The sequence below is a fragment of the Methanobacterium sp. CWC-01 genome (assembly GCF_030323845.1).
GTDB classification, from domain to species: Archaea; Methanobacteriota; Methanobacteria; order Methanobacteriales; family Methanobacteriaceae; genus Methanobacterium; species Methanobacterium aridiramus.
In genome coordinates this window covers 1,887,193-1,944,863 of the sequence record NZ_CP040735.1, presented here as the reverse complement: position 1 = coordinate 1,944,863, position 57,671 = coordinate 1,887,193, and the positions used below count along the sequence as shown (strand labels likewise).

62 protein-coding genes (2 of these 62 only partly in view) are annotated in these 57,671 nt (G+C 37.6%); 25 read left to right on the top strand and 37 right to left on the bottom strand.

Annotated features, from left to right (window positions below; all coding sequences use genetic code 11):
* From FGU46_RS10645 to FGU46_RS10630, 4 genes are all read left to right on the top strand, one after another.
* On the top strand, positions 1-2,629 hold the 3' portion of the coding sequence (locus FGU46_RS10645) for an arylsulfatase (protein WP_286475075.1). The gene continues 281 nt to the left of window position 1, outside the view; the window shows 2,629 of its 2,910 coding nt (coding positions 282-2,910); its start codon lies beyond the left edge, outside the window; its stop codon occupies positions 2,627-2,629.
* Between the two features lie 411 nt (positions 2,630-3,040).
* Entirely contained in the window at positions 3,041-4,732 is a 1,692-nt protein-coding gene (locus tag FGU46_RS10640) for a SulP family inorganic anion transporter (RefSeq protein ID WP_286475073.1), read from the top strand.
* A gap of 258 nt (positions 4,733-4,990) precedes the next feature.
* Positions 4,991-5,149, top strand: a complete 159-nt coding sequence (locus FGU46_RS10635) for a hypothetical protein (RefSeq protein WP_286475070.1) — start codon at positions 4,991-4,993, stop codon at positions 5,147-5,149.
* A 300-nt stretch (positions 5,150-5,449) separates the two neighbouring features.
* Positions 5,450-5,779, top strand: coding sequence for a zinc ribbon domain-containing protein (locus tag FGU46_RS10630; protein WP_286475068.1), 330 nt, complete (start codon positions 5,450-5,452; stop codon positions 5,777-5,779).
* A gap of 632 nt (positions 5,780-6,411) precedes the next feature.
* Here the strand turns inward: FGU46_RS10630 and FGU46_RS10625 are convergent.
* On the bottom strand, positions 6,412-7,461 hold the full coding sequence (locus tag FGU46_RS10625) for a hypothetical protein (RefSeq protein ID WP_286475066.1): 1,050 nt from the start codon (positions 7,459-7,461) through the stop codon (positions 6,412-6,414).
* Between the two features lie 137 nt (positions 7,462-7,598).
* Between FGU46_RS10625 and FGU46_RS10620 the strand changes: the two genes are divergently transcribed.
* Positions 7,599-7,829, top strand: a complete 231-nt coding sequence (locus FGU46_RS10620; RefSeq protein WP_286475064.1) for a hypothetical protein — start codon at positions 7,599-7,601, stop codon at positions 7,827-7,829.
* Positions 7,830-7,948: 119 nt separating this feature from the next.
* Here the strand turns inward: FGU46_RS10620 and FGU46_RS10615 are convergent, their stop codons facing one another.
* The 10 genes from FGU46_RS10615 to FGU46_RS10570 form a co-directional block, all read right to left on the bottom strand.
* A complete protein-coding gene (locus FGU46_RS10615) occupies positions 7,949-8,506 on the bottom strand; it encodes an Nmad2 family putative nucleotide modification protein (RefSeq protein ID WP_286475063.1) in 558 nt (185 codons plus the stop codon).
* A gap of 128 nt (positions 8,507-8,634) precedes the next feature.
* On the bottom strand, positions 8,635-9,117 hold the full coding sequence (locus FGU46_RS10610; protein WP_286475061.1) for a hypothetical protein: 483 nt from the start codon (positions 9,115-9,117) through the stop codon (positions 8,635-8,637).
* Between the two features lie 187 nt (positions 9,118-9,304).
* Complete coding sequence (locus FGU46_RS10605) at positions 9,305-10,537, bottom strand: cobalamin-dependent protein (RefSeq protein ID WP_286475058.1); 1,233 nt, start codon at positions 10,535-10,537, stop codon at positions 9,305-9,307.
* The gene (locus tag FGU46_RS10600; protein WP_286475055.1) at positions 10,482-10,925 is read right to left on the bottom strand and encodes a hypothetical protein; all 444 of its coding nucleotides are present in this window, start codon (positions 10,923-10,925) and stop codon (positions 10,482-10,484) included. Before FGU46_RS10600 ends, FGU46_RS10605 begins: the two co-directional genes overlap by 56 nt.
* Complete coding sequence (locus tag FGU46_RS10595) at positions 10,918-12,909, bottom strand: AAA family ATPase (RefSeq protein ID WP_286475050.1); 1,992 nt, start codon at positions 12,907-12,909, stop codon at positions 10,918-10,920. Before FGU46_RS10595 ends, FGU46_RS10600 begins: the two co-directional genes overlap by 8 nt.
* Positions 12,906-13,094, bottom strand: coding sequence for a hypothetical protein (locus tag FGU46_RS10590; protein ID WP_286475047.1), 189 nt, complete (start codon positions 13,092-13,094; stop codon positions 12,906-12,908). The genes FGU46_RS10595 and FGU46_RS10590 overlap by 4 nt, the downstream gene beginning before the upstream one ends.
* Position 13,095: 1 nt before the next feature.
* Positions 13,096-15,180 carry a DEAD/DEAH box helicase family protein gene (locus tag FGU46_RS10585; RefSeq protein WP_286475044.1) on the bottom strand — a complete coding sequence of 695 codons (2,085 nt, stop codon included), beginning with the start codon at positions 15,178-15,180 and terminating at the stop codon, positions 13,096-13,098.
* A 291-nt stretch (positions 15,181-15,471) separates the two neighbouring features.
* Positions 15,472-15,927, bottom strand: a complete 456-nt coding sequence (locus FGU46_RS10580) for a hypothetical protein (RefSeq protein ID WP_286475041.1) — start codon at positions 15,925-15,927, stop codon at positions 15,472-15,474.
* A complete protein-coding gene (locus FGU46_RS10575; RefSeq protein WP_286475038.1) occupies positions 15,924-18,191 on the bottom strand; it encodes a bifunctional DNA primase/polymerase in 2,268 nt (755 codons plus the stop codon). The genes FGU46_RS10580 and FGU46_RS10575 overlap by 4 nt, the downstream gene beginning before the upstream one ends.
* Before the next feature lie 151 nt (positions 18,192-18,342).
* Positions 18,343-18,483: a ribbon-helix-helix domain-containing protein gene (locus FGU46_RS10570; protein ID WP_286475035.1), complete on the bottom strand. Its 141-nt coding sequence runs from the start codon at positions 18,481-18,483 to the stop codon at positions 18,343-18,345.
* Between the two features lie 100 nt (positions 18,484-18,583).
* Between FGU46_RS10570 and FGU46_RS10565 the strand changes: the two genes are divergently transcribed.
* Positions 18,584-19,516: a hypothetical protein gene (locus FGU46_RS10565; protein ID WP_286475034.1), complete on the top strand. Its 933-nt coding sequence runs from the start codon at positions 18,584-18,586 to the stop codon at positions 19,514-19,516.
* Here FGU46_RS10565 and FGU46_RS10560 read toward each other — a convergent pair.
* The 8 genes from FGU46_RS10560 to FGU46_RS10525 all read right to left on the bottom strand — a co-directional run bounded on the left by FGU46_RS10560 (position 19,509) and on the right by FGU46_RS10525 (position 27,670).
* On the bottom strand, positions 19,509-20,717 hold the full coding sequence (locus FGU46_RS10560) for a tyrosine-type recombinase/integrase (protein ID WP_286475032.1): 1,209 nt from the start codon (positions 20,715-20,717) through the stop codon (positions 19,509-19,511). The two genes, FGU46_RS10565 and FGU46_RS10560, sit on opposite strands and share 8 nt — an antisense overlap.
* Before the next feature lie 379 nt (positions 20,718-21,096).
* On the bottom strand, positions 21,097-23,595 hold the full coding sequence (locus tag FGU46_RS10555; RefSeq protein WP_286475030.1) for a DEAD/DEAH box helicase: 2,499 nt from the start codon (positions 23,593-23,595) through the stop codon (positions 21,097-21,099).
* On the bottom strand, positions 23,595-24,311 hold the full coding sequence (locus tag FGU46_RS10550) for a phospholipase D-like domain-containing protein (RefSeq protein WP_286475028.1): 717 nt from the start codon (positions 24,309-24,311) through the stop codon (positions 23,595-23,597). The genes FGU46_RS10555 and FGU46_RS10550 overlap by 1 nt, the downstream gene beginning before the upstream one ends.
* Positions 24,312-24,353: 42 nt before the next feature.
* Positions 24,354-25,289 (bottom strand): M48 family metallopeptidase, encoded by a 936-nt coding sequence (locus FGU46_RS10545; protein WP_286475025.1) that lies wholly within the window; start codon positions 25,287-25,289, stop codon positions 24,354-24,356.
* Between the two features lie 16 nt (positions 25,290-25,305).
* Positions 25,306-26,196, bottom strand: coding sequence for a zinc ribbon domain-containing protein (locus FGU46_RS10540; protein WP_286475022.1), 891 nt, complete (start codon positions 26,194-26,196; stop codon positions 25,306-25,308).
* A gap of 39 nt (positions 26,197-26,235) precedes the next feature.
* Complete coding sequence (locus FGU46_RS10535; RefSeq protein ID WP_286475020.1) at positions 26,236-26,502, bottom strand: hypothetical protein; 267 nt, start codon at positions 26,500-26,502, stop codon at positions 26,236-26,238.
* Positions 26,503-26,562: 60 nt separating this feature from the next.
* On the bottom strand, positions 26,563-27,231 hold the full coding sequence (locus tag FGU46_RS10530) for a zinc ribbon domain-containing protein (protein WP_286475018.1): 669 nt from the start codon (positions 27,229-27,231) through the stop codon (positions 26,563-26,565).
* Between the two features lie 40 nt (positions 27,232-27,271).
* Complete coding sequence (locus tag FGU46_RS10525) at positions 27,272-27,670, bottom strand: DUF2085 domain-containing protein (RefSeq protein WP_286475016.1); 399 nt, start codon at positions 27,668-27,670, stop codon at positions 27,272-27,274.
* 240 nt (positions 27,671-27,910) lie between these two features.
* Here FGU46_RS10525 and FGU46_RS10520 point away from each other — a divergent pair, with 240 nt between their 5' ends.
* The 3 genes from FGU46_RS10520 to FGU46_RS10510 are packed head-to-tail and all read left to right on the top strand — an operon-like array spanning position 27,911 to position 32,490.
* Positions 27,911-28,591, top strand: coding sequence for a zinc ribbon domain-containing protein (locus tag FGU46_RS10520; protein WP_286475011.1), 681 nt, complete (start codon positions 27,911-27,913; stop codon positions 28,589-28,591).
* A 28-nt stretch (positions 28,592-28,619) separates the two neighbouring features.
* Positions 28,620-29,369, top strand: coding sequence for a hypothetical protein (locus FGU46_RS10515; protein ID WP_286475008.1), 750 nt, complete (start codon positions 28,620-28,622; stop codon positions 29,367-29,369).
* Positions 29,370-29,421: 52 nt separating this feature from the next.
* Complete coding sequence (locus FGU46_RS10510; RefSeq protein ID WP_286475006.1) at positions 29,422-32,490, top strand: right-handed parallel beta-helix repeat-containing protein; 3,069 nt, start codon at positions 29,422-29,424, stop codon at positions 32,488-32,490.
* A 118-nt stretch (positions 32,491-32,608) separates the two neighbouring features.
* Here FGU46_RS10510 and FGU46_RS10505 read toward each other — a convergent pair whose 3' ends face one another.
* Together FGU46_RS10505 and FGU46_RS10500 are read right to left on the bottom strand one after the other, a co-directional pair.
* A complete protein-coding gene (locus tag FGU46_RS10505) occupies positions 32,609-33,028 on the bottom strand; it encodes a hypothetical protein (protein ID WP_286475001.1) in 420 nt (139 codons plus the stop codon).
* 182 nt (positions 33,029-33,210) lie between these two features.
* Positions 33,211-33,675 carry a flavodoxin family protein gene (locus FGU46_RS10500; RefSeq protein WP_415926577.1) on the bottom strand — a complete coding sequence of 155 codons (465 nt, stop codon included), beginning with the start codon at positions 33,673-33,675 and terminating at the stop codon, positions 33,211-33,213.
* A gap of 96 nt (positions 33,676-33,771) precedes the next feature.
* Here FGU46_RS10500 and FGU46_RS10495 point away from each other — a divergent pair, with 96 nt between their 5' ends.
* Both FGU46_RS10495 and FGU46_RS10490 read left to right on the top strand, forming a co-directional pair.
* Positions 33,772-34,536, top strand: coding sequence for a hypothetical protein (locus tag FGU46_RS10495; RefSeq protein WP_286474995.1), 765 nt, complete (start codon positions 33,772-33,774; stop codon positions 34,534-34,536).
* Between the two features lie 52 nt (positions 34,537-34,588).
* The gene (locus tag FGU46_RS10490) at positions 34,589-35,395 is read left to right on the top strand and encodes an alpha/beta fold hydrolase (RefSeq protein WP_286474991.1); all 807 of its coding nucleotides are present in this window, start codon (positions 34,589-34,591) and stop codon (positions 35,393-35,395) included.
* Positions 35,396-35,497: 102 nt separating this feature from the next.
* On the opposite strand, the gene FGU46_RS10485 is transcribed toward FGU46_RS10490, so the two are convergent.
* Complete coding sequence (locus tag FGU46_RS10485; RefSeq protein WP_286474989.1) at positions 35,498-35,920, bottom strand: hypothetical protein; 423 nt, start codon at positions 35,918-35,920, stop codon at positions 35,498-35,500.
* Positions 35,921-36,206: 286 nt separating this feature from the next.
* Here FGU46_RS10485 and FGU46_RS10480 point away from each other — a divergent pair, with 286 nt between their 5' ends.
* Positions 36,207-36,644: a nucleoside deaminase gene (locus FGU46_RS10480; RefSeq protein WP_286474986.1), complete on the top strand. Its 438-nt coding sequence runs from the start codon at positions 36,207-36,209 to the stop codon at positions 36,642-36,644.
* A gap of 19 nt (positions 36,645-36,663) precedes the next feature.
* Here the strand turns inward: FGU46_RS10480 and FGU46_RS10475 are convergent, their stop codons facing one another.
* From FGU46_RS10475 to FGU46_RS10460, 4 genes are all read right to left on the bottom strand, one after another.
* A complete protein-coding gene (locus FGU46_RS10475; protein ID WP_286474983.1) occupies positions 36,664-36,948 on the bottom strand; it encodes a hypothetical protein in 285 nt (94 codons plus the stop codon).
* A gap of 313 nt (positions 36,949-37,261) precedes the next feature.
* Entirely contained in the window at positions 37,262-38,707 is a 1,446-nt protein-coding gene (locus tag FGU46_RS10470; protein WP_286474981.1) for an amidase, read from the bottom strand.
* Positions 38,708-38,842: 135 nt separating this feature from the next.
* Positions 38,843-39,199 (bottom strand): hypothetical protein, encoded by a 357-nt coding sequence (locus FGU46_RS10465; RefSeq protein ID WP_286474978.1) that lies wholly within the window; start codon positions 39,197-39,199, stop codon positions 38,843-38,845.
* Between the two features lie 54 nt (positions 39,200-39,253).
* Positions 39,254-39,511 carry a hypothetical protein gene (locus tag FGU46_RS10460; protein ID WP_286474976.1) on the bottom strand — a complete coding sequence of 86 codons (258 nt, stop codon included), beginning with the start codon at positions 39,509-39,511 and terminating at the stop codon, positions 39,254-39,256.
* A gap of 229 nt (positions 39,512-39,740) precedes the next feature.
* On the opposite strand from FGU46_RS10460, the gene FGU46_RS10455 reads away from it, so the two are divergent.
* On the top strand, positions 39,741-41,096 hold the full coding sequence (locus FGU46_RS10455; RefSeq protein ID WP_286474974.1) for an MFS transporter: 1,356 nt from the start codon (positions 39,741-39,743) through the stop codon (positions 41,094-41,096).
* A gap of 406 nt (positions 41,097-41,502) precedes the next feature.
* Here the strand turns inward: FGU46_RS10455 and FGU46_RS10450 are convergent, their stop codons facing one another.
* Positions 41,503-42,444 carry a metal-dependent hydrolase gene (locus FGU46_RS10450; protein ID WP_286474972.1) on the bottom strand — a complete coding sequence of 314 codons (942 nt, stop codon included), beginning with the start codon at positions 42,442-42,444 and terminating at the stop codon, positions 41,503-41,505.
* A gap of 250 nt (positions 42,445-42,694) precedes the next feature.
* Between FGU46_RS10450 and FGU46_RS10445 the strand changes: the two genes are divergently transcribed.
* Entirely contained in the window at positions 42,695-43,273 is a 579-nt protein-coding gene (locus FGU46_RS10445) for a TMEM175 family protein (RefSeq protein ID WP_286474970.1), read from the top strand.
* 30 nt (positions 43,274-43,303) lie between these two features.
* Positions 43,304-43,762, top strand: a complete 459-nt coding sequence (locus FGU46_RS10440) for a methyltransferase (RefSeq protein ID WP_286474967.1) — start codon at positions 43,304-43,306, stop codon at positions 43,760-43,762.
* A gap of 25 nt (positions 43,763-43,787) precedes the next feature.
* Here the strand turns inward: FGU46_RS10440 and FGU46_RS10435 are convergent, their stop codons facing one another.
* From FGU46_RS10435 to FGU46_RS10425, 3 genes are read right to left on the bottom strand one after another with little or no spacing between them, the layout of a single operon-like run.
* A complete protein-coding gene (locus FGU46_RS10435) occupies positions 43,788-44,258 on the bottom strand; it encodes a class I SAM-dependent methyltransferase (RefSeq protein WP_286474965.1) in 471 nt (156 codons plus the stop codon).
* On the bottom strand, positions 44,231-44,506 hold the full coding sequence (locus tag FGU46_RS10430; RefSeq protein WP_286474964.1) for a methyltransferase: 276 nt from the start codon (positions 44,504-44,506) through the stop codon (positions 44,231-44,233). The genes FGU46_RS10435 and FGU46_RS10430 overlap by 28 nt, the downstream gene beginning before the upstream one ends.
* Positions 44,507-44,565: 59 nt before the next feature.
* Positions 44,566-45,195 carry a M23 family metallopeptidase gene (locus FGU46_RS10425; protein ID WP_286474962.1) on the bottom strand — a complete coding sequence of 210 codons (630 nt, stop codon included), beginning with the start codon at positions 45,193-45,195 and terminating at the stop codon, positions 44,566-44,568.
* A gap of 353 nt (positions 45,196-45,548) precedes the next feature.
* Here FGU46_RS10425 and FGU46_RS10420 point away from each other — a divergent pair, with 353 nt between their 5' ends.
* From FGU46_RS10420 to FGU46_RS10410, 3 genes are read left to right on the top strand one after another with little or no spacing between them, the layout of a single operon-like run.
* The gene (locus FGU46_RS10420; RefSeq protein WP_286474960.1) at positions 45,549-45,953 is read left to right on the top strand and encodes a hypothetical protein; all 405 of its coding nucleotides are present in this window, start codon (positions 45,549-45,551) and stop codon (positions 45,951-45,953) included.
* On the top strand, positions 45,953-46,444 hold the full coding sequence (locus FGU46_RS10415) for a hypothetical protein (protein ID WP_286474956.1): 492 nt from the start codon (positions 45,953-45,955) through the stop codon (positions 46,442-46,444). Before FGU46_RS10420 ends, FGU46_RS10415 begins: the two co-directional genes overlap by 1 nt.
* 6 nt (positions 46,445-46,450) lie before the next feature.
* Positions 46,451-48,157 (top strand): DNA-directed DNA polymerase, encoded by a 1,707-nt coding sequence (locus FGU46_RS10410; protein WP_286474954.1) that lies wholly within the window; start codon positions 46,451-46,453, stop codon positions 48,155-48,157.
* A 12-nt stretch (positions 48,158-48,169) separates the two neighbouring features.
* On the opposite strand, the gene FGU46_RS10405 is transcribed toward FGU46_RS10410, so the two are convergent.
* The 4 genes from FGU46_RS10405 to FGU46_RS10390 form a co-directional block, all read right to left on the bottom strand.
* Positions 48,170-48,643 carry a flavodoxin family protein gene (locus FGU46_RS10405; RefSeq protein WP_286474951.1) on the bottom strand — a complete coding sequence of 158 codons (474 nt, stop codon included), beginning with the start codon at positions 48,641-48,643 and terminating at the stop codon, positions 48,170-48,172.
* A 794-nt stretch (positions 48,644-49,437) separates the two neighbouring features.
* Positions 49,438-50,709, bottom strand: coding sequence for an alpha/beta hydrolase (locus FGU46_RS10400; RefSeq protein ID WP_286474949.1), 1,272 nt, complete (start codon positions 50,707-50,709; stop codon positions 49,438-49,440).
* A 127-nt stretch (positions 50,710-50,836) separates the two neighbouring features.
* Complete coding sequence (locus FGU46_RS10395; RefSeq protein WP_286474947.1) at positions 50,837-51,205, bottom strand: hypothetical protein; 369 nt, start codon at positions 51,203-51,205, stop codon at positions 50,837-50,839.
* A 343-nt stretch (positions 51,206-51,548) separates the two neighbouring features.
* On the bottom strand, positions 51,549-52,478 hold the full coding sequence (locus FGU46_RS10390) for a hypothetical protein (protein ID WP_286474945.1): 930 nt from the start codon (positions 52,476-52,478) through the stop codon (positions 51,549-51,551).
* A 176-nt stretch (positions 52,479-52,654) separates the two neighbouring features.
* Here FGU46_RS10390 and FGU46_RS10385 point away from each other — a divergent pair, with 176 nt between their 5' ends.
* From FGU46_RS10385 to FGU46_RS10375, 3 genes are all read left to right on the top strand, one after another.
* Positions 52,655-53,002, top strand: coding sequence for a Rieske (2Fe-2S) protein (locus FGU46_RS10385; RefSeq protein WP_286474943.1), 348 nt, complete (start codon positions 52,655-52,657; stop codon positions 53,000-53,002).
* Between the two features lie 138 nt (positions 53,003-53,140).
* On the top strand, positions 53,141-53,623 hold the full coding sequence (locus tag FGU46_RS10380; protein ID WP_286474940.1) for a hypothetical protein: 483 nt from the start codon (positions 53,141-53,143) through the stop codon (positions 53,621-53,623).
* A 185-nt stretch (positions 53,624-53,808) separates the two neighbouring features.
* Complete coding sequence (locus FGU46_RS10375; protein ID WP_286474938.1) at positions 53,809-54,123, top strand: DUF2769 domain-containing protein; 315 nt, start codon at positions 53,809-53,811, stop codon at positions 54,121-54,123.
* Positions 54,124-54,297: 174 nt separating this feature from the next.
* Here the strand turns inward: FGU46_RS10375 and FGU46_RS10370 are convergent, their stop codons facing one another.
* The gene (locus tag FGU46_RS10370; protein WP_286474935.1) at positions 54,298-54,774 is read right to left on the bottom strand and encodes a TspO/MBR family protein; all 477 of its coding nucleotides are present in this window, start codon (positions 54,772-54,774) and stop codon (positions 54,298-54,300) included.
* Between the two features lie 150 nt (positions 54,775-54,924).
* Here FGU46_RS10370 and FGU46_RS10365 point away from each other — a divergent pair, with 150 nt between their 5' ends.
* The 4 genes from FGU46_RS10365 (at position 54,925) to FGU46_RS10350 (ending at position 56,872) form a co-directional block, all read left to right on the top strand.
* On the top strand, positions 54,925-55,290 hold the full coding sequence (locus tag FGU46_RS10365) for a hypothetical protein (RefSeq protein WP_286474932.1): 366 nt from the start codon (positions 54,925-54,927) through the stop codon (positions 55,288-55,290).
* Between the two features lie 91 nt (positions 55,291-55,381).
* On the top strand, positions 55,382-55,978 hold the full coding sequence (locus FGU46_RS10360; RefSeq protein WP_286474930.1) for a PsbP-related protein: 597 nt from the start codon (positions 55,382-55,384) through the stop codon (positions 55,976-55,978).
* Between the two features lie 35 nt (positions 55,979-56,013).
* Complete coding sequence (locus tag FGU46_RS10355; protein ID WP_286474926.1) at positions 56,014-56,562, top strand: hypothetical protein; 549 nt, start codon at positions 56,014-56,016, stop codon at positions 56,560-56,562.
* 25 nt (positions 56,563-56,587) lie between these two features.
* The gene (locus tag FGU46_RS10350) at positions 56,588-56,872 is read left to right on the top strand and encodes a hypothetical protein (RefSeq protein ID WP_286474924.1); all 285 of its coding nucleotides are present in this window, start codon (positions 56,588-56,590) and stop codon (positions 56,870-56,872) included.
* Between the two features lie 130 nt (positions 56,873-57,002).
* Here the strand turns inward: FGU46_RS10350 and FGU46_RS10345 are convergent, their stop codons facing one another.
* Together FGU46_RS10345 and FGU46_RS10340 are read right to left on the bottom strand one after the other, a co-directional pair.
* Positions 57,003-57,398: a DUF5518 domain-containing protein gene (locus FGU46_RS10345; protein ID WP_286474922.1), complete on the bottom strand. Its 396-nt coding sequence runs from the start codon at positions 57,396-57,398 to the stop codon at positions 57,003-57,005.
* Positions 57,399-57,579: 181 nt separating this feature from the next.
* A protein-coding gene (locus FGU46_RS10340; protein ID WP_286474920.1) for a DUF3795 domain-containing protein crosses the window boundary here: on the bottom strand, positions 57,580-57,671 show its end. The gene runs 334 nt beyond the window's last position; the window shows 92 of its 426 coding nt (coding positions 335-426); the start codon falls outside the window, past its right edge — the gene reads right to left on this strand; the stop codon is at positions 57,580-57,582.

Here is a 57,671-nt window from a genome sequence, read left to right as displayed (position 1 = left end):
TGGTGGACTTATCGGAAAATTCACCAAGAAAAAGGTACAAAGTGGCATTGAAAGTGGACTTGGTGATAAACTCAAGCCCGGGACCGCAGCTATTATTACCATTGTTGGAGAAAATGATCGACTAGTAACTGAACAGGCACTTGCAGATTCACCAGCCAAATCTGTTGCCCCAATAAAGGGCATAAAAGGCCTTAAAGAGGCTTTAGCAGAGGCAGGGGGGAAATTTAACCCCGACCGTACTGTATTACCAATTCCCGACCGTGAATTCGGTGGAGCAGTAGGACGTACCCTACGTGATTCTGTGGCAGATTGGACCATGATTCCAGGACCACAGGCACCGGAAGATGCTCCTAATGTGTTAGTCATTCTTATTGACGATGCTGGCTACGGTAACATTGGATCCTTTGGTGGTCCCATTAACACCCCTAATTTCTCGAGGGTGCAGGAAATGGGGATTACCTACAACCGATTCCATGTAACTGCAGTGTGTTCCCCCACACGGGCCTGCCTCTTGACAGGTCGCAACCAGCATCGAGTTGGTTTTGGATCTATTGCAGAATATCCCGGCCCATTCCCCGGCTACACAGCCGCCAAACCTAAAAGCTGCGCAGCATTTCCACGTATCCTCAGAGAAAATGGATATGTCACCGGAGGTTTTGGTAAGTGGCATTTAACCCCTGATAATGTACAGGGTGCAGCCGGACCTTTCGATAACTGGCCTCAAGCATGGGGTTTTGACCATTGGTGGGGTTTCCTTAGTGGTGCAGCCGGTCAATATGACCCAATAATCACGCAGGACAACTCAACACTTGGCGTACCCGAGGGTAAAGATGGAGAACACTACTACTTCCCTGATGATCTCACTGATAAGGCAGTAGAGTGGCTGCATGCTGTCCGGGCCCAAGACGCTCATAAGCCCTGGATGATGTACTACTCAACTGGATGTGCACATGCACCCCACCATGTGGCAAAGGAGTGGGCTGACAAATATAAAGGCCAGTTTGATGAGGGATGGGATGTAATGCGTGAGAAGGTCATTAAACGCCAAAAAGAGCTGGGTATAATCCCTGAAGATACAAAATTAACCGAACGCCCAGACCTCTTCCCTGCATGGGAATCATTAAATGAAGATGAAAAAGTACTCTACGCTAGACAAATGGAAGTTTATGCAGGTTACTCTGAAAACGCAGATTGGAACGTCGGAAGATTACTCGACGCAATAGAAGAGATGGGAGATCTGGAAAATACCCTTATTATGTATATTTGGGGCGATAATGGAGCAAGTATGGAAGGAACCCTTACTGGTTCTTTCAATGAGATGACATTCTTAAATGGGATAGTGTTGGATGCAGACCATCAATTGAAACTGATTGATGAATATGGCGGCATGGATGCTATGGGAGGCATCCATACCGCACCTCATTACGCGGCAGCTTGGGCACATGCCGGTAACACACCATTCCAGTGGGGTAAGCAGATGGCCAGTCACCTGGGGGGTACCAGAAACCCCATGGTCATAGCTTGGCCAGATCGAATCAAGCCAGATAATGAAATGAGGACCCAGTTCACCCATTGTATAGATGTAGGTCCCACTATACTGGAAGTAGTAGGTATTCCTGAACCTGATATAGTTGATGGAATTGAACAAGAACCTATGGATGGTACTAGTTTCGCTTACACCTTTGATGATGTCAAAGCTGAAGAACGTCACATTGTACAATACTTCGAAATGTTTGGTAGCCGAGCAATCTATAAAGACGGTTGGTGGGCAGCTTCCAAACCCGACAGGATACCATGGGACTTTTCACCTGAAACACTGCAACGTTTCGGGCCAGATGCTGATTGGGATCCCGATAAGGATGCACCTTGGGAATTATATTATTTGCCTGAAGACTTTTCACAGGCCAAGAACATCGCAAAAGATAATGCAGATAAAGTAAAGGAACTCCAAGACCTATGGTGGGATGAAGCCGAGAAAAACCAAGTTCTGCCGTTGATGGGCGGGGCTTCAGTTATGTACGGAATCTTGCCACCGCTTCCTACCATTACCCGGTTTTCATTCGCGGGTGATGTTCAGAATGTGCAGCGTGGTATGATACCCCGTGTTTATGGGCGATCCTATGCTATTGAAGCCGAAATCTCAGTTCCTGAAAGCGGGGCAGAAGGAGTGATTGTCTCCAACGCTGATTTCATGGGAGGATTTAGTTTATGGGTTGATGAGGAGGGATTGCTACATCACACCTACTCCTTGCTTGGTGTGGAGATTTACAAGCAGATTTCTGAGGAGAAGATTCCTACCGGTGATGTGGAGGTGAAGATGTTGTTTGAGGCAGATGAACCCAAACCGGGTACAGGCGGGCAAGTAACATTATATGCCAATGACAAAAAGATTGGCGAAGGCAGGATGCCCCATACAGTTGCTGTTGCTTTCTCTTCCTATGCGGGTATGGATGTAGGTTGTAGTAATGGTCTAGTAGTTGATAGGGACTATGAAGATAATGCTCCATATGCGTTCACGGGGACTGTTAAAAAGGTAATCTTTGACCTCCGGCCTAATACCCATGAAGATGAGGAAAAGCTTCATGAGATAGAACAACAATCTAATATTGCCCATGGAGCCTCAGGATAGTTTATTTGCCAGAATACTTCTGGATGAGTAATAGGGTCTTCGATTTAAATGCTTGAAGGCCCGATTTTTATTTAGATGAGAATTTCTCATCCTTCTTTCCTGGCCTGATTCTAAATTGTCTGCCTAAATTGATGTATAAAATCTAATATAACTGGTAAGGAATCAAAAATTATCATAGAATATTTAAAATGGATTATATTTGATTTACAAGCAATTCATAGTTCAATTAAACTTGCTAAAGATAATGGAACCTTAAATAAATATAAAAATTTATAAAAACGATTTGAGAATATAAGGTATGCTAAATGTAAATTAAAAATAAAGAGGAAATGTATTTAGAAAAATTAGAGCATGAATGGTTAGTAAACGATTCAAAATTCATTCTTATAATTTAGATATTCAGGTGAAACCTTGAATTTAAAGCAGAATATCACCTCCTTTTTACCAATACTTAAATGGGGAAAGAGTTATGATAAGGAGTGGTTGAAACCGGATATTCTGGCAGGAATAACTTTAGGAGCATTTACAATACCTGAAGCTATCGCATACGCATCCTTAGTAGGATTACCTCCAGAGACAGGTTTATATGCTGCTATGATGGGATTATGTGCTTATCTATTTTTTGGAACATCCCGCCAGCTTTCTATGGGACCAACATCCGATGTGGCTATATTGGTGGGAGTCACCCTGGGAGGATTGGCTCTGGCCAGTTTCACAGAATATGCAGCACTTGCTGCCATCACTGCTATTTTAACGGGAATTTTTGCCTTAGCTGCCCGGATTTTAAGAATGGGATTTTTGGTTAAACTCATTTCTAAACCAGTTTTAAAAGGTTTTCTGGCAGGAGTTGGTTTTTATATAGCTGTAAGTCAGTTGCCTAAATTATTTGGAATACACGGAGCTAATGGGGGTTTTTTTGAACGCATATGGTTTATTATTGCTAATTTTGACCAGTTTAACCTACCTTCATTTATAATTGGTATGGGCGGAATAATCTTCCTTTTGATAGTGCGTAAAAAATTTCATAAAGTCCCGGGTGCACTTATTTTGATCATAGCATCCATTATATTGATGTCAGTTACTAATCTCGCTGATTTAGGAGTAACAGTTTTAGGTGAAATATCTACTCAATTACCCACTTTTGGCGTACCCGATATTGCTACCGATATCTCAACTGTCGTTCCTCTGGCCTTTGCCTGTTTCTTAATAACTTATGTGGAAGGCATGGGCCTGGCCCGGATGTTCTCTGTGAAACATAAATATCCCATTGATCCTGATCAGGAACTGGTAGCTCTGGGAGCATCCAATATAGCTGCAGGAATGAGTCAGGGATTTCCCATTGGAGCTAGCATGTCCCGAAGCCTAGAAAATGATGAAAGTGGCGCTAAAACTCCTCTTTCAGGGGGATTTAGTGCATTTATCATAGCTATTGTTATTCTTTTTCTGTCAGGATTGCTTTTCAATCTCCCCCAGACTATTCTGGCATCCATTGTATTGGTGGCAGTAATAGGTCTGGTTGATTATTCAGATCTAATTAAAACTTATAGGTTAAGTAAAAGAGAATTTGCAATTGCCATTACCACATTTGGTAGTGTATTGGTCTTTGGAATCCTTGAAGGGATCTTAATAGGTGTTATAATTTCATTTATAGATTTAATTGAACGAATTTATAACCCTAAGATTGCTGTTTTAGGCCGCATAACTAATTCAAATAAGTTTGGCGATATAGAACGACACCCTGAAAATAAGCAAATACCCGGTATTCTAGTGGTGAGAGTGGATGGATATCAGATATTTGCCAGTGCAGAGAACATTAAAGAATCCATTATCAGCCTGACTAAGACGCAGAAAACACCGGTGAAACTGTTAATACTGGACTTTAAATCTTCGCCTATAATAGATGTCACTGGAGCGGAAATGTTAAAAGAACTTTGTGAAGAGATGATTGTTGAGAAAACTACTGTTAAATTAGCCCATGTTTCGGGACAGGTCAGAGATTTCCTGCGCTCTGCGGGTCTAGAAAAATACTTCGGAACTTTGGAAGCTGATACCCATATCCATGATTTCATCAATGAATTTGATAAGGAATTTGAAAAACTCTAAGATCCGAACCATAGTTACCTTCACTTAACCCGTTTGAAATCAATCCCGAAGAATATAGAGGCACCATTTTTGGTAGTCTATCTTTATTTACTGCCGATGAGTTACCTTGGTAATAATTTCACTTATTCTGAACATGAATGGGTGTAGGTGGGCCAAAGTATATGTGTTAGTGAAAATAAAAGAATTTATAGGTATTTGCTTGCGAAAATCTTGTAATGTTTATTAAAAATTAAAAATGTAACTGGAGGTGAAATAAATATGGTTGAAACACAACAAGCAACTGGTGGATCCATGGTGGGAGTTGGTTTAATTTTATTAATTCTTTTCCTGCTATTCCCAGTGTTCACATGGTATTTAATGTGGTTCGCAATCCTCTTTATGCTTATTGGCGGTATTGTTAGTTTATTCGTTAAATAATTTTAGTTATTTGACTTAAATTAAAAAAACACTATTTTTACTTTTTTTGATTTATTGTAGATAAATACAATTTTCTAATTCTCTGATATGAGGTATTTTGTAAAATATATTACTCAGTAATTTATACAATTTATTAGGATGTGGTCCCTCACTTCTCGTAAAAATAATCAATAGGTCAAAAGGGGCCACCTCCATCCCATCCCATGCTCTTCAAAATTTTTTCTATGATGATTTCCCGAGTGAAGAAATTAGAAAATTTTTTTGATAGTGAATGCTAAAATAGTATAGATAGGTGAGATTGTGGTTTATTGTAAAGAATGCGGAACTGAAAATCCTGATAATGCCGAATTTTGTCAGGAGTGTGGAAATGAGCTTGTTCCTGAAAATGAAGACAATGTTATGGGAACAAAAAGTACCGGACTAATTATATTTGGATATATCTTCGCGGTTCTAGGTTTGATTTCAGGATCTATACTTTCTCTGGTTGGTCTTGTAATTGGTTTCACTCTTCTTAGAAGAGGTGGTCCTGATAGGGGTCATGGAATAATAATTACAGTAATCTCAGCATTTGTCATACTTATCTGGATAGCAATTGCAATTTTATATGTGTATTACGCTTATTTAACCTAATAGATATAATAGCAATATTCAGATTAATAGACTAAAAAATTCTTACATTTTATATTAAAGTCGAACTTATGATTAAAGTAACAGTCCTAGACAGTGTACTATTGAAACATTCTGATCATGGTATAAACACACGATTTTTGTAAGATATGAAAATGTAGTCATAAGCTTACCTGTAAATATAAAACCATAATATTTATTAATTTTTACGTAAGAGTAAACAACAGACCATAAGATATTATTAATATTTATTGAATTTAATCTATATATATAAAATAAAATGTCTACTATTCAATAATAAGCATATTAATATAATTACACACTATTTTTTAACTTATTTATGTTAACTATGAACATGTCAGAGGCTTGAAAATTCTGGCGAAAATTAACTTCCGAAATGGATTTACTTCATAAGAATTTTTCCCAATATTTGGATCAAATTTTAAAAATTGCAAAAAGTGCCTAAAATGATCAGCACATATAGGGCGGACGATCTAAATACAAGAGTTTAATCAATTTTAAAAATTGTATGGTGCCCATCGATTAACCCTAATCTAACTTACTTCGTAATATATTGATATAACGAAGTAAAAAATCTATCTTCAAGAAACATACTTAGATATATTCAACGAAGTCTATTTTTCCCATAAAAGTGAAATTATTACCAATGATAATAAAGTTAATATGAGAACGAAGGAAATTAAAATATTTGTCAAATTTATTTTTGATAAGAGAACTACAAGAATTGTCCCTATTATTAACCATGTGAAGAGTATCGAAAAGTTTACAAAGTTTACAAATGGTATTTCATAATTTTCTTTATGTAATGATATTATCAGAAATGAAAAAGAAAATAATGCGATTAAAATACCTAAATCAGGAGTGGTAAAAGATTGGACATAAAGTCCCGTAATAAGATCTATTTTAAATTCAAATATTGATTTATATAGTTCAACCAATGAAAAAATGACTAAAACTAATCCAAATGCAGGAAGTCCCCAATATTTTTTATCATGAGAAACATGATAAGACCCTTTAAATAACATTTCAACAGTATTTGGAGTTTCTAAAATAATTTCTCTATAATCCTCTTCGTTAATTGCAAAGGTATAAACATTTTTTCCATTTTTTCTAACGATATCTGGATCTTCAATTCTTAATTTTTCCCATTTTTCTCTTAAGTTAGATGAGTATATCCTGTAGAAATCTAAATGAAAGTTTTTACCTTTATCTGACATTCTCATTCCAAGAGGTACTGTAATCGAAAATTCAGGTCGTATTGGCCAATTAATTTTAAAATATCCGATGTATCCATTAAATTTAAATTTGAAATTAGGGTTTGATTCTCCATATTTAATTTCTAATCTAACATGTTTTTGTAAATTAAAAGGACCATTTATAGGAATTTGGGTTGGCCAGTCATCTAAATTACCTAAATTTACATAAAGTTTTTCTTCTTGATTAATAAATGCTAAATACCGATTTAAATTTCTTCCTTTGACTTGAAGCCCGAATATATCTCCCTCATTTCTTTCATGTTCCTGTTTATCTTCATCTATATTTGTATAAAAGTCGATACCCAAATAATATTTATCAGTATAGATATCCATGACTTGTCTGACAATTTGACAATTTGATGGTTTTAATTGGTCTTCGATATGATGCCAGACTTGTTCAATCTTCAAAAAAATCCTCCAATCAATTTTATAAAATGAAATTATAAATAATTATGTAATAAATATATATTTACAAAATAAGAAAATCGATAAGATTATATAATCAATTATAATTAATTATAATACAGCTTAAGCAGGAGGATAAAATGAAATTATCATCAAAATCAATCCCTATAGGGAGAAAAGTTCATTCTATAAAAGTACTCCGTGCTGATCATAAAACTAGTGATGAATATACTGAAGATCTAGTTAACCAGGGTAATTACGTTGTTGTACATCGAAGAGGAGAAGATGTTAAAGTATTAACTCCAAAAGGAAAGCAAAAAATTTCTTTAATTAGTTTACAGAATATTTCTCCTAAAAAAGCTATTGAATAATTATTATTTGATTATTTAAAGGGCACTAATAAGGCATTTATTCATAACTTTTAATTTATGTTCTAATGTTCTATTTTTTTTGATTTAATTATAATATCAAAAATTTTAATAAAATTGGCTTATTCAAAGCCACATATCTTGCTTTTCACTTCTAATTCGTAAGGGTTACTCATTTTACCTGGATTATATTTTTCTTTTAACCATACTAAGAAATCAGTGATTAAATCTTCTGAGAAGTTGGATTTATGTCCCGGGCCTATCTTAATAACTTCCTTAAATCGTTCAGGAATTTCTATAGCTTTTTCACCGAAATAATAGAAATAATCTGAAATTAAAACATATTCACCACTAAGGTCATGATCAATGTCCTGTTCATGATGATATTGGTTCGGTTTCTGGAACCATTCGCCTTTATTTTTAAAATAAATGTTATCTATTCGATTTTTGAATCTAATATCATTATAATAACTATCAAAATCCATCTTCTCAGTAATTTTCATGGCATAAATTAACTTATTATTCCCTACAGTACTTTTAGATCCAGTCCCTATAACCCAATCACCTATAGAAGCAACTCTGCGAATTTTTGGTTTACAACAAGCCAATGTACAAAAATCATCGTTGGGATTTGGAGCAAAACCTGTATCCGAAATCATCACATACGAATATAATTTCATTAAATCTCCTTTATAATTCAATAGACAAGGTTATAGATCTAGATTTTATTACGGTTTGTTGAAATTTTATTTTCACTTTGTTGGAGAAATTTTACTTTGTCCCAATGTCTGATAATGGAATTCTTACTTTATGGAAGTTTAAGAGTAGATTGATCTTTATTTTCAATTTTTTGTTCGATTTCTCCGTTTAAAATATCTACTTTTATGTCTCTATTCTTGCAAATCCATTCTAAGGCAGGATCACCTTTAAAGCATAAAATCACGTCTTTTATTTCATTTACGTTATATTCGCATTGAAACATATCATGACCTGCTATTATTTGGCCAATTACAAGTCTGTTTAGTTTTTGTTTGGCTTCTATTAATTCGACTGTCTTCCCTTTGGTTATATTATAAAAATCTTTATATCGGTAATTTTTAGATGATAAAATATCGTTATCACTATTTTCAATTCGAATTGCATCAATTCGTCTAACCCCAGAACCTTGTGGCCAATTTCCATATCCACTCTGTGATCCAATGGTAACTTCTAAAAAGAATAAACCTCCCTTCTTTTTCCAATATTCGTATATAAGTTTATCTTCATGAGTTCTTGGAACCCAATCTACCATTATTCCACCTCAATTTTAAGATTCAATAATTATTGATATCTATACTTTTCAATTTATCCTTAACACGCAATCGATCTTTAAGTGAGATATATTTATAAAATGACCAGAGGGCACATTTTGTACACTGTACAAATTTAATTAATTTGACATTACATCAATTGTTAAATAGATTTCTAAAAACTTTTTCCTATTTGATATGTACTGAGTTGGGGTTCCAAGCATCCATTATGAAGTCTTTTGCTTCGGAATATTCCATATTTTTATATTTTGTTGCTTCTTCCTTTGAAATCCTTTTTCTTTCAATGTCAGCGGAATAATATAGAATGTCTTGCCTAACGCAGATGTTTTGTTTTCTGATATTGCTTCTAAATTTTCTTATTAGTTTATCAGTCCATCCAGGATGAATATAATAATCTTTACTTGATTGAGGTTTTTTTGTATAAGGATTATAATTATCAAAATTTCTATCTAAAGGACGATATCTACAGTCACTTATTTGGACATTCCACTCCCAACATTGAATTCTCTTTGCTTCCATATCCTCAAAGCTGATATCGTGATTGTAAAGCATAAAAACAGAGATGTATTTGGTTTGATAACCTGAATCTACTAGAATATCTATTTGTTTCTTTATATCTTCTCGATCTGATAATGGTCCATCCCATGCGATTTTAGGATTAATAAAGTTGGATTTCTTTAATAGTTGTCCTAATTTTGGATTTTTAAGTAAAATTCGGCCATCGAAACCACTTTGAGACTCACTATTTAATATTATCCGCTTTTTCTTAAGTTCGACTAACTCTTCTAGTATATTTTCAATATAAGGATTTGCAAGTAAGTTATTATCGTAAAAAACGAGTTTTCTTTTTATAATTTCATTTTTTATCGATTTTTTATATGTAAAATTTGGTTCTATCTCATTAACTCCACAGCAAGCGCATTTTCTTATACATCCTCTTGATGCATGGATGATCTGATAATCAACATCTACCAGAGAATAATCCGGAGAAAAATTCTCTGCTTCTTCACAAACACCCTGAAATACTTCATCACATCCTGTAAATTCTTTACAATCTTCTGGAAGGAGAGATGCATATATCCCTCCAACAATAATTTTGGTGTTAGGAAAAGAATTTCTACAGAAGTTAACTGCCTCTCTAACATATTGGGCCCAATAGGTAAATAATGAAGTTATAAGGATTAAATCGGGATCAAAGTCAAATTGATCAATCTGACTTTGAAATTCAGAATTCAATCTACTCAGTTTAACATCACTTCCTTCACTTTTTAGATATGAAGCTATCTTAAGTAATCCAATTGGCAAAAAATCTTTATGATTTTTGCTTTTTCTTGGAATAGGGAAGCTAGGCTCTATTAATAATATTTTCTGATGTTGCTGAGCCCAATCTTTCTTTTTCAAAATAATCCACCAATTCTTTTTCTAAAAATTTAATAAACTTAGGGTCGGGACAATAAGCCATTTTTTCAAGTATGGGTAAACCGGCGTTTGCATATTCTTCAGCAATTTTAATTACTTTATCTTCATCAATCAAAACTTCTAAAGATTGTTCTTTGTATACTGCGATTGCATCTACAATAGATCTTTGTTCTTTGGACAAATTGTAGTCATTAATAAATTGATCGTGGCTATCTAATTCTTTTCCTTCTTTTGCAAAAAAAAGTCCTAAGGTCATTGAAAGCATAAATAAGTCCGGGTTATGCATATCTTTCAGTGGACTTTTTTTGGCTTTCCTTAGATTTTCATAAATTTTTCGATCGGATCTGTTTATTGTAAACCTTTTAGGCATAAGGAACCACCTTGGAAATCCCACCTTCTTCCAGTTCTTCGTATTTAATTTTATATTCTTTACCAACTCTTGGAAGGAGTTTTTTTCTGAATTCTCGAGAATATTCTGTCCCTGTTACTAATAAAGTAACTTGTTTACCTTCTAGGTAAAAAGGAAGATTTTCTGCTATATTTAATTTAGGAGCATCATCTAAACGACCCAAAGGAGTGTCGATTATTATGGGTAGTTCAAAGCCTGATACACTATTTAAAGCAGCCATAAAAGAAAGAGCTAACATTTGACCTTCACCTGCTGATAAGTCAATCATAGCATCCTTGCCGGATTGATGTTCTACTGAGACTTTATATTTACTGTCTATTCTGACTTTGTCATAGGTTTTTTCTTTCCACATGATCTTAGAGAATTGTTCTGAAGTTCTTTTTTCAATATCTTCGCGAATTTTATCAACCAAAGTTATTTGGATTTTATCAGCTGTCTTTAATGCTTTTTTAGAAAAATCTAAGATTAAAGACAATTCTGATTTTTCATCAAGTTCACTGAGAGCTTTTGCTAATTCTTTTTCATCTTTTTCGATGTTAGAATTAATTTTTTCAATTTCCGATTTTAAAACAGCTTTACGACCAATAGCTCTGTCTTTGGATCCTATGTTGTCTTGCAAGTCTTCTTCTAGATCTTTAATTTCGTCTTCATCGAAGTTTTTAAACATCAAACTTATTTCCTTTATTTTTTTGTCTTTTTCATTCCTATTTTTAATTAAATCACGAATATTGTGGCTCAAATTTTTTTGTTTATTTCTAAAATTTTTATAACTTTCTATAATTTCATCTAAACGAATTTTTTCTTCGTTTATGAACTCATCAATGTCTGTTAGCGGGCTAGTTTCGTCACAAACCCTCTTAAGCGTCTTTAAACAAGAATCATTTTCGTTTAGATTAGTTCCACATATACATTTTTTATTTTCTATTAGGACCTTTAAGAATCTTTTTTTATAATCTGCGGGTATGAATCCCTCATCCTCACTATTTTTTGCCAACTCCATGGTTTTTTTAATCGCTCGGTAATTAAGAATTTTTGGACACATCTCTATTAAATAGTCAAGCCTACTTTGCTTAACTTCTTCAATTTTCAAGTCTAATTCCTTTACTTCATGAATTAATCTGTCCCTTTCTCTTTGTAAAGACTTTACCTTATCAGAATCAGCTATTCTCAATTGTTTTTCAACTCTGATAATGTTCTGTTTAGCTAATTTTATTTCTTCTTCTGTCTCTCTGAGAAATTGTTTTTTTGTTTTCAGTTTTTGTTCATTTTCTCTTATTCTAAACTGTATTAGTCCTGTTTCTGGGTTAAGATCTTCAAATTGTTGTGAAATATCATTTTTTCGTTCATTGAGGTGTCTAGTCAGTCTTTTAAAAAGATCTATCTGTGCAATTTTAAAAACTGCTTCTTTAATCTTCTTACCGGTTTCGATGTCAAAATAATCATCCAATCTTTCGCCATCAAAGAAAAAATACTCTTCAATTTCTTGGGGAATTGTTCTATCAATATATGAAATTGGATTTTCTTCTGTTACATAATCCCGGCCTACTTTTATCATTATTTTAAATTCTTCACCATCTAAACGTGATGCTGAAATTACTCCATCCTTATCACATAGGAATTTTTTCTCCCTTCTTATAATAATTGGAGATCCTTCCTTAACAAATTCCATTTCAACTTTAACAGAAAAAGATTGTTTGGGAGAGACTTCTTTCTCTTTAATAATATGATAAAGACCTAAACCTGCACTTGTTGTATTCTGACCAACAGATCTTCGATGTAATTCAGAACCATATAAACACCATGTAATAGCATTCATTATGTTAGTTTTCCCAGCCCCATTTGTCCCCTGTATAATTGTAAAGTTTTTTTCAGGGTCAGTAGAAAAAATAATTTCGTCATTTAAATATTGTCTAAAATTTTCTATTCTTAGAGCTTTTAAAATCATTTATTCCACCACAATTGTGCAAATTTCTTAATCTGGTCGTTGTAGTACTCTGTGTAGCGAGGAGACCTTTGTTCAGAGTGTTCATGCTCAAAATCTAACAAATTCATTAAAAAATCTTTAATAATACTATTTTCTTCAAGTTCATCTATAGTATCTACTATTTTAGGATTAATCTCTTTCTTCATTTTAAAAACCCCTATTAAGATAATTTTGCAATTTAGATAAGCATTCCGCTTCGTTCATGGCAGTACGTGCAAATTCTTTATAACGTCGAATTTCTTTTCTCCTTATTTGTTTCTCAATCTTTGAAAGATTTTTATCGTCAATCTTAGGAAAAATGACGAAATCATGAATAAGAGCTAATTCTTTATTCTTAGATCTTCTAAGAACTCTCCCTCTTCTTTGGATATATTCTCGTGGATTTGAAGAACTCGACATTATAATTGCTGTCTTTGCAGAAGGAACATCAACTCCCTCATCAAGACACCGCATTGCTACCAAAACCTTATAAATTCCGTCTTCAAATTCGTTTAATATGTGTTCTCTTTCTGATAATCCATTATATTTTTCTTCCTTTTTTGTCCCCTCTTCCATAGTAAACTTCGTATAAGGTTTGATATCCATTTTATCTAGAATATCTCTAACTGGATCCAATTGCTTCGGAGAACAATAAATTAGAGTATGATCCACTATTCTAATTGAATTTAAGACTTCTTTAAGCGTTTTACACTTATTAACAGCGTTATTTATGATATTCTGTCGTTTGAAAAGCAGATTATTTAGTTTATCAGTTTTTTCATTTTCATTTTTTAAGATGTAATAAGCTCTAGCAAGTTTTTTAGTTAGATTCTCATAATCCGCGATTTCTTCCGGTGTTAATTCTACAAAACAAGGTTTATATTTATATGGTGTAAGAAAAAAATCGCCAGTATCCGGATTTATAGTATTTAGGGCATCTTCTATAGAAAATTCATAAACAGTGCCTTTAAAATAATCTTCAATCAGTTCAGTACCCTCTTCATCAAAATACCGCGTTGGTGTAGCACTTAACCCTAAACGATATTCATAGTTGTCAAGTAAACCAATTCTTCTTTTTTGGGACCCTATCCCATGAACTTCATCCACGATTAATAAATAATCCAAATGTGTATCGTTAATTACGTCAATAAAATTTTCTGAAGAAAGTGTATCATGTGTAGTGATTATTACTCCTTTATCTAAACTTTCATTTTGTATATCATAAACAAAATCCTTAAGATCACTCTTCCATTTATTGTTTATACTTCCAGAAGCAATAACAAATTCATATTTATTGTTAAAATCATCTAATTCTTGGGCCCATTGATTAACTAAATGGGCATAAGGACATGAAATAATTCCGATAATATGATTTTTTTGTTTAAAAAGTTTTTCTAGACATCCTAAAGCTGTTAATGTTTTTCCTGTCCCTGTGGCCATTGCAAAGATGCCTTTCATGTTGTTTTTGACCCAGAAATCAATTGCATTTTTTTGATGATCGTAAAGTGCTTTTCTTTTTTTAGTCCTCTTGTTCTTATCTCCGATGTTAAGGTCTTCAAATCTAACAGGCGCAATCTTTATGAGTTCTCTCTCAACTGCCTCAGGTATATCAAAAACTTGTACCATTCCAGGTATTCCATCCCAGTATCGATTAAAAGTCTTTAAATCATTATCGAAATATTCCTTTTCAGCTAGATTCCAGTTTCTAAAAATTTTGAATTCTTCAAAGTTTCGAGTCCAACCGTATTCAGTTTCATTAATAGACCCGCTGAAAGATAACATATTCCCTTCTGAATCAATAAGGACTCCTAATTTTAAATGGAACATTCCATAACTCTCGTCTAATGGTATGCCATCTTCATCCAGATTGATAGCTATCTTGATTTTTAATCTATTGTTTGCTATCATCCATCCCAATGCCGCAACATGATCCTTAACAATCCCTTCTTCTATATTTTCTAATTCTGAAAGTGCTAATTCTTCAATTATATCTTTAGGATTTTTATAAGCGTTTTTAATAGATTCCACATCTTCTTTATTTAACTTGGCACTGCAAACTAATTCCATATGTCCATCATTTTTTATAAAATTAGAAATACCTTTGGCCGCTACAGCTAAGGAACTTGAAGAAAAAAAACCAGCTAATCTTTTGTATTTTATAGAATTAGATAATGAGGGGATATAAAAATCCTTCAGGATATCATCAATACCGGAATCATAATTTTTTTTTAAATATATGTCCTGTAATCCCATTTTCACCACAATATCCATATGGAAAATAATTGAATCTCACTCGCGGTGATCTACTTGCCCCCAATATTGCTCGTCGTTGATAATAGTAATAATAAATTTTGGTATATAAATATATCGAAATATTGTTAGTGTTATATTTATTATATAAAATACTAATAAAAATTATAATAGTATATAAATAATGTTGAATAATTTCTTCGAAATTGAAGATTGATTTTAACGATTGTAATCCTCTAAGAAAAAGTCTCTCGTGAAAAATCAATTTCGGTTAAAAAATAGTAAAGATATGGTTTATTTTTTTATGAGAGCATTTTCCATTTCTCGTAACATTTCATCGAAAGATTCTTGAAACTTAAGCTCAGACCTTATTGCTTGCATTTCACCATGTGTTCTAAAATTAGAATTATTAAAGTCTATCCTCAGTCTATCTAATTCATGAGATGTTTTTATAATCAATTCCACAAGTTTACCGGTTTTAACATCACTTAGATCGCGTTTTTTTATTTCATTATTAAGTTTTCGAAGAATTTCACCATATTGTTTAATCAAATGTTGTTTAGTTAGAAAATATTTTTCTTGAAGTGCTTCTAACTCGAAAGACCTTAAATTAGCAATCTCTAAATCGAATTCATTAGCCCATTCAATTAGGGTAGGTTTACTGACTTTAATTTTTTTTGATATTTTATCAAAACTTAATCCTTTAGCTCTAAGTTCTATAAATTCATTTTTTACATGAAATTCTTTCATAATTTATTCTCCTCATCAGTTAATTCATATGTGATACCTCTCTGGTCTGCCCTTATTCTGGCCCGATCTAAATCTAAATGCACTTGAATCGGTTTCTTATTTTCTTTTTTAGTAATGATTTGTAATTTTCTGAGATCTGAGCTTGCTCTTTGCCATGTATACCAATCGTACTCTTCTAGGGCTTTCATTTTATCCACTAGGTCTTTGTATGTGGTTTTTTTTATTTGGTTTACTAAGATGATTTTTAATAGTAGTTCTTCAGTATCTTTGAGATCTTGTTTCCTTTTTAGGCGATAATCTATGGCATATTTCGTCATAGTATTGAATAGGTTATACGAATCATTTTTTCCGTCAATTACCTTGGCGATAGCTAAGATTGGAATAAATTTATTATATTCACGTCCAATTAATCCAGGAATGTCACCCATATCCTCATAGGCTCTGATTATTTTATCTTGGAAATCTAATGCTGCTTCCATGCATTCTTCTTGTATATTTTCAAAAAATGGGTCTTTGTACATTTTAGAAGAATTAAACCTTTTGTTGGTGTCGGATGTCTCAACCATTTCAATTACTATTCCTTTTTCCTCAAGAACATCATTAATCTCTCTCGTACCTATAGCAACAGAGGAAGCAACTTTATATTGTTCTAATTCATGAGTCTCTTTATTTACAATGTCTATTGTAGAATTAAGAAACCATGCATTTTCTAAATACTGATTCATGATTTGTAATTTATTTTTTGACTTAATTATCTCTTCATAATGATCAATAGGAAAAAAACCTTTACTACTTGCTGCTTTTCTAAATAAAGATGCCTCAGTAGATTTTCCTGAAACATATCCAGATCCATTAAAACACAAATTACTTAGTAGAGTTAAGGCAGTTGACTTACCTACATCTCTTAGACCAAAAAAAGTTATATATGGATACCATACAAAAATTGGACGCATATATGTTCCTAAAATCCATAACGTTAGAAAAATATAGTCCCCTTCATTATCTAATTCTAAGTATTTTTCTTTCATTAAATCATGTATTTTCTGAAATAGTGTAAAAATCGAATTATTCTCGGATTTAATATTTGATTGCTTTTTATGCAATAAATTACGTATTCCTCTTTGAGTTTTTTCATTTAATGGATGAACATACCCTTCACAGATTAGTAGATCTTCGTGGAGGTCTTCGTTTATTGCATTAGACTTTTTTATAGCCCTTAGGATTCTTTTACGGCTTACACCAAAGATTCCGTTGACTTCATTATTGAATACTGAAAGAAAGATTAATCCTTCCTCAGGTGTAATACAGCATCCATGTGAAAGTGTATTGGCAGGTTTACTGGTTTTTTTTAGAAAATCGTCGATAGAATCAACTAGGGTTTTTTCAGACTTTGATGATTTTTTATAATAAGGTGCGGGTACTTTATATTTTTTTTGTAAGTATTTTAATGCATATTTTACTCTTGATTCTTTTTTTATGGTTAATATGAAATCAATGACGTCTCCGCCTTCGTCTGTACTGTGAGAATACCATGTGTTAGTTCTTTTAAAAATTATGAAACTTGGATTTTTAGTTTTCTGTTTTGACAATGGATTCATTAATCTAATGGTGTTTCCCCTACCCTTGTTAGGATTTGGTTCATACCAATTAGGGTAATGATCTATAACAATTTTTTCTAATGATACTCGTTTATGAAGTTCTTTTTTAAATTGTTTGATATCTTTAGGTCGCGAGATTTTTTGTTGTATGAGTTGTTTTGGAAATTTGGATTTAATGTAAACCTCTGCATTATCTACTGTTAGGATTGGTTTATCCTTAATTACTAAATATGGAATATCATAGTATGATGACGGTGGAATTAGACAGTAACTGCCTTCCCCCAAAATTTCAAATGGGAGATTTTTAAATGGTTTACTTTTCTTTACAGGTTTTTTACTGAAGTAATAGATGTGGTATCCGCCACTTGGTGTTTTAACCATGAATGTGTTATCGCTTTTAAAATATTCAAAAAACAATGGTTCATCTAGATCAGCAATAGTTAGAAATAATCCCTTTTTAAGTGGGTCACCACATATAACTGCATTATTACCTTTATGACGGTTTAACTTCTTATGGGGGTATTTCTTTTGTTTATAGAGACCCCATTTATAACCTGGAATTTTTGGTGAGTTTCTATCTTTGATGGGAATAATATTGTGGTCACGTAACTGTTTTGGAAATTTTTCAAGAATATCATCATCATTGGGTCTGTAATGATTATGCATTTGTACCTCTGGGAAATTTACAGTAGTTGTTTTTGATGGATTTATTTGTAAATTAATTAAGTTTCATTTATTATCGTCATTATTATTGTCTTTAGCCCATTTGATGAGTTCTTGTAGTGTTTTTATCCATTTATCCACTTTATTATCCATTCTAACCACACTCTTCTGATAAAAGTCTTTTTACAGCTTCCTGAACGAAGGAGCTTATACTAGCATTTTTACCTTCTTTGACTTTCTTCTCAATTTTAAGCAAATCTTCTACATCTATGGAAATCGATTTTGAAACTAACATTTTAATTCACCAGATAACATATTGTTGTCCCAAAAAAATAAATATTATAGTTGATATATGGGACAGATGTAAGTCTTTAATAATAAACGGATGAATCCATATGCCAAAAACATCACAATGGGGATTAATTATCAAAAAAACCTTAAAAAATAAGTCACTTAATTATATTACACTTATAGACGAGGTAAAAAAAGTCTATGAGGAAGATTACGGAGATATAGGAACCCGACCCGATAAGAAATTTGACGAATCATTAATTAAGCTATTAAAAAAGGATGAAATAGAAATATTTGATTATGATATCAATGTCCATAAAAACCCTAATAGAATACAAGCTTTCATAACAGATGGTATTAAATTTAGGTTGTCAGGTGTAAAAGCAAATGAAATTAGAAGGTTAATAAAAATAGTGGATGATACAGATAAAGAAAAACAAAATAAAGCCTTCAAAAAATTAAGAAGAATATTTTTAAAGAAATATGAAGAATATTTAGATCATATCCAACGAGATTGGAATTATTTATTAACACAAGTAACAATTGAAGAATTTAGCGATGATTTAATAATAAGCGAGATTGTAGAATCAGAGATTGATAAGGAAATGCCCAACTACGTTGCCGATCCTGATTTTGTGGAAGATATAGTTAAAAAATACAAAAAAAACAATTTCAAGATTCCTGAAGATCTCCGAATGAAATATAGTGAATATGAACTATGGACATTGAAAAATTATTCAAAAAAGGTTCCAAAGAAAGAAAATATAACCAAAGAAAAATTTTTAGAAAATATGGGATTTATAAAACCAAATTATCTTAATACCTATCAAATATATGACTCGTTCGAGAAAACCTTAACTTACGTAAAGCAGAACAAAAATAAATCATTTATTGAAGGAAAATTTATCCTCGCATTAAGTTCTTTTGAAGATTCAGATAAATGGTTTAAAGAACTAATCACAGAAGTAAATAGTTGCCTAAATCTTTCTAAACCATCATTATATCAAAAAATTTTTGGATATGAATTAATTAAATGATATCCTCTTCTTTTGGTAATTTATTTTCCAAAATTTTTTTCACATCAGGATCTTGCATAAACTTTGCAAAGTCCCCCAAACTAGCTAATTTAATTTTCACTTGGTTCAACTCGGATTTTAGGTCAATATTTTCTTCTTTAAGTTCACGATATCCTTCAGTTTCCACATCTTTTACTTTGGCCTCGTCCAAGGATAAGAAGGGTAACGCATCCTGATACATATTTTTCAAATCTTCAGGGTTGGCTTGCCAGTAAGTTCTGTCCTGTTCGCTTATTTTATGTCCTGCCATAAAATCAGCAATTATTTTGTTTCCTTTCTTATTTATTAGTGTGGATATGAAGTATTTACGTAAAGCATGACTTCTCCATGAACTATAGGAACCTTTTTCACGTTTGAAACCTGCAAGTTGACCTATTCGTCTGAAGTTTGTGACTACGCTATCTCTGGACATTTGTCCACCATTTTTACCAACGAAGATATGATCTTGATTATTTTTGATTCTTATTTTTTCATTTCTACCGAAGCATCGTTCTTTGAGATAATGAATAATTTCCCGGGAGGCCTCTGGTGGTATGAATGTAATGTAACGGTATTTTACTTTTCTTCGGGTTATATGGAGAATTAGTATTTCCTTTACGATATCGTCTTCGAATTTAAATAAATCATATACATCATCTAATGGTCTTTCTATGGCAGTACTTGCGGCATCTATATATTTTTGTATGGTTAGGTCTCTGGCTTCTTGTTGTCCCATTCCTGAAAGTGCCATTAGGTATATCATGGCTCTTTCCCTGGATGATGCTGCATTTGCTAGCTTTCGGATGTCTTCTCGTCGTAGTGGTTTGCCTATGTTTTTTTCTAAGCCAATATCTCCACTGTCAAATGCAATGTCTGGTAGAGGGACATCGAATGATTTATAAAATGATCTTATTGCAGAAAAGTATAACTTGATGGTTTTGGTAGCTTTGCCACTTTCCATGAGGTGTTTTTTGTATTGTAAAAGGTAGCCGAATACTTTGGTTTTAATGGGTCTAAGGCCTGCATCTGCTTCTTCATCAGCTTCCTGATATAATTCATATGGTGTTTTACCGATTATAGTTGAATATTCTTTTAATGAGATTAAATATGTTGCTTGTGTTCCAGATGAGATGTTGCGTCTTAGAAACCAATTTTCGATGATTTTTTCATCTTCTCTGTCCATATATTATATTATGTAAACACGGATTTATAAATATATGCGAACTTGTGGTCAAAGATACCTGCATCTAACGAAGTGATAAATTAATTTAGATTATTTCTGTTATCCGAAAATTTATGATAGTTCAAATTCTCCTGAAGGGATAAAGACTTCTCTTCATATTCTTTTTTAAACCAGGCGCCACTGTTAGTTTAGATATTCCTATAATCAGATTTGATGGCTTACAATTCATATTTTAGTAGTTGGTTTAAGGATACGCTGTATATTCATCATTTCAACTATCTCCTTTCTCTTAGAGGGTCCAGGAGTTGTTTTACTATTTGATTCCTACAGGTTAAACATCGCTACTATGATGTAGTACTGTGTGGTCAGAGTCTTCTATTTATAACTCTATTCCTAATTCTGCACATTCTATCCGGTTTTCTTCCCCTATCAATGAGATTATCTTCCTGATCTTGGGACTTCGTTTTAATGTTTCGAAATTGCCAATGATTATGAGTTTCTTACGAGCCCGGGTGATAGCCACATTTAGCTGAGTTGATTTTTCGACAAACCTTAGTGCATAAGGATTACCGGGCCCTATACGGCTTTTACAGAAACTAAAAAGTATCACATCTTTTTCCCGTCCCTGGAACCGGTAAACTGTATCCACCTCAATTTCAGGATTATCAAGGAGTTTTGTGATATGATCTTTGTGTTTTTTGTAAGGTGTGATCACCCCTATTTCTTGTGGTTTAACCTCATTTTTTAAAAGGAGAGAAGTTAAATCATAAACCAGATTGGCTTCTTTGGCGTTTTGACATCCACTGCCGACCCCATCTTCGAAGGCCGAGCTACCCGTATCTAGGAAGGTTACGGGGCTATTAAAATTTAGAATTTCTTCATCACAATCAATGTCTTGGTCTGCGATGGTGGGATGGGTTTTTAACCGACCTTTATAAAACATTCGGCTAGAAATATCAGCTATTTTTTGGTTCATCCGGTACTGGGTATCTAGGAAAGTATTATGGTTTGGGTATATGCTGATCAGGCGATTAAATATTGATAGATTCATCTCTCGGGATAGTTTTGATTCTTCGATGGGTTGTAGTTGATTGTCATCCCCGACTAGTATGAATTTTTTGGATTTGAGAAGGGGTAGGAGTGAGATGTAACTGGCTACTTGGCTAGCTTCATCCATGAGGGTGGTGTCAAATTGATAGTTGTCCAGAACTGGGTGGGCTGCCGAAATTGTGGTAGCCATTACCACCGATGCCCTGGAAAGCAGTTCATTATCTATTTCTTTAATGAGTTTCCTTTTCTCATTTAACCTTAATTCCATGGTGTTTTGGATGTTTTTAATATCCTTTTTTAGATCATCCTTGCTTTTGATCTCGTTATCCATCTGGTTATTAACCGAATATATTTCTGCCTTTATTAGCTCTCTTTCCTGTTTTAACACCTTAAGATAGGAACGGTAGGCATTTGAAACCAGATCAATCCGATTATTTTCAAGTTCAACTAGAATTTCTAATTTCTTAAGGGACAGGTACTGGTCAAAGATCTCTAAAATCTCAAATTCAGTTTCAAGTGCATCATCAAGGGGAATATGATCATCACTTCCGTATATCTGATAATATTCTGCTTCTAGCTTGTCCTTTAAATTCCAGTAGTCATTGTATACATCCGTTAATTTATTTTGAAAAGAAGTTTTAGCATCCAGTTCCTGGGTGAACCTTTGATAACCTTCCCGATTTAGAGGAGAAATAGCTCGCCTTAAAAAGCTGCCTCGCTTCATCTTTTTTAATTCAGAATCCAAATTATAGTATTCATCAGGGTCTGGTAGATTGCTTTCGATTTTACTAAATTCTTCAATCTTTTTAGCGAGCTCTAAATAAAGTTCGGATTTTTGTTCCAGATCAAATTTTTTATTATCAATTTCTGCCAGTTCAGCGACCATTAGTCCAGGATCAAGTTCATCTAAAAGTTTTTGATATTCCTCTTGTTTTTTTAAAAGTTTTTGAGAATTTTTTTCTAATTCATCTTTTTTTTGGCTTAGTTCTTTGATTTTTTGCTTTAAATAGTTGATCTCAGGATATATCTGATTTATTTCACTTTTACTTCTCTTTATAACTTCATCAATCACCCGCACATCATTATAATAGGGATGATTTTTTCTCTTCTCAATGAGGGTGTATCGTTTCACAACGGGACTGGTTCCATCTGGGGAACCCACTTTAATGATTTCACTTTCATCCACACCGATGATCCTTTGTAATATATTGTCCACGGCGACGTTAGTCCAGGCAGTTATTAACACTTTTTGGCCATGATTAACCAAATGCTGAATTAATTCTTGTATAACATATGTTTTACCAGTCCCCGGAGGACCTATAATAAGATAAAAATCATCAGCACCCACAGAACAAGAAATAGCCTCTTGTTGACTTTCATTAAGATTTTTAGAAATAAACTCCACTGCACTATGTCTATTAACTGGCTGGATCTTACCCAGGATGATATCTAATAACTTCTGGTTATCTTCAGATATGGAATCAGATTCTATAAGTTTCACAGCAGACTCCAGGCGTTCTAGAATGATATTCATCATACTAGTATCAATGGTAACCTCCTGCCCTTCTCTAAAATGAGAAATATCATTAAGATCTACTTGAATAGATTTTCCGGATTGCTTAGAAACAACACCCCGTTCTCTGTTTACTAAAATAATCGAACCAGGATAAAAATTAAAGTCTACATCCAAAGCGATTTCAAGGTTCTTTTTATCTATATCTATCCCTTGGATTTCACCATCAATGAGCTTGGCTGGTTCCTTCTTAGCCTCTATGAATTCATTTATTTCATGGACCAGTTGTTGATAATCAGAAGGAAAATCACTCATTATCTACTCATCTCCTGGACCATGTCCTCAGATAAAGGCAGGCTTTCCTCCCACACTCCATTGAAAAATTTCAGGGCATTCTGGACATGCTCTTTGTTCTTTATGATAACTCCGGCCTCATAGTTAACAGAAAGACCCCTCTTAGTAAGGTTAGCTGAAGAAATAATGGCAGTTTCTTCATCGATGAAGATCATCTTGGCATGAAGATCATTATTGTAACGTATCTCTGCCCCCAACCTCCTTAAAACTCTAATTTTGTCTAGATCGGTAATACCTGATTCAATATCTTCTTTTCGGAAATTAATAACCACCTTGAGTTTTACGCCTCTTTTGAACTGAGCAAACTCTTCTAACAAGTAAGTAATCCAGGGTGAGCAGACTAAAACCTCATTTTTGGCTTCAGATAAATTATCTCTAATTTCGGCTATCACTGAACGTGTAGAATGGGGAGTGGTGACTATAACTCCGCACTGTTTTTTCAAGTCTTCATTTGCCTGTTCTAAGATCCTATTATCCGCCTTTAATCTTTTTACTTCATCTAAAAGATTGTGATATTCTATGATTTCACTGCTTAAGTCTTCTATTATACTTTTAAGTTCTTTATTATCTTCTTTTAACTTCTTATTCTCTTCAAGTAATAGATCCTCATATTCCTTAGATTTTCTGTATTTCCTGATAGTTTCAATTAACTCCAGTTTATCCTCAGGAATTTCCATGTCATCCTACTCCATACATCGTAAAGAGAACCCATTTTTAGTTTACCTTTTCCAGACTTTGGATCCGCACACTCCACAGAAGGTTTCGTTACCCTTAAGTTTATGGCCACATTTTTGACAAGATATCTCCAGTTCTTCTAAATTGTCTTTACCATGTAACTCTAAGAGTTTTTCATAACGTTCTGATTCCACCCATTTTAAAAGTTCTGACGCCCTCATAACTGTCCAGGGGTGATCTTGAACACTAATCAGAATGGTCTTACCGATTTTATCCATTGCGTTATAATCAAAACTTTTAAAGTCACGGGCTTGCTGAATAAAGTCATCCTGGTTTATTTTTTCAAAGAAATTCTTGGGAACACCCGCCATTTTCATTAAAGCAGAATATGCTGCATCAGGATTTTGGCATGCTAAAAGTCCGGCTCGATCGGCTGTCAATTCGGACATCCTGTACCAGTAAAGTAAAGATAATTCTACTCCAGTAGAGACTAGGGAACCTATGCCCAGTGTAGCTGAACCAATAATATCCCCCAAAAATGGTAAAACAATAGCCATTTCGTGATACAACATATGTCCACTTTTTATATGACCAACTTCGTGGCCAATAAGATATAACAACTCGTCAGGAGATAATAAGTCTACTGCTCCAGAAGTAAGAACCACTAAAGGTTTTTCTGACCCAGTTGTAAATCCATTAATGCTATAATCCCATTGGATGTAGAGTTCTGGAAGGTGTTTAACATATAGATTAGCACAGGCTTCCTCTAACTTTTGATAAACATCTGGAAAATTGTTTTCATTAACCTTTAAATAGCTACCCGTGTACATTAACCTGAAATACCTTTCCACAGCATGTTTATTGAATTTTCTAGCTAATTTTTCCAAACCAGGGGTTCCCTCTAAAGTTTCCAACGCAGCGCGGTCAAATTCGTGTTCATATTCCTTAGGATTCAATAATAGTAATTTTTTTCTCTCCATTTTAACACCATTCCTATTAAGTCAGGTTTTTTTGATGTTTTAAATTTCCACCGCAGTCACATTCATCACTGTAATCGTCTGGATTCTCTCCGGGTTGTAATTCGTAATAGCCCCCACAAGAGTTACAAACCAAATATCCTGGCTTAGATATTGTTTTTTCCCTACGTTCTTTGAGTTTTTGACTAATTTCGTAACTTTGAGTGCCTTGGCCCTTTTTACTTGCTTGGTTTATGTTTTTATCCAACTCAACAGCGGTTTTATCCAAAAATCCACCTAATCCCTTCATTAATCCCTTACCGGATTTTACCACAGAATCTACAGTTTCATCTTTTGGAGGAATGGATTTACCATGCTTTTCCCGTAATTTTTTAAGTTCTCCACCTATATTGTTCTTAGATTTTTGTTTTACCTCAAGAGAAGTACCACATTCCGTACAGAATCGTAACCCAGGCTGTGTTTCAGCATAACACTTTGGACAGGTAGCATGATTTGCAGATGTCTGCCCAATTTTTTCTCCGCACTCTGTACAAAACCTAATCCCCGGTTCAACATCAGTAAAGCACTTAGGACATGTTGTAACTTGAACAGATGTAGAAATCTGCTCAATCTTCGTTCCACATTCAGTACAAAACCGTAAACCTGGTTCAACATCAGTAAAGCACTTAGGACATGTTGTAACTTGAACAGATGTGGACAACTGCTCAATTTTTAATCCACATTCTGGGCAAAAGTTCAGTCCTGCATCGATTTCTGCTTTACATTGGGGACATGATAAATTGTTTATGGCAGTCTGCATAGTAGAGACTTGTTCTATGGGTTTACCACATTCAGTGCAGAACTTAGTTTCTTCAGGAACAGTAGCATTGCAATTAGTACAGTTAATAGTCTGTTCTAGACCATTCTCCATAAAATCACCCCTTAATATTAAAAATAAAAATAAGAAAGTTTATTCGACTTGGTAAACTTTCTCTGTATCCTGGTCGTAGTAGTAGGTGTCTTCTCCATCTGAAATTGCCATATTTCCTTCTTCATCATACGCGTAGGCATTTCCATCTTTCGTGTAACCGCTGGTGACACCAGTTTCTCCATCATAGTTCTTAGTAGCAATGCTACTCTCGTCATCAACAGATGAATCATCACTGGTGCATCCGGAAACAGCTACTACAATCCCTATTAATAATAGAATCCCTACTATAGCACTAATTTTTTTCATTTTAACCACTTTCCCATATTTTACGTGAAAAACATAGTTCCTACCATAAATTATTACATTTTACATATTCTCTATTTCATTGGTTGCTTGCGTGATTTTTGAAGTAGCTGATTGAATATAACTTGTGGCTTGCTCAATATCATCTGCGTTAACATTTTCTACCCCTCTTATTTCGTAAGTAAGAGCCTGATCGATATCTCTATAAGCAGAAAGAGTAGTAGCGTGTACACTAGCAAATTTAGATGGTGGAGTAATGGATTCCATTTCTCGTATTACTTTTTTTACCGTTGCCTGATCGCTTTCAAGCATCGATATTATTGTGCTATCGGATAGTGTGGCATAATTTTCAGCTGTGTAGGTAATATCATCAAGCGTATCTTTAATGTCTTTAGACCAGAGTTGTGCTTTGTCTAAATATTCTGATTCACTCATTTCTGCAGAATCAGTGGGAGTAGTAGTAGTTGTAGTGGGAGTTGTTGTCGTGGTACTAGTATTACTATCAGGGGAAAGGATTGCACTAATTCCAAATATTATTATGATTCCTAAACAACAAACCCCAATTATACTCAAAGCTTTGACAAGATTAGTCTGTTCTCCCCACCAGCCCCCAGGTCCACTTCTTGAACTTTTTTTAGCAGCAGAAACATTTTTTAAATTAGTTCCACAGTTTTTGCAGAAATCAGAATCATCTGGATTTTCTGTTTTGCATTGTGTACAAACTTTTGTCATATTATTCCCTCCTTTAATCATACTTAAATTTATAAAAAAATCAACTTAAACTGATAAAAATCATCCATTTTATTGCCTTTAAAATAATAGCTAATCCAACACCTCCCATAAGTCCAGTGAAAAATCTTATAACATTATTACTTTCTCTTAACTCGTAAAATTGAGTTATACCATCTATAAAGGCTGGAATCATCATTAAAAATGCTAAAAATATAATAAAGGATGTATAATTAACATAAAAAAGGTACACATAAATAAAATATGAAAATCCAGCTATGTAAAACCCAGTACATCTGGAACAAACTGGGAAATATCTTCCGTTGATTTTAAAGGTTCTTTCCGGAATACGATGGCAGATTAACTGACTAAAGTGCCTCAAATTATTTAAGGTTAAAGTATCCCTTGGAAAACTTGAACATGATTTCTCTATTTCTCTCATCCTACTCGCTACCAATATTGCTCGTTGCTACTAATAATTACATATAGATTTGGTATATAAATATGACGATTTAATGTTCATGTCAAATTCAAATATGTAAAACATTAATAAAAGTAGAATGGTATATACGTAATATTGAAAGTTACATAAATTTGAGATTAAAAAATCAATGATAAGAGTTTATCGTAAATAATCATCTAATAAAGGGATTGAAGTTTAAATTAAAGGAGTCGTGTTATAGTGAAATGCACAAATTGTGGCCAGGAAAATGATGATGACGCTAAATTCTGTGAACACTGCGGATCCAGATTATCTAGTCCGACTGTAGACCAGAAGCCCCCCGTAAAACCAGTAAAGGAGGGTTGGAGTACTTCTTCTAAGGTTATAGTGATCGGACTGGTTATCTTGATAATAATTCTCGGTGTAACATTAGGGGTTCTTTTAAAATCCAATAACCCCACCACAACTAATACCACTCCCACCATAAGCATGAGTACCGGAATTCCCCTAGCAGAAGTACCAGCGCTTGCCCAAACCATAAACCAGAATGGGGTGGATTTCACGACGATTAACTTCGGTGGAGTAACCTTAGACCAGAATCAATGTCTGTATATCACGGCTCGGGCCATTGTGATGATAAACAACGGTGAAACCGGTAACATCCCCATCAATCAGTATGGAGATCCTGATGATCCCTATGGAACCATCACCTCGGCCACCATAGCTAAAAGTGACTATGTAAATATGGCTCAAAGAACCTACCAGTGGATGGATAATAATGGTGATGCACCCAACTATGGCGGGATTTACACCGCCGGACAACCTGATCTGTCTACTTACAACATGCTGAAATTGTATTCCAAAATTTTAACAGAATACAAGAACACTGGACAGCTACCGGCAGCGATTACAATACCATAAATACTCTAAGTTCCAGGGAGAATATGAAATGAGCAAGAATCTTAAATTATTCATTATTCTTTTTTTAATATTCATATCCTCCTTTACATTGACCTTCTACTTTTATAATCCCCTCAATCTAGACACCCAGAATCTCTTAAGCCCCGACGTCTTCAATCCACTCGGTCCCAGTAAGGAGGTTCCTTTTAGTATTGTCACCCTGGGATCCACTGATTATGGTTCCGTGACTCGAGAGGGACCATACGGGAATTCTAGTTCATCACAGAAAATTGCCATAATAGTAGGGGTTCATCCTCAAGAATCCCAGGCCCATAAGGCGTTTATAGATTCCCTGAAGGAACATAATAACACTCTTCAAAGCTGTTATTATGTTTATAAAGTCAATGTCACACGCGACGCGGGTGATTATGAAAAAGGAAGAAGTAACGGGCAAAAACTTGCCAATCAATATGTTGTACCGGATATTAAGAAACAAAATTTTGATCTGGTGGTGGATGTGCACTCCAACCGGGGAAATTACGAGAGAAGGAGATTCGTTAGTGTTCCCGCTGGATCAACAACAGCCGAAAATGTTGCTTCCCAATTAGTCCAAAAATTAAATTGGCTGTCTATATATGACCCTCCTAACCCCACTAGTCCAGCTTATGTGACCATTCCTTTGATTAAATCAGGAATACCTGCTATTATCTATGAAACTTATGGGTATGAGCCATATAATCAAAGCAAAAAACAAGCTGACCAGTTCATAACGGTACTAGACCAAATAGAAATTAAATAGAATAGTCCAAATATAATATTAAGACTGGAATTACTGTTGGGGGGGTAGTAATTTGAAATTTTTTCACAAGAAAATTTTGATTTTATTAGCTCTATTCCTATTTTTGTTTGTTTTTTGTGGAGCCGCATCTGCTGCTACCACGGAATTAGTGTCTGTAAATTCACAGCAAGAACTAGCTAATGGGGGGAGTTCTTATCCGAGTATTAGTAGTGATGGGCGCTATGTAGCATTTGCCTCTGATGCTAGTAATCTGGTACTAAATGACAATAATGGTGTAACTGATATATTCCTGCGGGATACTCAAACTAATGCTACTAGCAGGGTTAGTTTGGCCTCTGATGGTAGTCAAGCTAATGGTGCGAGTGATTTTCCTAGTATTAGTGCTAATGGACGTTTTGTAACCTTTATGTCAGTTGCTAGTAATTTGGTATCGGCTGATACTAATACTGCTTGGGACATTTTTTTACATGATATGACCACTGGTACCACTACTTTGGTGGGTTTTGCCACCAATGGGGGTAACAATTGGCAGTATCGTCCCAGTATAAGTGCTGATGGAAATTACATAACTTATGCTTCAGATGCGAATAATCTGGTTACTAATGACAATAACGGATTAACTGACATTTTCCTCTATAACACTCAAACCAAGACCACTAACATCGTAAGTATCGCGACCGACGGAACACAAGCTAATGATAGGAGTATGGTTCCAGGCATAAACGCAAATGGAAGATACATCACCTTCAATTCCTGGGCAAACAACCTAGTAACCGGTGATAGCAACGGTGCGTTGGATGTTTACGTACACGATATGATCACGGGAACCACCACCCGAGTTAGTGTTGCAACTGGTGGAATTCAAGCAAATAGTCTGAGTTCTACGGGTGTCTTGCCTATTAGTGCTGATGGACGCTTCATAACCTTCGACTCAGCAGCTAATAATCTGGCCTTGGGTGATAGCAATGGTAATTGGGATGTTTTTCTACACGATATGTTGACCGGAACCACTACCCAAGTAAGCGTGTCATCAGGAGGAACAGGGGGCAACAGTTACAGTGGAATTCCTAGTATTAGCAGCGACGGACGCTTTATAACCTTTGATTCGTGGTCAACAAACTTGGTTTCCGGTGATAATAACGGTCTTTTACATGTTTTTGTACGTGATATGGTCACCGCAACCACCACCCGAGTTAGTGTAGACAAAGATGGTACTCAAGCTAATGGTGATTGTTATGTTTGGAGTGTAAGTGGTAATGGGTACCGTATAGTCTTCTATTCTACTGCTAGCAACCTTGTGGCTATGGATAATAATCAAGTTTCAGATATATTTTTACGTGATCTAAATGCTTGGGATATTTATCCTGGTGATAGCATCCAAGAAACAATAGATTCGCTTGCACCCGGTGGCGAGGTTAACATACATGCAGGTACTTACACCGAGAATATTGTGATTAATATCCCTGAGGTGACTCTTAAATCAGCAGGAGATGGAACAGTAACGATTCAAGGAGCGGATAACAGTAAACCAGTTATAAGCATATTAAGCGATGCGACTAGAAGCGTCATCCAAGGTTTAAACATTGTCGGTGGATTAGACGGTATATTCCTTGATAACGTGAATAACGTACAAATAACAGACAACACCGTCACCAACAACATATATTACGGAATCAACATCAACAATGGTGTCGGTAATACAATCAACTCTAACACCGTCACCAGGAACAATGATACCGGAATCCAACTCAATAATGGTTCCAATGATAACAATGTGTCAGCAAACACCATCACAGACAACAGAGGGATAGGAATAGGTATCAGGAGTGAATCAGATGATAATACTGTTTCTGGAAACACCGTCTATAACAACTTTTTTGGAATCTGGGACTATGGTTATGGACATAGGAACACAATCACCGATAACACCATCACCAACAACATTTGGGACGGAATCAGACTCTGGCATGCATATAATGACACTGTCTCAGGAAACATACTCACCAAAAACGGTGAAGGAATACAAATCAGAAATGCAAATGATAATACCGTCACAGGCAACATCATCACCAACAGCGAAAACTATGGAGTCACCATCCGATTTGCTTCAGCTGGTAATGTAATCTCGGGTAACACCATCAAAGGCAGTATTTATTATGGAATCATGATTCATTACTCTGAAGCAAGGGGTAATGTAATCTCGGGTAACACCATCACTGGCACAGTATTTTATGATGGTATTTTACTCACTGATGGTACAAGTGATAATATAGTTTTGGATAACACCATCACCAACAACAAAGGGGACGGAATCAAGATCAATAATAATTCAAGTGCTAATACAATCTCAGGCAATACCATCACAAGCAATAGCCAAAATGGAATCTCAATAGAAACTTCTTCATACAACCAAATCATCAATGGAAATAACATCACTGGCAATGGCTACAACGGAATCAGCATCACTAATAGTAGTGGAAATCTCGTCAACAATAATGTGATAAGTGATAATGGAAATGAAATAAACGAGTTCACTCAAAAAAATGGCATATACCTTCTAAATTCTGGTCTAGGTACTGAAATATCTGAAAACACCATCAATAACAATACATACGATGGAATCTTATTACAAGGAAGTAGTGTAGCCGAGATTCATTTTAACCGCATAGTTTTTAACCAAAATTATGGATTAGAAAACCAAGGAACAGGCATAATTAATGCTCAAAATAACTGGTGGGGATCAAATAATAATCCTATAGATAAATCTCAACCACAAATCATAAACAGCGAAACTGGTAAAGTAAATGCTGATACTTGGCTGATACTATCCTTATCACCCAAAAAACAAACCATCTCCACCATAGAAACAGCAATCATCACCGCAGATCTTACTATCAATAATATAGGAGAAAACACCCTATCTACATATAGTAAACATGTACCTGACGGAACATTTGTATATTTCACCACTAATATGGGCCAAATCAGTTTAATTTCATCTACCACCTCCGAAGGACAAGCCACTACTAACTTTAGCAGCTCTAATACAGGAACAGCAACGATAGTCGTTACCTTAGATAAACAAAGCATGGATACCACAGTTAAAATCAAAAAGAAATAATCAAATTTCCTCATCTACCAACTATTTTCCCTTTTTTATGCAACTATGGGTAAGAAACGTATAAGCTAACTAATAACAAACAGACCCGTGTTATATCTGTAATAGATAGAAACCCAGTTTAATTGCCGGTTAATTTTGGTTTTCCAGTTACCAACAGGTAAATTTCTACTATAGTGGCGATAGTAATTCCGATCATACCCAGTATCAACAGGAGACTGAAGAGCCAATCATAGAATGAATTGTAGAAATTGAAGGGGAACAGCTCCCAGACCAGGTATACGGCGATGAAACTGACAATATTAATAAATATTTTCACTCCATGTCGGAGCCTTTCTGGACTGTAGAAAAGGAGCAGGGCGTTTCCGATGATTGAAACTATTATTGACAGGTTAATGATCCATAAAACTTCATTAAAAGCGTTGGTAACAAAGTAAACCTTCCAGTTGAGCAAGTTGTTAACGATGTACCACCAAATCAGGTTAAAGATTATGGCAGCGATGTACTCTGATTTTTGTCCACTTTTTTTAGTTTCTTCCAAGACCCCCACTTCCTAAAAAATTATAGACCCAACTATATTCTGTAAACCAGGGCTAATAATTTTTTTTAAATTTTCAAATGGTCGGGATCTAACAGAAATAATTTACACTAATATCCAATAGAGGGTTTCTCCTGAAGTTAAACAAAGGAAGAAGTGGATTCATCTCAAGGTAATAGTACCATTTATTGGATTTTTTCTACAAATTCAGCTACTTTTGATTTATAACTATCATCTTTGAGAGCCATACCTCTCACACCTAGATTTTCGACTGGAGATGCTTGACAAAGTTCTTTCATTTCGTTAAAAACTCCATCGAATTTATCTCCTCCTGCTGTGGAGAAAAATGCAACATTCTTGAATTTTTCCTGGTTCTGGTGCATATAGGTCCTGACCGGTATAGATACCCTGTCTCCCCAAACTGGTGATCCTATAATCAAAAGATCATAATCCGACGGATCATTTTTTAAATCCTTCAAAATAGTTAATTTCTGATTTCTATCCTTCAAAAGTCCTAACAATCCTAACAGGCCTGACCTGTTTTTAGTGTCAAAGATTTCTTCCATATCACAATCAAGATTATTTCTAATCTCTTCAGCTACCAAGCGAGTATGGCCCGATCTGGAATAAAAAACCACTAATGTTCTCATGATAATCACTCAGTTTATTTAGAAATAATTTTATGTTTCAATAGCTTGTATTAATAGTATTGAAGAAGCCTTCATGATTTTAGGTGAGATTGGGGTATGGATAGAAACCGCAAATTATTCATTATTGTTATTTTAGTTGCCATATTCTGCGTTATAGTAGCATTCTACTTCTATAATTCCCTCAGCCCAACTAATAATCTCACTCCGAATTTATCTGAGGTCCTGAGCCCAATAGATAATCCATTTAGCCCCAGTAATGTAACTCCTTTTAGCATTGTCACCCTAGGATCCTCGGATTACGGCTCTGTGACCAGGGAAGGTCCTTATGGAAATCCAAGTTCACCAACTAAAATTGCCATAATTGCGGGTATACATCCCCTGGAATCCCAGGCCCATTTGGCCTTTATAGAATCCTTAAAAGAAAAGAACAACACTCTCCAAAATTGTTATTACATCTATAGAGTCAACATCACCCGGGATGCAGATGATTATGAAAAGGGAAGAGATCACGGCCAAAACCTAGCCAGACAATATATCGTGCCAGATATCCAGAAACAAAAATTTGATCTGGTGGTGGATGTGCACTCCAACCGGGGAAACTATGAGAAAAGGAGATTCATCTACGTACCCGCCGAGTCACCCACCGCAGATAACGCCGCTTCCCAACTGGTCAATAAAATAAATTGGCTATCAATATTCACTCCCCCAAATCCTACCAGCCCACAATACGTAGCCATTCCCTTAATTAAATCAGGAATCCCCACTATTCTCTACGAAACTTACATGTACGAGACATACCATCTAACCTTAACCCATGCTGACCAGTTCATAACGGTACTAGACCAAATAGAACTTAAATAGAATTAGTCCAAATATAATATTAAGACTGGAATTACTGTTGGGGGGTTTGAATTTGTCCGAAAAAAGGATAAATAATGTAGAAAAAGGTAATTATTACTTAGTGAATGGCTTAAATATGTATTATGAAATTCATGGCGCGGGTAAACCGCTTGTCCTGATTCATGGTGCATTTGGATCCATCAAAACTAATTTTGGAAACCTTTTACCAGCTTTCAAAGAAACAAGGCAAGTTATCGCGGTAGAAATGCAGGGTCATGGTCACACTGCGGATATTGATAGGCCTCTTTCACACGAACAGCTGGCAGATGATGTAGCCGGACTTTTACGTTATCTAAATATTGAAAATGCAGATATTTATGGATATAGTTTAGGTGGAGATGTGACTATACAGTTAGCCCTGCGATATCCTGATTTGGTGCGTAAAATTGTATTTTCAGGGGGACCCAGTTACCACCCCGATGGTTTCTACACTGAATTTTTAGAGTCCGATAAAATGATGAAACCTGGAAAACCATGGAAAGAATATTATGACAGCATCGCACCCAACCCTTCAGATCTTTCTATTGTAGCTCAAAAAATAAAGAAAATGACTCACGCATGGAAAGGGGTTCCTAATGTAGATTTAAAATCACTTAACGCACCAGCACTGCTAATTATAGGAGATTCTGATATCGTTCGTCTTGATCATGTAGTGGATATGTTCAAGATCCTTGGTGGCGGTGTTCCAGGAGATCTGGTAGGTATACCCAATTCTCAACTGGCAGTACTCCCTGGCACTACACACGCTTCACTTTTAAAACGTACCCATTGGTTACTTTCCATGATCATGGAATTTTTAGACGCACCCCTGCCAAAATAGAACTTCTTATAAAAAAAATAAGTATATGATATTATTTTTTTAGATTGTGTCCTATATTCTCATAAAAAAAATTTCTTCAAAATCAAGATTTCATAGGGCCAATCACGAACCCTGAACCGGGGGAAACACTTCGAAAAACAACTCTTTAAACTCTTCCAAATCCTCACGGGGGAAGAACAATCCCACACATATCACCAGCACTCCGGTGCCTATGACTTTCTGGTTAGGATCTTCTCTTAATTCCTCGTCGAAGACCAGTTTCACCTCTGCTTTCTCCTGCAGGAAATCCCACAGTGTAGGTTGAGAACCCTGGGCGATATGATGGCGTAACACCAACTGTAGAAACTGTTCCCAGTCTTGGAAGTGGCAAAATTCGATCCAGGTTGATCCTTTGTAGTCGATGCAGCAGTTGCAGGTTTCCAGGTCCCATAAAAGTAAGTTTTTTATGATGTCTTCCAGGCCTTCATCAACTTCTATACAAAAATCATCCTCAATTTCTACTTCTACTTGTTTGTGAGGGGCCATGTATCTACTATTATTTCTTCTGAAAAGTAAAGCTATTCCCCTATGAAAATTATTTTTTACCACAGTAGGGGTAAGGTATATAGGTGTCAAAAAAGATACACTGAGTTGCACGATGGAAAGAAGTATCATTTATTTGATACGGGTTTTGGAAGGTGATGGCCACCATCCAGAACCTTTGATTTCCTATTTTCTTATAATGCTTTTTTATAATTCATTTACACTTCTTTTACAAATATTTTTTAGTATTAAAACTTCCTAAACTCAATATAACTAGGGGTGCCGTTGTATGGATAAATTCATGAAAACAGCTATCAAAGAAGCTGAAAAAGGATTAAATGAGGGAGGTATTCCCATTGGATCCGTGCTGGTCCATAAGGGTGAAATCATGGGCAGGGGCCATAATAGGCGAGTGCAAAATGGTAGTGCAATTCTTCACGGTGAAATGGATGCCTTAGAAAATGCGGGGCGTCTTCGAGGTGCTGTTTATCGCGAATGTGTTCTATATACTACTTTATCTCCCTGCTCCATGTGTTCAGGTGCTATTTTACTTTATAAGATACCAAAACTAGTAATTGGTGAGAACAAAACATTTAAAGGTGAAGAAGAATTGCTTCGTTCCAGAGGAGTTGAATTAGAAGTACTTCAAGATCCTTGCTGTATTGATATGATGTCTAATTTCATTAAATTGCATCCGGAGTTATGGAAGGAAGACATTTGCCAATAACTCTTCCCCATCCCTTTTTTTATAGAGTTTTTGCTATTTCACTGAATGGCTTTACTTCTCTTATTTTAACTTCCATTGGTCCAAAGAAGTTTTTTATGGTTTCTTGGTCTGGTGCTTCAATTATGAAATACCCTTTATGAATGGCTCCTTCGTCGTTTGGGCAGCTCATATAAGCCCCATTTAGTTCAATGCCAGCATCTTTTATGTGTTCTTCTGAAAAAAGATCCTTAATCATGTCTTTTCCGCCAGGCATATTCATTGGACATTCTGAAGCTGGATGTGTATGTTCTGCAATAAACAACATTTTTTTACAACCCCCCCAATTTACTTAATAAATTTATTTTATTCTTTGTACATGAAATAATTTATCAAAAAAAATAGGGAGGTTATATGAGGTACTAGACCAACTAGAAATTAAATAGACCACTATTTTTTAAATTTATAGTAACTAACCATATTTCTAACATAATTATCTTCTAAAATGAAAAGGTACATTAATGGAAAAAAGAGTTGATTCCATCTTTGCCCCCCTAAGGACATCTTAAGCTTCATTGCCCTCTACATGTTTATATGGAATTATACTTTCAGCTTTCCTTTCATACCAGATAGTACTACTTTTAATGGCTTACATGGATGGGTGGAATTCGATCCTGCCAGGGCATTTCCTTTTCAAGCCAGCTAGCTAGTCGTATTAGTGTTTCTTCCTCTCCAAATCGGGCCATGAACTGGATGCCGATGGGTAAACCTGACCTGCTCTCTCCGAGAGGCAAGGTTATGGCTGGTTGTCCGGTTACATTGGCCGCTGAGGTGTGTACTTTAGTTTCCTCGCAAAGACCCATATAACTCTCATAGTCCAGGTCGGTGCGCATTTTGGAGTACTTTCCGTGTGGTTCTGGTAATTGGTTTAAGGTGGGGGTGAGTAACAGGTCGTATTGTTGGAAGAAGTTTCCGAAGATTCGTCGGAATTTGTTTAAGACGAATTCAGCCATGAACATATCCGCAGTGGTAAGCCCTTGGGAGTATTCATAAAAGGACCACATCACCGGTTCTATAGTTTCTGGGCTTACTTTCCGACCCATCCCTGCGGCAACCATATCCAATCCCATATACATTCCATATGCCCAGGCTACGCATACGGCGTGAAGATACTCTTCATAGTCAAAAACTGGGCTGTCTTGAACCAATTCATGTCCCGCTCTTTCACATTCGCAAACCACGTGCTCCACAGATTGGACTACTTCTAAATCCACGGAGCCATCAGGGTGCCAGGGATCCACGGTCCAGGCTATTCGCAGCTTCTCTGGTTTTTTATTCAATTCCTGGGCATAGGGTCCAGGAGGCTGTCTTATGATAAAAGGATCACCAAGTACCGGCCTGGAAACTGCGTCCAGCATTAAAGCCGTGTCCCGGACACTCCGAGTCACCACAAACTCTTGTAACATCCCAGGCCACAACTCTCCGATATCAGGGCCCAGTGTCACCCGTCCACGGGAGGGTTTCAATCCGACTAGACCACAAGCACTGGCGGGAATACGAAGTGAACCACCATTATCACTACCATGGGCTAGGGGCACAATACCAGCGGCGACACAGGCTGCCGCCCCACCACTGGAACCACCACTCATGATATCTAGATTCCAGGGGTTATTAGTCACACCCACCAATTCAGATTCGGTTGAAATTCCCAAGGCAAATTCAGGAGTTGTGGTGCGGCCCAATAATGTTAAACCCGCATTCTTAAAAAACGTAGTCAAAAAGGAGTCATTAACTGCCACATGTCCCTGCATGAGTTTAGATCCGCTTTCCTGAAGCCGTCCCCCTTCACTGGCACCAATATCCTTCATCAGGAAGGGAACCCCAGAAAATGGTCCATCCGATATTTTCTGATCATCCAAAGCTTCGACCCGGTCCTGGTAGATCTCTAGGACGGCATTGATTTGAGGGTTGATTTTTTCAACGGCTTCCAAAAGAAGAAGTGCAAGTTCTGTTGGTGATACCTCCCCCCTCCGGACTAAATCAGCAAGCGCCACACCATCACACTTCGAATACTCTACCAAATTCATAACAAAACATACCCCCTTATTTCTGCTTTAAGACCTTAAAGAAATCTAATCCTGCCATGGTGAGTGTATTCATCTAATTTTTTTTGCACGGGTGGAATTCGTGTTAGAATAAATGTCTCGCCGGTGAGGATGATTTTATTCTAGTTTCCAGGTTCTGTAAATTATTAGTGCTCCGATGGCCAGATTGGCAATGGCGACTAATATTAATTCAGTTCCCTGGGCTGCGCCTTGTGCAAATCCTAGATTGGTAATCCCAGATGCGTTTAATAGTTGTGCTATTCCTAAAATCCACAATATAACTCCCAGGGCATAGATGGCTATGGAACTTCTGGATACAAAAATTAACACGGCAAAGAGTATGAAAATTACTCCAAATAAGGTGGATGAGAATAAAAGACTTAAAATTCCCCATATGGCTACGATGATGGTCAGTCTTTTAAACCATTTTTCTCTTTTATCAGATTCTAAATTCCCTTTAACCCCTTCATTCAAAATATTACCCCCAATCATGCTAAAATTTCGCCATATTTTTCTAAAAATAATAGTTTAGGATGTTATTTCCATGGCTGCTCTGATCAGGCCATATATGACCACCAGGTATCCTATGGCTCGGATGATTATGATGGAAATATCGGCACTGTTGGTTCCTAAAAGAACTAGAGCATGTGAAACAGCGAAAAGTCCAAAACCAAGGGCCACATAGATGGCTAAACCAATTTTTTTAGCTCGGTATACCCAGAGGCCGAGCATTAAAATTATGAGTGCTAATAAAAAGTTCATCACGGTTACCAGTTCTACAGCCATTTAAAATCCCCTCCTCTTTACTATCTGTATCAGGAAAATAATAAAATTATCCATCTAATTGTTTCCATCATTTTAGAAGGCAATTAAATATCAGATAGTGTAGTGAATCCACATCCTTCTACCGAACTCAGCACTATTTATAGATTGTAAATAAAACCACATGTTACCGGCCTATTGATAATTAGATGGCGCCAGTTATATTGGATAATTGCAGGGTTTAGGTGCTTTAATGGATTATCAGGAACTTAAAAAAGATTTGTTACTGGTGGGAATTTTAGTTTCCTTTCTCACTCCCTTTGTTAGATCATCCATTAATCTGGCCTTACCTGCTCTGGCTTTTGAATTTGATTTGTCGGCTGTATTTTTAACCTGGATCTCAACGGTTTATCTGCTGGTTAATGCCATCCTTTACATTCCCTTTGGTAGGATTGGGGATATCTATGGGCGGAAGCGTATCTTTCAGTATGGATTAATCATCTTCACTATCAGCTCATTCATATCCGCTTTCTCCCCTTCGGGTGAGATATTCCTTGCTTTCAGGGTTTTGCAAGCTATAGGAAACGCCATGATATTTGCCAATTTAAATGCCATGATATCATCCGCATTTCCAGAAAAAGAAAGAGGCCGGGCCTTTGGATTAACATCCATGGGTGTCTTCGCTGGGTTGATCTTCGGACCCATACTGGGAGGGGCTATCACGGAGATGGTGGGATGGAGAACCTTATTTTATTTAGATACGGTCATCGGATTGATAGCAGTTTTTGCCATCACCCGGTTTAAACATGATTGGATAGATGCCGAAGGAGAAAAATTAGATATCCTCGGATCATTTATTCTGGGCCTGTCTCTATTAGCTATAATTTATGGTTTTTCAGATTTCACCAATAGTTACAGTTTATTCCTGGTAATCGCGGGAATAATGGGGCTTTCCTTATTCTATTTGGTGGAAAAAAGAGTTCGTTATCCCTTGATTAATCTAGGTTTATTTAGTAGTAGAAGTTTCACCTTTGGAAATATCACAGCCTTTATAAATTACGGAGCATTTGTATCGGTAGGTTTTATCCTAACCCTGTATTTACAATATTTAAAGGGCTACGACCCTCTCACCGCAGGTCTGATAGTTTCGGTTCAATCCATTGTGATGGTCCTGGTATCTCCTTTTGCGGGGAGGTTATCGGATAAAATTGCTCCGGAAAAGGTATCCACCGCGGGGATGGTGTTAACCACCCTTGGTGTGGCTCTTATGACCCTGATTAATTTTGAAAATGCTCTGTACTTGGGAGGCTGTTCCCTTATTATTTTTGGAGCGGGTATAGGTTTATTCTATTCAGCCAATACCAAGGTGGTCCTTAGTGCCGTGGATAGAAGGTATTTTGGAGTTGCCAGCGCCACCTTGAGTGATGTGAGGTCCATGGGCCAGATATTTGGGATGGGCATCATAATGATAATTATCTCTACGATTATGGGAGATGTGGAAATTATGCCCTCCAATTATCCACAACTAATTTTAAGCCTCAGATATGCGCTGATTGCCCTGGCGGTTCTAAGCGCAGTTGGAATTTTCACCTCATTACATAAGGATTAAAAAAAATATTTTATGAGGTACCATTAAAGGTTGTCCAAAAAAAGGAGGGTGCAGTAGTTTAAGATTCTATTTCTATTCTTTTTTTATATTTTTTTTCTATTTCTAATTTCGGAGGGCAGTATATCAACAACTCTACAACAATATGTAGCTAATAACTTCCTCAAACTATGCACCCTGTTATATTAATTGTAATAAGTAGTAAATATACTTTGTTACTGGAGAGGTTAGAAAAGAGTAGTTTTAGGTGCTGAAGCTAGTTGGACTACTAGTCTGAAAGTCCCTCCCTCTATTTTCATATCCGATGCCATGATCGGGTCTCCTATTTGGGGGTGATGGTTCTATCTTCTGGTGTGCCGGGATGTGGATTAACTTTAAGGTGATGTGATATAGTTTAAATACTTAAAAATTAATTGACAGTCACGGTCAGGTTATTACTACGATACCCTTCGTCCATTACATCAAAGTAGGTTAGAGTCCATTCTTTTCCATTGAAATTAGCGTTAATACAGGGATAATGGGCATTCCATCTGAAACTTTGGACTTCCGTAAATTTATCTGCTTTATTTATGGCCTCCTGAGCCGATGAAACCGTGCCCCCACTTACCGTTAGACTCTGAACCACTTTGGCATCTTCTTTTTCTTTAGTCAGGGTATTGTAATTAAAAGAATAATAGGTCTGGTTGGACTGGTCACTTTGAACGATAGTCCAGGTGAACAGGTCCATGGTAGGGTACGCGGCCGAATAAATAAAGTCGTCACTAACCGGATTATCATCCAGGGCCACATTTTTTTCATAGGCTCGGATCCCACCGAAGGAGATTAATATAATCATGAAGATGGCCATGGCCGCTTTCTTGTACTTCATATCCACCTTTAAGTAGAGAATTAACAGAACTGCCAGGGCGATAACCGCGGTGGTAAGGTCAATGTAATAGTATATCTCCGCGCTGAATCTTTGCAGGGTGAAGGGATATAAGAGGGGTATGCCCCGGGAGGTTAAAAAATCTAAAAACAGATGAGTAAGCGCACCGAAATAGGCAATTCCCACGGTTTTATAAGTGAATTCCACCGATAAATCACGCCTTAATATTTTAGACACGAAGTCATTGATACTCTTCCGGGATATTACATACAAAAACACTGTGGAAGTGATGGCTGCAAAAACTAAAGAATGGGTAATTCCCCGATGTGTGAAGACAAACAAGTAGGGAACTAAAAACCCAACCCAGACTACGAAGAGGGTATCCAGATCAGGAGAAATTCCACCCAATCCCCCTTCCAGTTTATTTTTGCTTTTAAGCGCGAATAAAATTATAAACGGCACCAAAAAGTGTGTAAAAAAGTCCATGGTATATACCTTTTGTCAAATAGTAAGCCATTATTTAGGTAGTGAGTATGTCTTTAAAATACTTCTTTAAGGAGACTCATTTAATTTTCGCCTAGTATAATTCTCAGTTTCAGGAAAAAAACAGGAACTGTTTCTCCAGATCCGGATGGTACTCCAGACGCGGGACAACGTTAGATAAAAAAGTGTAAATAAACTCAAGTCAAGCATAATGATGATGAGTAATAATGACTATGATTATTTGGATAGTTGGATGTCCACCCGACGTATAGAAACCCTGGTAGATGGTATATTTGCCATATCCATGACCTTACTCGTTTTAACTATTGGAATCCCCTCTATCTCAGGTTACGTCTCTGAAGCTACCTTTCAACAACAAATAGCAACACTAGCCCCCAAGATTGGAATATATGCTTTGAGTTTCTGGATCTTATCCTTATTCTGGAGGGTGAATCATCGGCAGTTCCATTACATTAAACGGGTAGACCGGAATCTCATCACCATCAACACGATATGGCTCTTATTCGTAGCTTTATTACCCTTTTCAACATCGTTAATTGGAGATTATGGGCAATATTACACCTCGAATGTGATATTTAACCTGAACATGTTACTCATAGGGTTACTGTACTCCTTGAACTGGTATTACGCCACTGAAAAGGGACTGGTGGATGAGAATTTGGATGAAAAAACCATCAAATTTTTACGCCGATCAAATCTGATCCTACCCCTCTTATCAATATTGGCCATAATACTCTCCTTTTTCATCTATACCTGGGCGGAATGGGCATACGTTCTAACCCCCATTATAATCAGGATACAAAGGCATTAAAAGATTTATGAATAATGGGATGATGAAAAAATGAGTAGAGCACCTTCTCCCAGAAGCAGATTGTTAATAATGTGGATTTTCATAGTAGTTACCGGCGTATTTACCATCTCTTACAGCTGGGATTATGGCCTCGTTTTACCTTCTTCAATTTATGTAAATTTAACAGCCCTACTATTTCTTTTTATCGGTATTATCATTAGAATAAAGTCATTAATAGAAATTCGCAACGCCTTCAGAATAAATAAACTAGTCACCTCCGGAATATACTCTAAAACCAGAAATCCCACCTACTTAGGATTCATATTCATTATTATAGGGATATCCATAGCATCCCTTGCCATATTATCTTTTAGCTGGGTTGTTGTAAGCATTGTTACTTTTTATTATGTGGCTAAGAAGGAGAGAAGGATCTGGAAGAAAATTTTGGGGAAGAGTTCTTACAATATAAAAAATCGGTCCCCTTATTCATCCCTAAAACCAAGTAAATAAAAATAGAAATTTGATTAGATATTCTTTATCTTCTCCCACCGAACATGGCAAAGATCCCATACTTGTAGTAACAGTCCACCTGCCGGAATCCCACCGATTTTAAGGCATCTAACTGTTTTTTAAGGGTATCTGGATGGTTGTCGGGATTATTTTTGTACTCTTCCGGGATATGGTCAAATCTTTCGGTAATATTCAGTTTTTCCTGGTTCTCCCGTATCCATTCACTCCAGAATATGCGGTACCAGCTTTCCAGTTCTTTGGTGGGGGCCTTCACCGTATCTACGTTTAAAAAATATCCCCCAGTTTGGAGGTGGTTATGTATGTATTCAAACAGGGATCTTTTTTCTTCCAGGTGCAGGTGGTGGATGGCCAGGGAGGAAACTACCAGGTCAAAGTCATCATACAGGACCTCGTCATTTTTTAACAGTTCCTGGAAGGTTCTAAGAATGAAGTGCATATTATAGGATTTTAAACGTTCCCGGGCATTTTTAAGCATCTCTGATGAACGTCCACTAATGTGACCTGGATCTGGTCATCCTCTTTTAATAATTCCCAGGTGAGTGCTCCGTCACCACAGCCTAAGTCCAGAACTTTGGTTCTATTCTTTTCACCTAAAAAGTGCCGGTAGAAGGATTTTAATATCTGGAATAACCTTTTCCTCTCCAGTATGTAGATGTCGGCATTTTCCAGGAATTCCTGGGCGTGTTCCTTCTCTGCCCATTCTGATTTCTCAAATTCACTCATAATAATCATCACCAGAAAAAAATTATTTCTTCTTTCGATTTTACCAATGACATTCCGGTTTAAAAGCGGATCCGGTCCTTATTTTTGGGTACTCCGTTTTCGACCTTGATCCACTGGCCGTGCTGGTACAGTTCATATTCTGTAAAACAGCAGGGGATGCCCTTAGCCGTGGTGGGGTCCGGTCCATCCATGAGTTGAAAGTGAAGGTGAGGGGCGGTGGAGTTACCGGAATGTCCGATATTCCCAATTAAATCTCCTGATTTGATCTCATCTCCCTTCTTTACTTTGATAGAACCCTGTTTCATGTGAACCAGTGCCGCCCAGATCCCATCCCCCTGAATAATAACGTAGTTGCCGGCCACTTCCTGGATGCTCTGTTTCTGGGGGTCGAAGGACCAGGCATTCTTAAAGGCGAGTGAAATATCCTGCCATGGATTTACTGGGTCCCGTTCCGGGTACCCATCCCAAGCTTCCACCACCGTGCCGGAGAGGGGGGCATAGATAGGCTTCCCGTAACAGTAACAATCCCTTAAATGTACTTTACCTAATATATAATACAAAGTACTTTTATTATAGAATCTAACGGGTTTACGAGTCCAATCAACCTGCAAGAGGTCATAGGCATAGGTTTGTGCCAGATAATCCGTGCCGTGGCTGGGGACTTTGCTGCCGGGACTATTCATGACCATCCACTCCCCTTTTAAGGGAGATTCCAGAGTTATGGGTTTTTTCATCATTCTGGGGGTAGCTAACTTTTTTCAAGATCTCAAGTTAATGAGAGTTTCGTCGTGTCCTAGTTTTTTAAAATGTGCTTAAAAAAGCATCGCAACAAAATATGTTGTAAAAAGGAATAACTATGATTAATATTACGATTTCAATTACATATTGTAAGACACAATACATAGGTTGGGTATTGTAAAACACATTATTTTCTTCTAAATTTTTTAGATAAATCCTGAATTTTTTTTACTTCTCACATGCTCTAGGACAAATCTCAGATTATAGTCTGACCTAGGTTCATACACCGAGGAGGGAGTAGAATATGAGAGTTAGTGAAGGCGTGCCGGAGGGGAGGATAGCTGAACTTTACCACCCGGAACTCTTCCAGGAAGAGGAGGAGGTTATTGTATTTACCAGGGAAGAGTTCAGCCGGACTTACACCTCCCTAAAAGAGCAGATAGACTACATCGTCATGGTGGATCTGCATCTGGACCGGAGTGAGGAGTGGAAGTTGATGGGGTACTGGCCCCGGATCATGCAGAGTGTGCACCGGATAGATCTGAGTATGGATTTGATATTCCAGAAAGAGCCATTACAATCCTACCTGGATGCCTACCTGTACCAGGATATGCCCAGTTCCCAGAAGCCAGTAGCTGAAAGGGAGCTCATCCCTAGCAGGGAGGCTTCCCATTTTAACCTATTATCCTGTGACGGTTTTGATAGATAATGCGTTACAGCTACGGCATCATGGACCAGAGGAGGATACTCTTATACCAACCCCAGTTGTTTTTGAAAAGTAAAGACCTACTGGTGTTTCCCAGTGCTGATTTCCATAAATGGCACGGGGACATTAAGGAGTACCTGGATGGTTTATACCAGCTGGACTTCCGGGAGGTGGGAAAGGGAAAACCGGTAAACATGACCGACCTGAACCTGGCCCTGGGGGTGGTTAATAACATCACCGAGGAGCTGGAGAACCTTTTTGATAGAGAGAACGTGCCTGATTTTTCCTATCACTACCTGTCCACCCTGGATAAGAAGTACAAAAAAGGGAGGTCCGCCTACACCAGCGACATGCAGAGGGTTGACCTGCAGGTCCCGGTGATAAACCCGGAGCTGAAATACAAACACCTCATGGAGATAGTTGAGGAGGCCAACCAGGCATTCACCCGGGCCCTTGAAGAAAAGAGGATGAAGAAGAAAGAGTTTAAAGGATAGGTCCTCGTGGAAACTAAAAAATTGGTACTGCTGGATGTGGACTACGTCACCCGATATGGACGGCCAGTTATACGTTTATTCGGGAAGATCATTGAGGAAGATAAGTCCATCATCGCCTGGGATCCGAACTTCCAGCCCTACCTTTACCTACTCTCCCAGGACCTGGGGACTTGTAGAGAGGAACTGGCTCCATTTGATGTTCAGAAAATAGAAACCCGACACCTGAAAGATAACGATGGGAAATTAAAAGACTTCCTGAAGGTAACCCTCAACCATCCCCGGGAGATACTCCCCTTAAAAAAGGAACTGGAGAAGTTGGAATCTGTCAGGACGGTACGGGAATATGATATCCCCTTCCCCCAGAGATACCTCATCGACAAAGACCTATACCCCTTATCGGAGGTAGAGGTGCAGGGGAAAGTATTGAAGAACAATGAAACCTGTCTAATGGAACTACAGGAAGATCCCCGGCCAGTTGAATCCCCTTCACCCGGGCTTAACATCCTGAGTTTTAAGATCGAAACCGCCCAGGAGAGACCCCGGGTGAGAACTGATCCCATCCTCTTAATTGGCTTTTCCAGTAACCAGGGCTACCAGAAAGTGTTCTCCACCACCCGGTCCTCATCGGAGTTGGTAAAGACCGTGGCCAATGAGAAGGAACTACTGAAAAAGTTTGTAGATACCCTTAAATCCCTGAATCCGGATATCATCACCGGTTACAACAGTGACAAGTACGACTTCCCCTACCTGCAGGGCCGGGCGGATCTCTTAGGCGTCTCCCTTAACCTGGGGGTGGATGGCTCCCCACTTAAGTTCAGGACCCTCCCTAAAAAATCGGCGGCCATCAAGGGACGGGCCCATATTGATCTTTACCGTGTGACGCGTCGTCACCTCCGTTTAACGGAACACACCCTCCAGCGTGTCTACCGGGAGCTTTATCGAAAGGAGAAGATGGACATCTCCCTGGATCAGCTACGCACCTATGGGGGTGATGAGAAACTCATAAGGTATTGCCTGGAAGACACCCGGGCCATCAATCACATCGGAGAGAAGATGCTGCCCCTGGTTATAGAAATGGCCCGGCTGGTGGGCCAGTCCCTGTTTGATGTGACCCGGCGGGGCAGCGGATTCCAGGTGGAGTACCTGTTAATGAGGAAGGCCTACCAGTACGGCTACGTGGTGCCCAACAAATTCGGAACCTACCTGCGGGATGTGGTGGGGGGCTACGTGGAAGAGCCAGTTCCCGGCTTGCATGAGAATATTTTCTACTTCGACTTCCGCAGCCTGTATCCCAGCATCATAATAGCCAAGAACATCTCCCCGGACACCTTAACCCAGGATGAAAATGAAGATTGCCATGTGGCACCGGAATTTGGATACCGATTCCGAAAGGAACCACTCGGATTAATCCCCCAAGTCACGGCCCAGATTCTAAAGGACCGGATACGGATCAAAGCCCAGATAAAAAGAACTACGGATCCTAACCAACACCAGATCCTGGATTTCAGACAAAGGGCACTTAAGACATTTATCAGCGCCATCTATGGACTGTTCAACCACAGCACCTACCGCTGGTACAGTATAGAGGCCTCGGAGGCCATCACCGCCTGGGGGCGAGATTTCTTGAAAAAGACCATGGAAAAGGCGGAAAAACAGGGCTTCAGAGTGGTGTATGCTGATACTGATGGATTCTACGCTACCTTAGAAAAATGAAGTATTTGAGAGTTACTTCATCTGGATTTCTTGAGCAAATTCAGCTACCTTGGATTTGTAACTTGCACTTTTAAGTTCCTTTTCTCTCAAACCTAGAGTTGCCAGTGGAGTTTTTCCAGATAGTTCTTTCATATCCTTGAATGTTCCTTCAAATCCCATACCACCGGCCGTGCAAAAGAAGGCAACATTTTTGAAGCTGGCCTGGTTCTGGTGCATATAAGTCCTGACTGGAGTGGATACATGCCCGGCCCAGAGAGGTGTGCCTATAACTATCAGATCATAGCTGGAAGGATCATTGATTACATCCTGGAGAACTGTTAATTTCCTATTCATGGCATCTCTTCCAGATCTCAAGTATCCTAAAGAACCTGATCTGTTTTTGGTGTCAATAATTTCTTCCATATCACATTCGAGAACCTTTTCAAGTTCTTCAGCAACCTTCCGCGTATTTCCGGTTCTTGAATAAAAAACCACTAACATTTTCATGACAACATCTCTCCAAGATTCTTCCCCTTTTTCGTAAAACTAAAAATAAATTTCTGTTAAGTGAATTAGACACACATTATCGGGCCAAGCTTTGATTGATAATCTTAGTGGATACTATATTCATTAGGAGTTATTTAATTTCCTAACTAATGATTGGAATTATTTTAATAAAAAAAGGGTGTGAATAGTTTAAGATTCTATTTCTATTATTTGTAGAATCAAATAAAGCCCATCTATTATTTTTTTTGCCCATCTCATGGGATTCATCTGTAGTTTAAAAAATTTAAACATCTTATTTAAGTAAAAAAGAAACGTGCTGGATTTTAAGGAGGTTTAGGGGGAATAAAATTAGAAAAAATGTTTACCCCTTAAAAGCCTATTTTTTTAAGAGTCCCCCTATCTTCCAAATTCAGGACGGTAGATATGTCCAATAGAACATTCTGTAATTATGCGATATGAATATATAAACATATCGATAGTTTACACCATCAAAAACAGATCCTTTGATGCAGGGAAAGTTAGAAATAGAATTATCTTAAGAATATACATTAATGAATGATGGGTTAAAATTGGCTTTTGGAGTTATATTCTGCCTGTTAGGTGTTATAATCCTAACCAGTAGCTTATTTTTAAATAAATTTTTACCTGGAGGATTTATTTCCCTGGGAATCGGGATAATCCTCATCACAGAATCCAAAAGAACTATAAAATAAGAGCTGGATCTGATTTTTTACTTAATGTGAGCAGGAACTCCAAGGCTGCATTCTAAATTTAACCTTTTATTGGATTCTAATTTAACCCTTTATCCACTGGGCGATGGTATCCACGACCTCCTCCTGGACATGGCCTTCCACCAGGTACTCCTGGGGAGTTGATTTACCTTCCCCTGCTATGAATAGATGGTTCAACTCCGGGAATAATCGTAAAGTAGCATTGTCTCTGTGTTTAAGGGCATCCTTCCAGCCCTGGAAGTCCACCGTGGCCAACACTTGGTAATCACGTCCCCCCTGGAGAACCAGTGTCGGTATTTTCAATGTTTTAACCGCATCTACCGGGTCGTGTTCATGTAGATCCCGCCAGTAAGCCACCGGCACCCCTAGCGGTAAGTCCTCCCGTGAAATATGCTCTAAAATCTCGGGGTCCTTCAATCTATCCACCTTCACCTTCAAATCTTCCAGTTCCGCCTTCTGCTGGTCGGTTATATTCCCAGATAAATTATAAAGGTAGGTGTACTGGTCCAGGATCGTCTCCTCCAGGGAGCGGGTTATCCCGGCCATGATTATGATCCCCGCCAGTTCTGGATCCATCTCTCCCAGACGGGGAGCCAGGGTAGCACCCAGGCTATGACCCAGCATGAAAACACGTTCAGAATCAATTTCATCCCTTTGCCGCAGGAGTCCAATGGCCAGGAGGGCATCGTCCAGGACCTCCTCTTTAACCGTCATCTTCTCCACCAGTTCGGGAGTTAACTCTCCGGCATGGGTGAAGGTGCGTTTATCATACCTTAAAACCGCAACCCCCTGTGATGCTAAACCCCAGGCCAGATCCCGGAAGGTTTTGTTGGGCCCAATGGTCTCATCCCGGTCATTGGGGCCGGAACCATGCACCAGAACCACTCCCGGGAAAGGGGAGGGACCATCCGGCAAAGTTAAGGTCCCAGGCAGGGCCCATAATCCCTCCCCCACCATCACCTCCACTTCCTGAAAGGCAGCCTCGTTTACATAAGCCGGTGGATGATACTCCATCTGGGTGGGGATGAAGTTTAAACCACTGATCTGTTCCTGGTCATTGAACACCACCTGCACATCAATTATGGCTCGCTGGAAATGGCATCTCAGCACTACGATCCGGTAATTTTCCACTTCCTGGGTGCGTTCGGTATCCATTTGCAGCAGAACCCCGGCTTCTGTAATCAAATTCATCCAGGACTCCTTCAATTGTGTTTCACTTAAGGCCGCTTTCATCTCCTCATCAAATCTAGCGGTAGCCGACGTAAAATCAAATCCAAGCAACAGGCCCACAAACTCCTGGGCCAGTGGCGTTAAAACTTCAAAGGGTGCGGTCATAAATAATCCATCTCCGGTAAAATTATTTGAATGTTTCATTAAAAAAAAAGGTCCTAATTCTAGGGGTTGCTTTTTGAAAAATAAAGAAAAATAGAAGGTTAAGACCTTCAATTTCTAAAAGAAACTATTAGCAGCATGGTGGTGGGCACCAGCATTTGCCAGTTACATGGCTGATGGTTAGCACTCCACTTTTAGTGTAGACCCAGTGCCAGGTAGCAGCGTTGTAGCCGTAGGGAATGTCAGCGTATTCGGCTCCGTTTTTACCGTTCCAATATTGATAGCTACCGTCACTTAACCTTACCCTGGCATATGCTACATCACTATAACCCGTGACATCTGCACTCCATGCTCCGTTTCCGTGTTGCACAAAATACACGGGATCTCCGCCATTAACAGATATCCATACAGGAGTTACACCCCCATTTGCAGCAGCCGTGGCTCCTACAGTCGCTACCAATATAGCGAAAATTAATAAGGTTTTGCCTATAGTTGACATATATTCACCTCTTTTTGGTTTTTAGAGTGAATAAAAAATCAGAAAAAAATAAGATTTTCTTATTCCCCCCCATTAAATAAATTATAGTTTATAATATAAATTTTTTCTCCAAAAACCAATATTCACGGTAAATATCAGTATACGCCTTCATGCACTAGAATTTATCGACCTAAAATCTGGGGGTACAGGACCCATCAATATAAATAGATAAGTGTTTACATCCTCAAACCCATCCAAGAGGGGTTAAAAAGGAATTTACAAAAATAGAGTTTTCCATAGGAGGATCTATCTTCCATTAGAAATTTTTATGAATAAAATAAAAAAAAAGGGAAATATTAGATTTTTATTCCAGTTCCACTTTGATTCCGCCGATTCTGGGTTGTAGCAAGTTGTAGAAGATGGCCACCAGTAGCACCATGATGAAGTACATCACCAGGTAGCCGATGGTGGTGGTTACCAGACTCACCACTCCACCGACTGCGTCACCGGCCATGCTAAATCCGATCAGACTGAAGATTCCCCTGATAAGTCCGAAGATAGCGAAGACCACGGCCATGATCAGTGCGGCGGGTACCGCGGGTATGTTGATTAGTTCGAAGATATTTCCGGCTACGGATGCAAAGTCCAGTTTTAGGGCGCCGACTCTTGGTGCTAAGGCGTTGTAGAATATGGCGAACAGTGCGAAGCTAATGAATGAGGATATGAAGGTCACGATTGGTACCAGTATTATGGTGACCAGTGCAAATATCCATCCCGCTGCTCCTATGGCTGCACCGGTTGGTATGGTCATGTTAGTGGCGTTGGTGGCATTGGCGATTGCACTGGCGATAGCTGGAGTTGCCGTGCTAATAAGTGAGAAAATGGGTGTGAATGCTAAAGCGAGATACAAGCCAACGATGAAGGCGATTATTGTCGAGATGCAGGCCATGATTAGGGAAAGGGGGACCACGGGAATAGTTTTAAGGTCACTACCTTCGAGTCCCAGTTTAACCCCACCTACTCGGGGTGCCACCAGATTGTACAGTAAGGCTAGAACAAAGCTCCCCATGATGTTCAGGAAGAATGAGGTTAAAGGGGCAAGGATTATCACGGCTACTCCTATTAAAGCTAAAAATCCTCCTAATGCGCTTAGTCCTGGTATGAAAGCTGCTACTAGTCCGAAGGCGATGACGAATAGTATCGCTGCTATAAATGCGAATATTGCTTGTATGGAAGCGTTCATCAGGGTGAAAGGGGCGGTTCTTACGTGTTTGATCTCTTTGATATCGACCATTTTTTTCACCTCCCTTGACAATTGGTGTTAATATCTTTATAATGGAAAGTATTTTAATTTTCCGAGGGAATTTAACCTGTGATGAATTAACTGGATAATGAGGTTTGTTTTTTATTCGAAAAAAAATTCTGATATAAAATCCATAATAAATACACCAGTTAGAGGATGGGAAAAAAATGAGTTTTGTAGAAGTAGCCACAACTGAGGAGTTAAGAGACGGTACTATGAAAATGGCCAGGGTGAATGGGCATGAAATCCTTTTAGCCAGAAGCGGTGATAATTATTACAGTGCAGATAACCGCTGCCCCCATATGGGTGGTAATTTATCCCAGGGCACCCTGGATGGAACGGTAGTGACCTGTCCCCGACATCATAGCCAGTTTGATCTTGCTGATGGCCATGTGATTCGCTGGACAGATTTCACTGGAATAAAGAAGTCCCTTGGTAAATTATTTAAATCTCCCCGGCCATTGAAGACCCATCCCGTTAAGGTTGAAGGTGAAAAAGTTTTAGTGGACCTATAATTATACCCTTGGGGACCTAACCCTCCCGGGACAGACTCCTGTGCCTCCGCAGGAATTCAGACCCTAAAATTATGGGTAAAGTTAAGGAGTTCACATCGGATGGTGTCCATAGACCCTTAGGTTCAAGTTCCGGTGAAGATGATGGATAAAAAGATAATTTTAGTTCTGATTATGCCCTTAATTTTGATTACTGTATTTTTACCGCCTATTTTTTTTACTTATATTTTCACGCCCTCGGATATAGCTGTGGAGCAGGCTCTAGCCACCGAAATAGTTTTAAATGGAGAAACAGAATTACCTGAAGAAGCTTTATTTATTGATAATTATCTGCTTCAACAAACCCCCGGGATTAGGACATTGTCCCTGGAAAGAAGCTTTGATGCAGTTCTTATCACCGTGGAAGGGGATGTATTCCTGTATTATACCAACACCACCACACCGGAAGATGTGAGCATCTACCAGGGCATAATCAAGTATAAAGTAGGCAGTGGCCAATGGACAGTAACCGCCACCAGAAATAACAACTACCTGGAGTTTTTCCCCTACTTCTGGAGTGTAATATTGGTAGGGGGAGACTGGGATCAACTCTGGAACTTCGTATCCGTGAAAAAAATTGAATAAATACTATTTAAGCCATACCTCTACATTCATAATTAAACACTCCCTTAAAGGATAAATAGTTACAAATTATGGTGTAAATTCTCAGGCAAAGATATTTCTCCCAATAAATACAACTATATTATGAAGAGATCAGTTTTTTTATGCTCATTATTTTATGAAAAGATGATGAGTAGGGGGAGTTATTTATGGGAAAAATAGAGTTTAATGCCGAGAATGTGGCAAAATGTCTGTGCACCACTTGTCCCGTGCAGGGCACCAGTGACTGTGTGAAGGGAAAAATGAAAAAGATCCAGGAGATGATGGCGGAAGATGTGGATATCGCCACCATAATTGGACCCGATGATGTGCCCGGAGTCTACTGCGCAACTGGAAAAGCAACCTGCACCGATCTGTACTTCCATGAAGAATGCCAGTGCGCAGAATGCCCAATTTTCAAGGAAAACGATTTAGTGAAGGGTGAACCAGTGGGATACTACTGCCGAGATGGGGCTGCTAAATAAAACCATCCACTCATTCTTTTTTTTTAATTAATTATTTTTTTTAAATTGTACACTCTTACCATGGCTTAATTGTAAAAAAATAAGTCGAAATCATTTTTAGTTAAAAGCTGCAATCAGGGATGCTACTTAAGGGCCTAAATTCATTTATCCCTCCCTGAACCACAGTAACCACTTTCAGTTCAGCAGGTAAATGGAGTAGTTCAGATAACTGGCTATACTCACCCACACCAGGTAGGGTAGAAGGATCAAACCCGCCCACCTGGAAATACGGTAGAATACTATGATGTTTGCTAATATGGCCATCCACAGCATTAGTATAATTACCAGGCCACCGACTATCGAATGAAGGCCGAAAAATACCAGGGACCACAACAGGTTCAAACCCAGTTGCACTGCGAAGACCACCAGGGCCTGTTTACTTTCGAGGCTTTTCCTCCACACCAGAAACAGGGATATGCCTATCAGGATATACAGGATAGTCCATACCACTGGGAAAAGCCAGTTTGGTGGTGCCCAGGCGGGTCGGGCCAGGGTAGCGTACCAGACTGGTATTTGGGGGGAGGTGGCCACACTACCGATGGCGACTACTATGAAAACAATGATTAGGGATACCATCAGTTTCGGGATTTCATTAACTTTAAAACCTTCCATTTCATTACCTCCTTCCTAATTTGATTTGTACTTCAGGGGTTAGGTAATTATTTTTTATCCAGGGACCCCAACTTTTGATGGTGAGAAGCATAATATATTATCATTACCTTTTAAAAAAAAATCATAGCAAAAAATGGAGAGAATGAAATCATGGCCAAGAACAATGAAGCAGAAACAAAATTACCAGCCGGGGAACTGGATGTATGGGTGATGAAACCTGAAGATGAGAACGACCCCTGGTCAGTGGTAACCATCCAAATAGAATTAGAAAGCCCTTTAACCCCGGAATCGATTCTTAAATATCTGGGGACCTTTTTAGAAGTGGATGGCATGGAATTTGAAGTGATGAAATCCCCCAATGAACACCTGGTTATAGCCCCGGAAAAGGCTCTCAAGGAACTTCAGAAAAGCTGTTTTAAGCTTAACCTGAAATTAGATGAATATAATGTGCTCCTCATGCCCCTAGAAAAGTTTAAAGACACAATTGAAGATTATAAGGATATCAAGGGTGTTTAATTTTAATATGGAACCCGATTGTCCCCACTCCCTCCTTTAGGAAAATTTTTTATTCCAGCACCACCTAAATATTACTGGGGGAGTGGCTTTAATGCAGAAAATTGGGTTAATTTTGATTGCTATTTTATTTGTTTCCATATCTGGCTGTGTAAATCCATTAAATAGTCAAACCAATGCCAGCCAAGTAGTGGAGCAGGCTATTCCTGCCGGTTCTCCGGCCAACACCACGCCCACCACCAACCTACCCCGGCAGACCTACAATAACAATGAGATCAGTTTCAACTATCCCACCTCCTGGGAGATGGTTCCCGCGGAGAATATCGAGACCATTCATGATGATCCTGATTTCTATCGACTAGTGGCGGTCAGTCCCCAGGGAGCAGATCCCACCCTGGTCAGTATCCAACGCACCTCTTCCAACGCCCAACTGGATAATAAGGTTAGTGCTAAAAAGCAGAGAATTCAGAATAATAATGGCCAGGTCTTATCCGAAAGAACCTTCACCCTGGATGGTGTTCCTGCGGTGGCCTTAACCTACGAATATTCTGATCACCAGTACCGGTTCCTGGCCGTTTATCTAGAAAAAAATGGCATAGTTTATGCCCTTGTTCTCGGCGCTAAAAAAGGCGAGTTCGGAAATCAGGCCGGAAACTTTGAGATGATCTTAAACAGTTTCCATGTGAAATAGGGGTGAATCAAAAAAAATAGTGGAGTGGTACATATTTGAAATCCAGACCGCCGATTATAGCAATGGGAATACTGGTTTTGGTAGTTTTCCTATCAGGATGCACCAGCACCACCCCCTCTAATTACACCACTCCAGTGGTACAGACCTTCTCGGATGGTGTTATTAGCTTCAATTATCCCACTGGATTTGAAGTCCGGACGCAACGGGCCAATATAACCAGTGAAGGAGTGGGCTGGCAGGATCTCTCCTATCTGGCCAGTAAGGAGGGAGTGGGCATTGATGTGAGGAAGAATCCCACGGCAAGTTCAGCGGTTATTGTAAGAGAAGGCACCGAACAAGGGGTGTTGGAGGCATCCGGTGTGATATTATCCACCAGTAGTGAAATTAATCCCACCGGGGTGGTGGTGGAAAAAAGCAGCAGCCAACAAACCGACCCTTACACCAATCTGGTGATGAGATATTACGACCTGTTCTTCTCGGTTAATGGTGTGGTGTACCATATATCCGTCTACGGGGAGGTGGCCCTTGATCAGCAAATCCAGAATACGGCGGATATGATTTTCAACAGCTTAACACTAAGCTAAAATCTCAATTAAAAAATAGGGGGTTGTGAAAGTGGTTCACGTGCTGGGACAACTGAAAGTCAGAAGTTATGAGGAATGGAAACCTGATTTTGATAAAAGATCAACTATAAGGGAAAAAAACGGGTCTAAAGGAGCTTGTCTTTTCCGTGACATCCATGACCATAACCAAGTCGTGATTTTATTTGAATGGGACAGTCTGGAAAATGCCCATAACTATTTTGAATCAGAGTCTCTCCAAAAAAGTCTAGAAGAGGAGGGTCACCAGATAATTAACATCATCTATCTCGATGATATAGAAAAAACAATTTAAGATGGGGCCAGGAGAGGATCAAAAACATTATAATTCCTGTTCCAATAGAATAAAGGGGACTATCTATTCTGATAATAGTTGCTAATCTCCTAGAAGAGTTTTATTCCCTATCTATCTCTCTTTTTCAGGTCTAGATTCTATCTTTAACCATTACTCCAATGACTCCTCCTACTAATCCTAAAATGAAGCTAATAATTAACGTCAGCTGAAATATGAGGTACACCGTTAAAACCACACCATCCCCCATTTGGTTGGATACTGATCCCGCCATGTTACTTATGGCTCCGAAGCCCAGAATAGATGCTAAAGCTATTATTATACCACCAATTATTCCTGAAAATGAGCCCATCACTGCTCCGTCTTTTTTATCGATTTTAACATATTCTTCATATCCCGTGCTCAGGTAGGATGCCAGGAATCCACCAAATAGTGGGCCTAAAACTAGTAGGGGGAATGCGATTAAGGATAAGGGGATAGTTAACGCAGCATTCACCAGACCAGTTATACCGATTATTTTCCAGTTCATTTTTAAATCAACCACTAATCTTTCTTTGAATAATAAGTGGTAACTATATCGTATAACGCGATCCCCACTACGGTAATAAGAACTGACACCAGGAGGGTGGTGATGTTATCCATTCTTCTGACCTATTTAATCTTTCATTAGTTATCAGGTTAAGTGGAACTCTACCATGTAGAGATATATTTTACCAGTGCCTTTTTCCCTCCAGAAAACCTTCTAATCCCTCTTTTTTTATTTTCTTAAGGTTTTTCAGGTTAGCATCCCGGTGCACAGGCT

Excerpts from the sequence above, each read along its gene's own strand:
- FGU46_RS10580 (WP_286475041.1), bottom strand. The coding sequence starts at position 15,927 with ATGAAAGAATTTCATGTAAAAAATGAATTTATAGAACTTAGAGCTAAA.
- FGU46_RS10560 (WP_286475032.1), bottom strand. The coding sequence starts at position 20,717 with ATGGACAGAGAAGATGAAAAAATCATCGAAAATTGGTTTCTAAGACGC.
- FGU46_RS10345 (WP_286474922.1), bottom strand. The coding sequence starts at position 57,398 with ATGAACTGGAAAATAATCGGTATAACTGGTCTGGTGAATGCTGCGTTA.
- FGU46_RS10420 (WP_286474960.1), top strand. The coding sequence starts at position 45,549 with ATGAGAGTTAGTGAAGGCGTGCCGGAGGGGAGGATAGCTGAACTTTAC.
- FGU46_RS10380 (WP_286474940.1), top strand. The coding sequence starts at position 53,141 with ATGATGGATAAAAAGATAATTTTAGTTCTGATTATGCCCTTAATTTTG.
- FGU46_RS10395 (WP_286474947.1), bottom strand. The coding sequence starts at position 51,205 with ATGTCAACTATAGGCAAAACCTTATTAATTTTCGCTATATTGGTAGCG.
- FGU46_RS10515 (WP_286475008.1), top strand. The coding sequence starts at position 28,620 with ATGAGCAAGAATCTTAAATTATTCATTATTCTTTTTTTAATATTCATA.
- FGU46_RS10475 (WP_286474983.1), bottom strand. The coding sequence starts at position 36,948 with ATGTTGTTTATTGCAGAACATACACATCCAGCTTCAGAATGTCCAATG.
- FGU46_RS10450 (WP_286474972.1), bottom strand. The coding sequence starts at position 42,444 with ATGGACTTTTTTACACACTTTTTGGTGCCGTTTATAATTTTATTCGCG.
- FGU46_RS10530 (WP_286475018.1), bottom strand. The coding sequence starts at position 27,231 with ATGACAAAAGTTTGTACACAATGCAAAACAGAAAATCCAGATGATTCT.
- FGU46_RS10615 (WP_286475063.1), bottom strand. The coding sequence starts at position 8,506 with ATGAAATTATATTCGTATGTGATGATTTCGGATACAGGTTTTGCTCCA.
- FGU46_RS10365 (WP_286474932.1), top strand. The coding sequence starts at position 54,925 with ATGGCCAAGAACAATGAAGCAGAAACAAAATTACCAGCCGGGGAACTG.
- FGU46_RS10400 (WP_286474949.1), bottom strand. The coding sequence starts at position 50,709 with ATGACCGCACCCTTTGAAGTTTTAACGCCACTGGCCCAGGAGTTTGTG.
- FGU46_RS10425 (WP_286474962.1), bottom strand. The coding sequence starts at position 45,195 with ATGGTCATGAATAGTCCCGGCAGCAAAGTCCCCAGCCACGGCACGGAT.
- FGU46_RS10480 (WP_286474986.1), top strand. The coding sequence starts at position 36,207 with ATGGATAAATTCATGAAAACAGCTATCAAAGAAGCTGAAAAAGGATTA.
- FGU46_RS10590 (WP_286475047.1), bottom strand. The coding sequence starts at position 13,094 with ATGAAGAAAGAGATTAATCCTAAAATAGTAGATACTATAGATGAACTT.
- FGU46_RS10565 (WP_286475034.1), top strand. The coding sequence starts at position 18,584 with ATGCCAAAAACATCACAATGGGGATTAATTATCAAAAAAACCTTAAAA.
- FGU46_RS10555 (WP_286475030.1), bottom strand. The coding sequence starts at position 23,595 with ATGAGTGATTTTCCTTCTGATTATCAACAACTGGTCCATGAAATAAAT.
- FGU46_RS10550 (WP_286475028.1), bottom strand. The coding sequence starts at position 24,311 with ATGGAAATTCCTGAGGATAAACTGGAGTTAATTGAAACTATCAGGAAA.
- FGU46_RS10415 (WP_286474956.1), top strand. The coding sequence starts at position 45,953 with ATGCGTTACAGCTACGGCATCATGGACCAGAGGAGGATACTCTTATAC.
- FGU46_RS10610 (WP_286475061.1), bottom strand. The coding sequence starts at position 9,117 with ATGGTAGATTGGGTTCCAAGAACTCATGAAGATAAACTTATATACGAA.
- FGU46_RS10495 (WP_286474995.1), top strand. The coding sequence starts at position 33,772 with ATGGATAGAAACCGCAAATTATTCATTATTGTTATTTTAGTTGCCATA.
- FGU46_RS10545 (WP_286475025.1), bottom strand. The coding sequence starts at position 25,289 with ATGGAGAGAAAAAAATTACTATTATTGAATCCTAAGGAATATGAACAC.
- FGU46_RS10570 (WP_286475035.1), bottom strand. The coding sequence starts at position 18,483 with ATGTTAGTTTCAAAATCGATTTCCATAGATGTAGAAGATTTGCTTAAA.
- FGU46_RS10535 (WP_286475020.1), bottom strand. The coding sequence starts at position 26,502 with ATGAAAAAAATTAGTGCTATAGTAGGGATTCTATTATTAATAGGGATT.
- FGU46_RS10455 (WP_286474974.1), top strand. The coding sequence starts at position 39,741 with ATGGATTATCAGGAACTTAAAAAAGATTTGTTACTGGTGGGAATTTTA.
- FGU46_RS10635 (WP_286475070.1), top strand. The coding sequence starts at position 4,991 with ATGGTTGAAACACAACAAGCAACTGGTGGATCCATGGTGGGAGTTGGT.
- FGU46_RS10370 (WP_286474935.1), bottom strand. The coding sequence starts at position 54,774 with ATGGAAGGTTTTAAAGTTAATGAAATCCCGAAACTGATGGTATCCCTA.
- FGU46_RS10435 (WP_286474965.1), bottom strand. The coding sequence starts at position 44,258 with ATGCTTAAAAATGCCCGGGAACGTTTAAAATCCTATAATATGCACTTC.
- FGU46_RS10445 (WP_286474970.1), top strand. The coding sequence starts at position 42,695 with ATGTCCACCCGACGTATAGAAACCCTGGTAGATGGTATATTTGCCATA.
- FGU46_RS10375 (WP_286474938.1), top strand. The coding sequence starts at position 53,809 with ATGGGAAAAATAGAGTTTAATGCCGAGAATGTGGCAAAATGTCTGTGC.
- FGU46_RS10620 (WP_286475064.1), top strand. The coding sequence starts at position 7,599 with ATGAAATTATCATCAAAATCAATCCCTATAGGGAGAAAAGTTCATTCT.
- FGU46_RS10470 (WP_286474981.1), bottom strand. The coding sequence starts at position 38,707 with ATGAATTTGGTAGAGTATTCGAAGTGTGATGGTGTGGCGCTTGCTGAT.
- FGU46_RS10390 (WP_286474945.1), bottom strand. The coding sequence starts at position 52,478 with ATGGTCGATATCAAAGAGATCAAACACGTAAGAACCGCCCCTTTCACC.
- FGU46_RS10385 (WP_286474943.1), top strand. The coding sequence starts at position 52,655 with ATGAGTTTTGTAGAAGTAGCCACAACTGAGGAGTTAAGAGACGGTACT.
- FGU46_RS10430 (WP_286474964.1), bottom strand. The coding sequence starts at position 44,506 with ATGAGTGAATTTGAGAAATCAGAATGGGCAGAGAAGGAACACGCCCAG.
- FGU46_RS10600 (WP_286475055.1), bottom strand. The coding sequence starts at position 10,925 with ATGCCTAAAAGGTTTACAATAAACAGATCCGATCGAAAAATTTATGAA.
- FGU46_RS10585 (WP_286475044.1), bottom strand. The coding sequence starts at position 15,180 with ATGGGATTACAGGACATATATTTAAAAAAAAATTATGATTCCGGTATT.
- FGU46_RS10500 (WP_415926577.1), bottom strand. The coding sequence starts at position 33,675 with ATGAGAACATTAGTGGTTTTTTATTCCAGATCGGGCCATACTCGCTTG.
- FGU46_RS10485 (WP_286474989.1), bottom strand. The coding sequence starts at position 35,920 with ATGGCCCCTCACAAACAAGTAGAAGTAGAAATTGAGGATGATTTTTGT.
- FGU46_RS10460 (WP_286474976.1), bottom strand. The coding sequence starts at position 39,511 with ATGGCTGTAGAACTGGTAACCGTGATGAACTTTTTATTAGCACTCATA.
- FGU46_RS10595 (WP_286475050.1), bottom strand. The coding sequence starts at position 12,909 with ATGATTTTAAAAGCTCTAAGAATAGAAAATTTTAGACAATATTTAAAT.
- FGU46_RS10440 (WP_286474967.1), top strand. The coding sequence starts at position 43,304 with ATGAGTAGAGCACCTTCTCCCAGAAGCAGATTGTTAATAATGTGGATT.
- FGU46_RS10525 (WP_286475016.1), bottom strand. The coding sequence starts at position 27,670 with ATGAGAGAAATAGAGAAATCATGTTCAAGTTTTCCAAGGGATACTTTA.
- FGU46_RS10405 (WP_286474951.1), bottom strand. The coding sequence starts at position 48,643 with ATGAAAATGTTAGTGGTTTTTTATTCAAGAACCGGAAATACGCGGAAG.
- FGU46_RS10575 (WP_286475038.1), bottom strand. The coding sequence starts at position 18,191 with ATGCATAATCATTACAGACCCAATGATGATGATATTCTTGAAAAATTT.
- FGU46_RS10360 (WP_286474930.1), top strand. The coding sequence starts at position 55,382 with ATGCAGAAAATTGGGTTAATTTTGATTGCTATTTTATTTGTTTCCATA.
- FGU46_RS10540 (WP_286475022.1), bottom strand. The coding sequence starts at position 26,196 with ATGGAGAATGGTCTAGAACAGACTATTAACTGTACTAATTGCAATGCT.